The sequence below is a fragment of the Paenibacillus sp. FSL F4-0236 genome, from assembly GCF_038000135.1.
Taxonomy (GTDB): domain Bacteria; phylum Bacillota; class Bacilli; order Paenibacillales; family Paenibacillaceae; genus Paenibacillus_AQ.
Genome location: NZ_JBBOBK010000001.1, coordinates 6,631,436 through 6,689,106, shown reverse-complemented (window position 1 = coordinate 6,689,106; position 57,671 = coordinate 6,631,436). Strand labels below are relative to the sequence as shown.

The following is a 57,671-nucleotide window of genomic DNA, read 5'->3' as shown; positions in this document are numbered from 1 at the left end:
TATCCTCACATTCAAAGCAATAAAAAAATTGATTACCATTCTGAAAGATGGAGTAGTTAGAAATACCAGCCTTACTGTGCTCCTCCAAAACTTCTGGCCAAGGATTTAAATGCATCGCTACATACTCTTCCAGACATTCTTCCTTCACCCGCCATGTCCAAGCCAATTTATTGCTGCTCATCTGTTCATCCTCCTAGAAATGTCCTCTATTGCACATAATAAGAATCAAATACATTTGATACCTATTATTGTACCTGAAGGTAACAGCCCAAGCTATGAATATCTAGTCTTATGCTTTCTAAGCATTAATTCCCGCTTCACTTGGGCGGAGAATGGCAGAACCAATCGCCAGTAGCACAGCAGCCATAAGACCTAAGATGGCAAAGGGTAACCACAACTCATTCCAGCCCCCACCGGTTGCAGCGATGTCGACCGCTTGGATGGCCCATTTTTGCGGAACAAAGTTAGCCGCCTTCTGCATATAGTCCGGCATAATGGATAAAGGCCAAAAGCAGCCGCCAAGCATACAAGTCGGTGTGATAATAAGGGAATTCAGCATACCAGCATTATTAGGATTACGAATTAATCCTGCCACTGTACTCGCGATCCCCATAGACACCAGCATAAATGCCGCAAGAACAAGGAAATATAGATAGATTGGAACTTCATAATCATAGTGCAGCACCCAGCGACCTAAGGCGAGCACTACGACGATCTGAATCAGTCCGACCATGAAGCTACCCAGAAAATTACCAATAGCAATCTCGTAAGAACGAACCGGAGCACTGAACATTCGCATCATCGTCCGGCCTTTCCGATCATCCATAATCAGAGACACAGAGCTCGTGACCAGGCTCATGAGAAACATTAGCGTTAAGCCCGTAACGACTCCCAGTCCCTCCCGAGGATATAGATTATAATCAGTTCGAATGCTGCCAATACTGTGCTGTTCCGCTCTTTGCATAACCGTAGTAAATTGTGCGTCAACGTCCTTAGATCCGTTATTAACTGCCCCTATGATCGCGGCCGTACTCCTCATTTCATCAGCAATTGTGCTCGCTTTTAATTTAATCATAACGGAAGTTTCATTCGTCTTCAGCTCATACACACTAATTTGTGGCTCTTCTCCAGCAAGTAGTGCCGAAGTGAAGCCTGCTGGAATTAGAATCCCCGCTTCTCCATTCTGATCGACTACGCCTTCTCTTAAAGCAGTCTCGTCAGTCTTTTCTACAAATTTATATTCTCCGGAATTCTTTAGTTCAGTGAGCAAATGCTTACCTGCTGCCCCGTTATCCATATTCGAATACAGCACAACAGCTGGGTTCTCTCCCATCGTTCCAGTAACGGAAACAATACCTGCAAGTACAATACAAGGAAGCAGAATATAGATGAGCACCCCCTTCCTAGTACCAATGGTTCGTTTCACCATGTTCCAGGCAATCGTTAAGATTTTATCCATGATAACCCACCTTCCGGTACGAAATAGCCGCTGCACTGAACAACACTAGGCAGATCAGCGATAACACTCCCAAATTCGGCATAATTTGCGATACATCGGCATGTAACATCATTTTCAGAATAGCCTGCATTGCCCAATGATTAATCGTAAACGCCCCTATAGAGTTCACCCACGATTCTGGAAGTGGTGCCATTCCCCCACTAATGAAGGTCATGCTTACAGTGAGTACCGTAACCACACTTCTTGCGCTTGCTCCAGTCTTGCTGAACATAGAAATAACGATAGATAAGGTCATCGAAGCCACAATCATCAGCAAGCAAAATAGGAGTAACAAGCCCGGGCGATTTCCCCAATTCACACCGAACAGCACATTCGTCAGAATAATAATCGCTGCGCACTGTACTATACTTACAACACCCACACCAAGCATTTTGCCAATAAACAGTTCTGAGCCTTTGACTGGCATTGAATTTATCCGGAAAAGGGTATGATTTTCTTTTTCATTAAAAAGAGAAGTACATACCGTCAAGCCGCTATACAGCAAAAACATCAGCATCATGGATACCGCATAGAACTGGGAAGAAGTATATGAATATCCTCCCTCGCTCAGTTCTCCAAGCTTTACGGAAGACTCATTACTGGTGGAACTAGGTGCCATAACGTTCAAAGCTTCTGGACCCAGTGTCATCGCCACAGACTGTTTATAATTAAGATTCCTCAGAAAATTATCGAAGACCGTCCCTGCCACCCTGTTATCTGTACTTTTTTGGCCCAGTATAAATTCCAGCTGTGCGGCTTCACCGCTCTGTACCTTACTATCAAAGCTGGGAGGAACAACAACCGCATAACCATATTTTCCTGTTCGCAGACCGCTTTCTGCCGCCTCTCGACTACCCACCATAACCGGAGTAATGATATCCTTAAGCTCTGTTGACTTCAAAAAGCTATCCATCATCGCCGAGCTCTCATAGCCCTCACCAGAAAGATTAACAACAGCCACTCGCACAACATCAATAGTAGTGGAGCCTTTGTCACCAACGACACCGGAGAGCGAAGCACCTAAGAGAAAGATCAATAACAGGGGCAACAAAAACATATTTAATATCATAGAACGTGAGCTAAATAGTCTTCGCAGCTCATAGATCATAATCGTCCAAGTATTCATCAGAATAATCCCCCCTTTAATCTCTTAAGGTCCTTCCGGTCAAGCTTAGAAACAACGTCTCCAGATCAGGTTCTTCAATATTTAGCGAGCCGATAATCCCCTTATGCTTGGCAAAAATAAAAAGGATGTCCTGTAGCTCCCCTTGTGAAGAAGGCAGATACAGCTCGACTACTTCATCCTTTGCTTCTACGCGTCTAATTCTAGGGTGAAGTGTCAGCTCCTGAACAAGCTCCGGTGTGATATTAGCAGCTTTAATGACGATTTTTTCTTCCTTGGCAACGCGTTCTCGCAGTTCTTTTTCCGTGCCGCAAGCAATGATATGCCCTTTATCCATAATGGCTACCCGATCGCAAATGGCCGCAACCTCCTCCATATAGTGACTGGTATAAATAATCGTTGAACCAAGTCGATTGAGCTCCTTAACCGATTCAAGAATATGATTACGAGATTGCGGATCAATCCCCACGGTAGGTTCATCCATAATAATCAGCTTGGGACGATGCATAATAGCGCAGGCAATGTTCAGACGTCTCTTCATCCCTCCGGAGAAGGTTGAGGGTTTCTCTTTGGCACGGTCGCTAAGGCCTGTGAACGAAAGAGCCTCATCTACCCGTTCCTTCAAAAGCTTGCCACGCAAACCATACAATCTTCCGAAAAAGGTAACGTTATCCGCCGCTGTCATCGTGTCGTATAAGGCTAATTCCTGTGGAACCAAACCAATTCTTTTCTTCACCTCAAGTGATTTCGAGGACACGGGCAGACCGTCGATAAGAATATCTCCCCCGTCAATCTTAAGCAAGCCGCAGATCATACTGATCGTTGTACTTTTACCCGCTCCGTTTGGGCCTAGCAAGCCAAAGATTTCTCCTTCTTCTATCGTCATGTTCACATGATCTACAGTTAATTTACCTTCATATCGTTTCACCACATCGGTCAATACGGCGATTGCCATCTTTTCATCGCTCCTGTCTTTGCGCTTCTATATTTACAATTTTAGCTTAAAGGGATTGACCACGGAGGTACGAAAGGTCATCTTTTGAAGGTGACTTAAGTCATCTCCTGAAGAAGTAGGCGAATATGCTAAGATTAGAAGAAACTCTATAAAGGATGTCTTAGGTGTGACTAGAGAACTGACCCTATTGCGATACCTACTCATCATAATTCCTGCTTGTATTAGCATTTACATCTACCCATATGCCGACTATGGAATCTTCACGTTGCATATTCTGATGCTTCTATTCCTTGTGGTCATGGTGCCAAAGCTCCCCCGTTCCTTTCATGCCTTAATAAGCATTGTAGAAATACTGTTCACTGCCTGGTTATGTTACCAGTACGGCAGCATAATGATTTTCCCGGCCATTTCAGCATTACTTTATTATTCTAGACTTCAGCCCCAAGCAGTACCTCTCGTGTTTACGGTTGTGCATCTGATTACCTTGAACATAGCGCTCTGGGATTCTCCAAAGCTTATAATCACATTCATCAATATTACTTTTCTGCTCATCGCCTATCTCAACGAATTGTTACAGAGGGCGGGTCGGGGCCGTGAGAACACCCTCAATCTTTACGATGAGCTGCGAAAAAAGCATTTCGAGCTGGATGAAGCCCGCAACCGACTGCTGGAGTTTAACGCCCAAATAGAAGATGCAGCCCAGTCCAAAGAACGGGTTCGTATCTCCCGCCAGCTCCATGATGATATCGGCCACCGCCTCATCCGCATTAAAATGATGATGGAAGCCGCGCTACTCACCTTACCCACCTCCCCTGAAAGCGGAATGCAGATGATGGAGCTCATTCGTGATCAATTGTCAGCCAGCATGGACGATATGCGCTCTGCAGTGAAGCGTATCAACTATACGCCACAATTAGAGGGAGCTTATGCGTTAGACCGGCTGCTAGAAGAGATCGGCCGCGATACGGGAATCGAGACCTCATACCAAGTGCATGGGATACCTTACCCGCTATATCCTAGTATTCAGGTGATCTTGTATAAGAACGCCCGAGAAGCCATAACCAATGCCCTACGTCACGGAAATGCAACTGCGATTTCGATTAAAGTCGACTTTAGTGATACTGGAGTTACGATGGAGGTCAGCAACAACGGGACGCTTCCCGAAGGCAATAAACTAACCAAACTGCCGGAAAGTGGAGGGGTCGGGATGAAAGGAATGTTCGAACGAACACATCTGATCGGCGGAACCTTGGAATGGCGGCAGGAGCCTCAATTCACCATTGTTACGCGGTTGCCCATTTATAAGCAGGGAGAGATTGTATAGGCAACGTAGGACTTGAAGCAAAAAAGAAATCTATATTATGAAGAAGGAGCCGCGCTAATGATTAAGGTGATGATTGTAGATGACGATCCTTTTATTCGTCAAAGTCTGCAAGTACTGATAGGGATGGACCCCGATATTGAAGTGATCGGAGCTGCAAGTGACGGAAACGAGGCCTTGAATTTGCTCCAAGCGGGAGATATGGCGGATGTGATTTTGATGGATATTCGGATGCCAGGCTGCGGTGGTGTTGAAGGGACAGAGAAAATTAAGCAGGCTTTTCCTCAGGTTTCGATACTGATGCTAACTACCTTCGATGACGATGAGTATATCATTGAGGCGCTGCGGAACGGTGCCAGTGGATATTTGCTCAAAAACATACCGCCTGACCGTATCATACAAGGTGTCAAAACAGTTAATGAAGGCAACATGCTAATCCACCCTGATATCGCGCGCAAACTAACCACCTTTCTACAGCCCGCGGCCCGTCCTGAATCTCCACAGGTACAGCCACTGGAATCTTTCGGACTGACCAAAATGGAATTGGCCGTTGTCGCCTCTATCGCTGAGGGGCATACCAACAAAGAAATCGCCGGACAGCTGTTTCTTAGCGAGGGTACGGTCAAAAATTACATAACGGATATTCTAAGTAAATTAGAGCTGCGAGATCGTACGCAAATCGCTATTTTCTATTTGAAGGGTGGGCGTGGATAGAAGTTCTACAAAAAAGCCCGGACTCTATTTCCAGAGTCCGGGCTTGACTTTAGTTATCCTTCCGCTGATTCCTTCTTGGCTTCAGCGGTTTTGTTCCGTTTGAGTCGGCTGTTCGGAAGATGCCGGCTGCGAGTACCTGTCTTCATTGCGATGATGCTGAAGATGCTGGATGGCTTCGCCTCCGCAGTAACCGCTCCATCTGTCTCCGGTACCAGAATAATGCCGAGCTGATGATGGTCCCCGTCGTAAATCGGGCTCTGAAGGTATTTGCTCTCCCCTTCACGGTTCTGCACCTCCAGCTTGCAGAACGCTGGATTCATGCGCAGCGCCTCATGTAGCTGCGCGGCATCGGTCAACAGGACCCCGTTGACCTTCAGTAAAATCTCGCCGGGCAGAATGCCCAGCTCCTGTCCGGGACTGCCCGGCAGCACGGCCAGCACCTTGCGGCCGCGCGGTGGATGCACGAAGATGGGGCTGATGCTGCGCTCTTCCAGAGCGCTGTACCAGCTTAACCCTTCGTGCAGCACCATCGCTGCGAGCGCCGCGAGCAGGGTCAGCGGGCTCCACCAAGCGGCAAGCAGGCTTAAGCCGAGCAGGACGATGCTGTACATCAGCAGCCGTCCTGAAGTGCGGGCGGCCTTGCGCCCGGGCAGCATGCCCTGCGTCATCTCGCTGAAGCCGATGATGACGGGCAAAGAGACAATGCCAAGCCCACCGCCCAGCAGCGGCTGCCATGGCAGATCCGTTCCTGCCCCCGCAGGGATCAGCAGGAACAGCGGCAGCGGCCAGAAAGCCTGCAGCTGATAGCCGCCGACAACCATGCCGCGCTTGCCCTTCAAGAAAAGGGGCGTCGCAAGCTTCGCCCCTTGCCAGCGGGCCAGCAGCGCCTCTGCCATGTGCAATAGCGCAGCTAGAACTAGCAAAGCGGGAATATCCATCTCCCGTATGGCTGTTGTAATATTCCCGACCGTTCCGCCATGTAAGGCATCCGGAAAGAAAGACAGTATAAATTGAATCACACCTAGCAGACCTATAGAATAAGCGAAGCACAAATACCGCACTCGCAATAGCGACAACAGAATACTAACTACCCAAATGCAGGCCACAGCTGTACCTGATAAGGATACCCCTAACAATATGGCTGCAATAGAAACTACTAGTCCCATCACCAGCCCGCTCCACACCGTTCGCCACGTTTCTTGACCCCAGCTATGTAACTTCACATGAATTAGCTTACGTTCTAATGCCACCTGCCGACGGTAATACAACGCAATAAATATAATAGCAATATAGTAATATGGCTGGATCAATAAGTGTAAGAACGCAGTGCCCAAGCTTCCTAACCATTCCTGAATCACATTCAAACTGTTCGTCACACTCCTTCCTACTCTACAAAAAAACTTTCATGAACCCCTGTTCACATACCAGAGTGAAATTGTTCATCCCTCTTATTCATTCATACCTTTCACTTTGGCTAGATCAGAGAAAGCCTGTAAAAGTGCAGCATTTTGTACAGATATCCTCTTCATTAGGAGCGAATACTGCAAATGTACAGGAATAACCTCACTTATAGCTCGAAAGCTCCCCATGGAGCAAGTATTACTGCAGATTCGCAGGAATTATCGCTTCGGCCATCTTCGTACCATAAAAAAATGTATTATTGCAGGTTTATTCGACGGTTATCCTTACTAAGTAGTCAACCATCAGCAGCTTTAAGCTACACCATGCGTGTGCTATACCCTTGATCGATTCTTATATTTAGAAAAAAAGAAGGCTGAATTCAGCCTTCTTACTTTTTCGACGCTGCCGCCTTAATTTCCTTCTGAATCTCAGCAATCCCTCTATTCCGTTGGTTGTCGTTGGCAGGGTCCTGGATCACTTTGATCAGTGCCACCTCCAGCGCCTCCGCAGTCTTGGCATCAATCATGCCTGTGACTTGAAGTTTCGCTTCACTCTGGAATTTCTTCACTGCATTCTTAGTGCCAGTATCGAAATAGCCATCTTTGCGACCAGGCTTGTAGCCTAAGCCATCCAGCATCGTCTGTGCACTCTTCACATCACCGTTGTTCATGTTATATTGCAGCGTCACGCTCTTGTTAATCGGAGCCACTGAGAAGTAATCCGGCTGTGCTACCGCGATATCCGGTTTAATTCCCTTGCCGTGGATCCATGTGCCGTCCGGTGTAAGCCATTTAGCAATGGTAACCTTCAGTAAGCTGCCATCTCCAAGCTGTTTGTCAAAGCTTGTCTGCACCGTGCCTTTACCAAATGAATTATCACCTATTAACTTGGCTCCCGCTGACTGCTGCAAGGCACCCGCCAATATTTCCGAGGCGCTCGCGCTACCTTTATTCATTAGCACTACCACTGGATAAGCCTTGCTAGATCCCTTGGAGGTGCTAACTTCGCGTTTTTTATCTTTGTATTCTATTTGAACTATGTTTTTACCAGCTGGAATGAACTCTTCAGCCATCTCAATAACAATCGGGAGGACACCGCCTGGATCATTACGGACATCAATGACCAATCCCTTCATGCCTTGCTTCTCTAGCTTTCCAAGCTCTTCCTTGAATCGTTCTGCAGTATTTAGGGAGAACTGAGTGACCTCGATTACCCCTACACCGTCTTTTTCCATAGTTGAGTATACCGTCTCAAGCTTCACATCATCCCGAGTAAGAGCGAACTCTAGAGGCTCTACAGAGCCGGAACGTTGTATTTTCAAAGTAGCCTTACTGCCTTTAGGTCCGCGGATCTTCGCAACAGCAGCATTTAGATCCATGCCTTCTAGCGATTCTCCGTTAACGGACAAAATGACATCCTTAGCCTGAATTCCTGCTTTTTCAGCAGGTGAACCCTTGATTGGGGAGACCACGACTACCTTACCGTTATCCGAAGAGACTTCTGCACCGATACCTGAAAAGGAACCCTCAATGCTCTCTTCAAATTTCTCAGCAGTTTCTTTACCCATATAGTTGGAATAGGGATCGCCTAGCGCTTCCATCATACCGTTGACAGCACCATCTATCAGCTTCTCCCGATCTACCGTCTCGTAGTAATTGCTCTCAATCAAACTGAGCGCAGTCCCAAGCTTCTGGGATTCCTTCTGCTGTAGACCTGCAACCTGCAACGCAGAGGCTAATCCTTGTCCTGCAGCTTGTCCAAAGACATGAGTATAACCCGTCACGCCCAAGGTTACTAAACTACCGCATAGCAGGGCGGCGATAATCATAAACGCCGCGGTGCTTTTTTTTAACATGATGTTCCCACCGTCCCTTCTTGTCCATCTTGTAAACAACATCCTAAGTCCGTCCTGAAAGGTACGGTATCTCTTCCAGTATATGCCGTACAATCAAATAATATGAGTTATAAGTTCGTTAAAAATTAGAGATAAGGCATAGGATTTACAATCTTACCGTCAATCCGTACTTCGAAGTGAAGGTGGGGACCCGTTGAATTACCTGTGGAACCTGATTCAGCAACCACATCTCCGCGATTGACTTTATCCCCGGCACTAACTCTAAGACCGCCTTTACGTATATGTCCGTAGAGCGTCCAAACTCCGCCTCCATGATCAATAATTACACAATATCCATAACCGCTCCACCATTCAGCCAAGATAACCGTTCCGGAATCCGCCGCATGAATATTGGTTCCTTGTGGAACCGCAAAATCGACGCCGGTGTGTACTTTCCCCTTCTCACCCGTGATTGGATGTGTCCGTGGTCCATAAGGGGATGAGATTCTTGCGGATCCTACAGGAAGTAGAAACGGCCCATCTCCACCTGAATATCCCGTATCACTAGAGCTGGAGCTAGAACTACTGCTTCCCTTACTAGCTGCAGCTGCAGCTGCAGCCTTCTTGGCAGCCGCCGCAGCTCTACGAGCCGCTTCCGCCTTAGCCGCTGCTGCTCTGCGAGCGGCTTCCTCCGCCTTAATCTTATCCTTTTGCGTTTCCAGCGCAGAGCGTTCGCTTGCCAGTTTGACTAGCTTTTCATTCTGCTCTTCACTTAAATCATCACTTTCTTGAATTTGCTTATCATAGAATGCGATAAGCTCCTGTTTCTCAGCTTCTTTCTCCTTCAGCAAACTTCTCTGTTGTTCCAAAGAAGTATACAGCTGCTTGGCTTGGGCATATTGCCCTTCAAGCTCTTGTTTCTTCTCTATCACCGTCTGCTTGTCCAGCTTATGTTGAACTAACAGCTCCTGATCCTGATCCACAATCATCTTAAGTGAATCCGCGCGATCCAGAAAATCAGCGAAGCTTGTCGATGAGAGCAAAACATCCAAGTAAGAAACCGCTCCATCGGTATACATTAACCGAACACGGGATCCTAAAACTTCCTCTCTAGAGGCGACTCGTGCTTCTGCTTTATCCAATTCCGTTGCCGTAACATTCAGAGATTGTTCTGTATCGGAAATTTGGGTAGAGATTTCGGTCATTTTGCCCTTAACTTGATCCACTTGCTGTAAGACATACTGCAGATTGAGATTCGTCTTATTCTTATAATGCTGTGCTTCCTGCGTTTGGGACGCCGCTTTCTCCTGCTGCGCCTTAGCTTCCTGCACCTCTTTTTGCAGCTGCTTTAGCTGCTTATCAATTTCGGCAACACTTGTTTTTTTGGCATATCCATCAGAGGGCTGGAATATAGTGACAGCTAGTAACATTACGGCTAGTCCGGCAGCAATCTTCTTCAACTTGCACTCCCCATCCTTCACTTTTTAATATTAAACTTTCAAGAACCTACGAATAGAAACCGTACTTCCCCAGACGCCGATCAGCACGCCTAGTCCAACTAGTACACCGACGACCAGCATCCAAATATTATCGAACGGAATTAGCTGCAATTGGAGCATAGGATCTCCCTGTACGGTCGATTCCAAAGTGCTGTAACCCAAATACAAGACAACGGAGGTAATGAGCGATCCGATCAGACCGATCAATGCCCCTTCTATAAAGAAAGGCCAGCGAATAAAATAATTTGTCGCGCCTACGAGCTTCATAATGCCAATCTCCTTACGACGAGCAAGTATCGTAACCCGAATCGTATTAGAGATGAGGAACATAGACATGAGCCCCAGACCTGCTACAAAAATAAAACCAATGTTTCGTACAGCGCGTGTTATTTTGAACAAGGTTTCTATCGAGCCCTTGCCATATTTCACTTTGTAAATGGGCTGATTAGCATGTGTCTTGTTGAGTGCTTCAATCTTCTCAGCCACAAATGATACCGTAGTAGGTTCGACAACTTCTACCTTAAGCGTATCTGGGAGAGGGTTATTGTCTTCATCGAACCCTTCCAGAAGCTCAGCCGCGTCCTCACCCATATCTGCACGGAGATCTATAAGTCCTTGATCCTTGGAGATGAACGTAATCTTGCTGACCTCCGGCATATTGCCAATTTCAGTCTGCAAAGTCTCACGCAACTTCTGATCTACATTTAGTGCCAAATGCACATTAATCTGTACCTGGCTGTCTGCCTCATCCGCTACAGCATTCACATTAAGAACAAGAAGAATAAATACACCTAGGACAAAAAGAGAGACGACGATGGAAGTGATCGAAGCAATCGACATCCAGCCATTACGGAATACGCTTTTGAAGCCTTCCCGCAAGTGTCGCAAGAAGGTCTTAAAACTCATAGCCATATTCCCCTCTCGCCTGGTCTCTCACAATGTTTCCGTTCTCAATCGCAAGCACCCGCTTGCGCATTTTATTCACGATATCTCTATTATGGGTAGCCATTACAATTGTTGTTCCACGAAAATTAATTTCGTCCAGCAGCTGCATAATGCCCCATGAAGTCTCAGGATCCAAGTTACCTGTAGGCTCGTCCGCAATAATAACAGATGGGTTATTAACAATAGCACGAGCAATTGCAATACGCTGCTGTTCTCCACCTGAGAGCTGTGAGGGCTCACGATTTGCTTTATTTTTGAGTCCAACCAGATCGAGAACTTCATTCACACGTTTCTTGATGACCTTCTTCGGGGCTTCAATAACTTCCATGGCAAAAGCAATATTCTCATACGCTGTCATCCTTGGTAATAACCGAAAGTCTTGAAACACAACGCCGATATTACGGCGCACATATGGGATTTTACGTTGTTTAAGCTTCCCTATGTTAAAGCCTCCCACAGAAATTTGACCTTTAGTTGGCACTTCTTCTCTATAAATCAATTTCATAAAAGTAGATTTACCCGCGCCGGATGGACCGACAACATACACAAACTCATTGCGGTCAATTTTTACTGAAACTCCTTGCAGTGCGTGAGTTCCGTTAGGGTACGTCTTCCATACATCTTGCATTTCAATCATTTTCTCACTTCCCAATTATGACATTTTCCACTTGTGTAAATCGACAGGGTACAGCTTAAGTTTCCATAAACTTCAATATTTCCGCAATGTATCTATTGTAACAAATCTGTAACCGATTGAGTACCCCGTAACTGCCCCACTATTCGAAAGTTTTGTAATGTCTGTACATATACATATAAAAAGCACCTACTGTGCCGCTCGCAGAAGCCATCCAGGAAGGAGATTATTCATGAAAAAAATCCATCTTACCCTCATAATAGTCATTGCACTCATTCTTATCGGTTCATTAATCTATGGGGGACTTCAACTATATGGCCATAAAAACACGCTTCCAAAAGGTACAACCCTTGCCGGATGGGAGGTGGGCGGGCTGAATATCTCAGAGGTACGTTCCGAACTGGAGAAAAAGCTACAGGCCCTTGAATCTATCCCCCTTGTGTTGCAGGTCGAAGGGAATTCTGAGCTTACCCTCAAGCTTAAACAAGCTGGAATGGCCTATGAAGCCGCTGCTTTTAAGCAAGGTCTACAAGATCTTACGGAAGGGCGGCTATGGGATCGTGTAAAAGCCCGCTACAGCTTCCCCCAGAATTGGAGTCTTGAAGCCCATCTGGATATTGCTCAATTACAGACCATCCTAAGTCCCGCTTGGGAGAGAGAATCCTTCGGAGATCCAGTAGATGCTACGCGGCGAATTACCGGGGATGATCGTGTAGTGTATACGCCTGAGAAGACTTCCCTTGAGGTGGACTGGACAGGAATGGTGACCTCACTATGGGCCGCTGCCCCCACTCGTTTTAGTCGTCTACTCTCGCTGCAAGAGAAGGGGATTACTTTGGAAGTTCCATTAACCATATTACAACCGGACATCACTCTAACCGCTCTAAAGGAGCAAGGCATTGAGCGAAAAATCATGCAATTCAGCACCTCTCTCGGAGCAAGTGGACCTGGACGAATCTACAACGTCGAATCAGCAGCCAAAGCTGTGAACGGAACCGTGCTCCCACCTGGAGCCGTTTTTGACTATGGCAAAGCTATTGAAAAAGCAAAAATAGAATACGGCTTCCGCGAAGCACCAGTCATTGTGAACGGTAAGCTACAAGCCGGCGTCGGCGGCGGAATCTGCCAAGTTTCCAGTACGCTGTACAATGCCGCTTTGCGCACCGGACTGGAGATTGTGGAGCGCCGCAATCACTCCTTGCCGGTCAACTATCTACCCAAAGGCCAGGATGCCACCTTTGCTGAAGGCTATATCAACTTCCGTTTTCGCAATACGACTGGCAAATATCTAGTCATTAAAGCGGCTGTGCAAGGTCGATCACTATCGATCAAGCTCTTCGGTACTTTTCCGAAAAATGTTACATATAAGGTCCACTCACAAATCGTAGAGGTGCTGCCTCCAATCGACAAGTACGTAAACGACCCTTCCCTCCCCCGTGGAGGCTCACGCGTTATACAAAATGGGAAGACCGGATATGTTGTTGAGACTTACAGCACCCGGATTGTTGACGGTAAATCCACTGAGGTAAAGAAATTATCCCGTGACGTGTATTACGCACAAAAACGGTTAATCGCCATCAATCGTGGAGGCGTAAGTAAATCTGTTATTCCAGAAGCACCTAGAAAGCAGTTGGTAGAGGATGGCGTTCGAAGTGAATAGATTACCTACAAAAAAAACGGTCAGACCTTGTGAGGTTCTGACCATTTTAGCTTGTGAATCTATTTTACCTGTAGATGACCTTTCTCGCCTTTAAAATTTACGATTCGGGGGTACATTAGAAATAGATCTATAATCAGAAAGGATGAACACCATGTCAACAGCTCTTGTAAATGATCTCTCTAATATTGTCCGCAGTGCACCTGCTATTTTTGCCTCACGTACTTGCAGAGAAGCCCTTCGCGTAATGTTCCAGCACCCAGAATCCAAATGCATCGTCGTCTGTAACGCCACGAATGAACCGCTTGGATTGTTAATGTGCGACCGTTTCTTTTTAAAAGCCACAGGAAGATCAGGAGTAGATCTGTTCTACAAAGAACCTGCCATGAAGCTCATGAACAAAACGCCACTCATTTTTGATATCTCCACACCACTTGAATCCGTATTAGCTACTGCTATGAGCCGCCCAGATCCTATGAAGAATGACTGTGTCATCATTACTCGTAAAGGCAAATTCACAGGTGTTATTTATATCTCTGACTTGAAGCGCAGTTAGTTCATAGCCCCTGCCATCAACTTTCCTCTAATACCTTCCCCTTTCCTCAGAAAAGAATATCCGGTGACGTGTCAATTCTCCAATATCCCTCCACTTTCTTCAGCTTCACATACACCGACTCACTGCTTTCCTGCGCACCTGGATAAGGAACAGTCAGTTCAAATTCAGCGGTTGTCGCAGTTTTAGAGAGCATGCGGGCGGTGGCTTTTTCATACATTAATAAATTGCCCACATCTGCATTAACCTGCGACATTCTTCCGTTATACTCCAAAAATTGAGTCTGCACATAATATGCCGCTGCATTGTGAGTGTAGGCTTTTTTTATGTAATTCATCAGCTTCGTCTTTGTGCCAATGTCACTGGAAAGATAACGGTATTCCTGCGCTTTATACGTGAAGGTTTCTATCGGGAAGATGTTTCCGCCTCGATTACTATAGAAATAAAGAGCTCTTGCATGGACTACCAGCGGTATGATACTTTTCACCGTCAAATTATTGATGGTAGCAGGGCCCTCTTTCCCAGGCGCAGACACAGCCACCTTCTTGATTGCCGTACTTCCTGCTGACGGTGAAGCTGCCATAGCTCCTCCACTTGCTGAGATCAGGCCTATGGAAAGGGCCAACGAACCAATCATCCACTTTTTGTTCATTCGGAATTCCTCCTTTTTGATCTGAAAAATACAGGCGATAGCCACTGTTCCAGCTTATGCACCCCGCAAGCTAAAATACCCAATAAACAGAGGAATGAATACGCATTTATATTTTATAGTAAAGAAAAAAATCCACCCTCCTGATTTACAGGAAAAGTGGAGTCGTGAAATAGTGTTATTACAACGGTTAGAGATCTAATTCGAAGATGGAGTAACAACCTCATAATAAGCTGTGAAAGCTACGTTAGCAGTCAAGATACTTTCAGGACTATCCTTTGATCGCTCTTCATAGGATTGCTGGAAATTAAACGAGTCTACATTCACGATACGCGCCAGCATTTGTAGCTCATCCATCCACTGCCGTATGCTTGTGTAGGTGCCCTCTACTACAGCAGTCATTTTAACTTGTTTGACCGTCGGGAACAGCACTTCAGCCGAACCAGTCATTTGCTGAATCGGATTAGCCTCATCCAAAATAAAGCTGACATCCTTTAAGCGTGCCTGTGAGGACATCCCAACCGCTCGTAGATCATCAATCAAGCCTTCGCTGTCATCGCCTTTCGGGAGCGCTGCCAGAAGTTCCTGTTGTTCGGAATCTAAAGAAGTAGCGCTGCTTTTTAGTTCATTAATTTTAGTTTGAAGAATCTCTGCTTCTTTTTCCAGCTGTCTGATCTCGGCGTTCTGTGCAGATATTTCTTTATTTGTCGGTTGAACACCCAGCATATAAAAGGCAAACAGCATCAAGAACAAAATCAATACACCCAGTACGATTGGAGAGCGATACTTATTGAACTGTTCCATCGCTGTTCACCTCCTCTTGGCTTGCATCCGTTCCATTTGTCTGTTGATTATTTGATAATAAGTTTACTTTATAAATGGCTGTATACATATTTAAGGAAGTGGCTGCATTCGTTGGCCCCGCACTCTGATCCACAGTTCCTTCGTTCAGCTTCGAAATAGAAGCATCCACTGTAAAGGACATCTGACGCAGTTGTCTTAAATAATTAGAGGCATCTACCATAGTAGGTACATTTACAGTCAGGTCAATCGATGTCAGGTAGGTGTAGTTAATGTCACGGAGCAGAGAACCCGGTGGCAACCCTTCGACTAATTCATCTAGTATGGGAACAGCAATCACCTTATTGTTCTGAATCTCTGCGATTGCCGTCTTCCGATCTAACTGCCCAGGTCCACTGTTTTTAAGCTTCCCAAGCTCTACCTGCAGCATTAAACTGCGATCCTGCAAGCCTTGCAGCTCCTCTTTACCATTAGAGATTTGACCCTTATTAGCCGAAAAATAAATCCCCGTCCCAATCGTTCCCACCAGCCAGATCGCCACAAGACCCATGGTCACATAGGGGAATAATAACGTCTCCCGATCTTCTCTTGGCAGTAGGTCAATCGTGTCTACGCTGATCGTGCTTTTTAGAGCTGTCCCGGCCGCTACTCGGTAATCATTTAACTCAAGATCAGATACAGCATCTTTACCCATCTGGTCTAGGCTTATCGGTGTAATGTCGAGTTCTGCCAGCGACTGCTGAAGCTCTAGATCTAGCTGTTTACGAATGGAAGGGACACCTGTTATAACTAAGTTTTTGATACGAGTCGAGCCATCGTGCAAGCTATATTGGTAGAAGCTGAGCATCCGCGAGATTTCCGCAGTAATCTCCACCATTTGCTCCGGTGATAATTGCTCTTCCACAGCAACTGCTGTTTCTGCCAAAACTTCACTGTCTGCCATAAACTCCAATGCCGTAACATTTCTACCCTTGTGCAAATCAAGCAAGTTAATCGTACGAATGAACACCGGATTACCATTTCTAAACATATAAACGTCCATGACGGATGGCTCTAGATTAATCAGCATCGTTTCCGCAAAGCTTTCCCCATGTCCAGTTGCTATACTTCGCGCCAAGGCGGTAGCCGAAATTTCAACACTGCTTATTCGAAGACCCGCACGCTCCAAAATCTCTACATAATCCTGTATCGATTTCCGCGGAGCGGCAAATACAAGCAAATGGCTATGTTCCTCATCCACTTCGAGCGTCACATAGTCGTAAACAGGATTTTCAAATGGCAAATGCAGCCCCGTCTCCACTTCGAGCTTTACGAGCTGTTCAACCTGCTTATCGTTGGTACTTGGGATACTCATTTTGCGAATAATGATCTGCGAAGGTGGAATCGACAAGGAAACCTTGCTGCCCCTTAACCCTTCCTTCCTCACCCACTGCCTTACACGATCATAAAGCGCCTCGCTATCCGCCACCTGATTCTCTATGATCATGCCTGGAAGGAGCGGGAGATACCGTTTTTTGCGAACTTCCCATGACTGTTTATTCTTAAAACTAATATAACGAATTCCGGTAGCTTCAATTGAAAGTCCGGCCACTTTAGGGCCTAATCCAAGCATATGTCGATGTCCTCCTATCCGATGAGCGAGAGATACGCGCCAATGATGTCTGAACCATATCCGTAACTAATTAAAGCCCCTATTGCTAACCATGGTCCAAAAGGAACCGGTTGTTTGCGTTTGATGATTCCGAGCAGCATCAGCAGTCCTCCGACCACACTTCCAAGCAGACAAGCCATTAGAAAAGCCAAAATCACATTCGGAAATCCAATCACCAAGCCCAGCAGCGCAAATAGCTTCACATCCCCGGCACCCATCCCTCCTAATAGAACAAAGGGGATAAGAGCCCCTCCCCCAAGCACAGCTCCCAGCAAGTGATGCCATAACGGCCCCTCTGGATAGAGCAATACAAGAATGAGCAGTATCGGCAAAAAGAATAGCAATACCTTGTTCGGAATCAGCATGTACTTCAAATCCGCAACCGTCACAATAATCGCCAGACTCACCAGAATGAATCCAAGAATCCCCTTCGCCGTCAGCCCAAACTGCAAATACACCCATAGAAAAAGCAAACCCGTTGCCGCTTCTCCTAGTGGATATAAAGGCGACACCTTTGTGCCGCAGTAACGACACTTGCCTCCTGACAGCAGGTAGCTTATCACCGGAAACAAATCCCGCGCCTTTATCCGCGTATTGCAGTTCGGGCAATGTGACGGTGGATTAAGCAAGGATTCCTTAGCTGGCACCCGTAGTGCCACTACGTTATAGAAGGAGCCTAGAATCAGGCCCAGTAAGGTGATGTAACTTGCGATGAATATCGTCATTGATTTCCTCTGTTGGCTTTCTGGATTTTAAAAAAGGAATCGGGAAGTCCGATTCCTTAGGAGTCTAAGTATAATTTCTGTAGTACTATTACTTTGTCTTTGATTTCAATACCTGTTCCGCTGTAAAACTGCCTCCAGTTGTAGTACCACCAGAAGTAATTGGTGTCGATCCTTCCGGTTGTGGTGATATCGTTACAGAAGCTAATTGACCCTTTGCTGTATATGTTACAGTTCCTTCAGTGATTACCTTTTTCGAACTTGGGAGACTTAAAGGTTTATCTAAATAACCTTTTTCTTGCATTTGCTCGATAGTTACCGTTACTGCATTTGTTGAATCATTAAACTTCCCATTACTTTCACCAACAATATATAATCTCGAAGCATCATAAATTTGACGAGCAGTAGCAACATCAGAATCTTCTTTAGCATTGGATATTACATTCCCAATCAAAGGTATCGCAATAACCGCAATAATCCCCAAAATAACGATAACCGCCAATAACTCGATCAGCGTAAACCCCTTTTGATTTTCCTCTTTGCTCAATCTTCTCTTAATGGCTTGTGCTAACATTTTATTTCCCCCTCTAAGTGGTGTGTGATGGTACAGCCTATATCTTTTATTTCCATGAATCCCGCTACAATGCTCGTCCTTCCTTGTCTAGCGCTAGCAAAGGATCTGCAACCCTGCCCCGCCTCCCCGGCGTCACCCCTCTCAATATTTACAAGGAACCACAAGGTTCACATATTGCCATACAGACTGAACATCGGCAGCATAATAGCGGCCACAATCACACCTACAACACCTGCTAGAAAAGCAATCAGCAATGGTTCAAGCAGTGACTTCAGACGATCAACGGTATTTTCTACGTCCATCTCATAGAAATCAGCTACCTTAGACAACATTGTGTCGAGTGCCCCTGTCTCTTCACCAATCGCAATCATCTGTGTAACTAGCGGCGGGAAAACCCATGCTTTTTTCAGAGGTTCAGACAGTGGGTTTCCTTGTCTCAGCGAATCTCCTGCACTACGGATAAATCCCCCAATAACCTTATTTCCTGCTACCTCTTCTACAATCACCAAGGATTGCAGGATCGGAACTGAGCTGGCATAAAGAGATGAAAAAGTTCGCGTAAACTGAGCAATCGAGCCTTTTTGATTCAATTTACCGAACACCGGAATCTTCAGCTTGGCATAATCGAGTGCGTAGGCACCCTTTTCTGTGCGTTTTGTAATCTGAAAAGCTATCACTAGGAGAAGAACGCCGAGTATCCAGAAATACCATTGACCTTGAATGCTTTTGCTAAGCGCCAATACCATCTTCGTAATCGCCGGAAGCTCTGCATTCATCGATTCGAACATCGTTACAAACTGCGGAACTATCGCCCATAGGAGGTATATAACCGCTCCAATCGCCATAACCCCGACGGTAATCGGGTAAGTGAGCGCAGATTTGATTTTCTCCGTCGTGGAATGCTGCTTCTCAAAAAACATGGCCAGTCTGTCGAGCGTCCCCTCAATATCACCGGATTCCTCACCGGCACGGATCATACTGACGAATAGCTGCGGGAAGATTTTTTTATGATCCTGAACAGCTTGTGAGAACGAGATTCCGCGCATCAGGCTTGAATTCACTTCCACAAGTGCTTTACGGAGCGGTTTGCTCTCAGTCTGCTCTGCCAAAATACGCGTTGCATCTACAATCGACACTCCAGCACGCATAAGCGTGGCAAACTGTCTACAATAAATGATGAAATGAAGTGGCTTAACCGGATTACCGATATAAATATCCATTGAGAGAATCGTTGTTTTGCGTTCGATCAGCGAGAATACCGTAAGGCCCCGCTTGCGTAACTCCTCCATTGCCGTAGGCTTATCTGTTGCGGTTAGCTTTCCTTTAATGGACTTGCCTGCGGTTGTCTTTACTTGATATTCAAAAAGAGGCATCAGCTACTCACCTCCGCCATAAACGACTTAGCTGCTGCTGGTTCAATGAACCCCTGTGATAAATAGTCACGGATACTCATGTCCAACGTATGCATGCCTTGCGAGCGTCCGGTTTGCATCACATTTTTAATCTGATGTGTCTTTTCGGTACGAATGAGATTGGCTACGGCAGGTGTATTCACTAAGATCTCTGTTGCACATATCCGCCCCCGTCCTCCAGCTCTTGGAAACAAGCGCTGACTGACAACTGCCAGTAATACTGAGGCTAGCTGTGAACGGATCTGCCCCTGCTGATGACCCGGAAAAGCGTCAATAATTCGATCAATTGTCTGTGGTGCGTCTGTTGTATGTAAGGTTGCCATCACAAGATGACCTGTCTCCGCGGCAGTAACTGCTGCTGTAATGGTCTCCAGATCCCGCATCTCTCCAACGAGAATAACGTCCGGATCCTGACGTAACGCGGCACGTAGTCCGCTCGCAAAGCTAGCTGTGTCGCTGCCCACTTCACGTTGATCCACTAAACAGGTTCCATGACTATGCAGAAATTCTATAGGATCTTCAAGTGTCACAATATGCTTGCTTTCGGTCTTGTTAATGTAATTCAGCATAGCTGCTAACGTAGAGGATTTACCGCTGCCCGTAGGCCCTGTAACTAATATCAAACCTTGTGGTTTAAGTGACAAAGTGGACAAAATCGGAGGCATCGACAGTTGTTCTAGACTCGGAATCTCTGCAGGAATGGATCGGGCAGCAATACTAATCTCACCCCGCTGACGATAGACATTCAACCGAAATCTTACGCCGCCATCCAGCGGATAAGAGAAATCCACCTCACCTGCATTCCGAAACACTTCGTTTCGTTCACTGCCAAGCAGCGCTTCTGCCATTTCTGCCGCTTCATGACCTGTTACTGGTGCACCCTCAAGTGGGTGAAGCATTCCATCCATACGTATCACCGGAGGCGAGCCTACAGAGATATGTAAGTCGGAAGCTTTGGAGGAGTAAGCCGTCTGCAAAAGCTGTCTAATATCCCGCGTATACGTTGGCATCGGCTGCTCCCCCTATTTTTAAAATGAAAAGAACCTAATAGACCCTAATGTGAGACCGTCTCGCGCATTACTTCTTGAAGCGTTGTAATCCCTTGACTAACTTTGAGTAAGCCATCATCCATCAGTTGAACAAGTCCACGCGCCTTACCTGCGACACGCATTTCCTCTACAGAAGCAGTGTTTGTAATAAGCTGCCGCAAATGATCGTCAATACTGAGTACCTCATGAATCGCTATTCGACCACGATAACCAGAACTGCTACAGCTACCGCAACCTCGACCACGATGTAGTTCATCCGCTGGCAACCCTAAGCTACGTAGCATAATCGCTTCCTGCTCAGACGGTTTGTAGGTTTCTTTGCAGTCGGTGCAGATTTTGCGAACGAGCCGCTGCGCTACCACACCAATTAATGAAGAGGCAATTAAATAAGGCTCTACTCCCATATCTCGCAATCGAGAGACGGAGCTAATCGCATCGTTTGTATGTAAAGTAGACAACACTAGATGACCCGTTAATGAGGCGCGAACCGCAATTTCAGCAGTTTCTGCATCGCGTATCTCACCGACCATTACAATATTCGGATCTTGTCGGAGAATCGAACGTAATCCCGCCGCAAAGGTTAACCCAATAGCCGAGTTTACGTGTACCTGGTTTACACCCTCAAGCTGGTATTCCACTGGATCTTCAACCGTGATAATATTTGCACTTTCTACATTGAGTTGATTCAGCGCTGAATATAAAGTCGTTGTTTTCCCACTACCTGTAGGTCCAGTGATTAGTAGAATTCCATAAGGACGAGCGATCATTTCCTTAAAAGCTTCCGCATTCCCCTCACTGAATCCCAGAGCATCTACAGATTTGACACCTGTGCTTAAGTCTAGCAACCGCAGTACAATTTTCTCTCCGTGCATCGTCGGCAATGAGGACACACGAATATCTACCATTTTGTAATCAAACTGCATTTTGATTCGGCCGTCTTGTGGCAAACGCCGTTCAGCGATATTCAGTCGGGCCATTATTTTCAGACGAGCGGTGATAAAGCCCTGCATCTGCTTAGGAATAATCCGCTCTGTTCGTAAGGTTCCGTCAATACGGTAGCGGATCGTTAGATTATTCTCACCTGGATCCATATGTATATCAGATGCCCGCAGAGCAACAGCCTGCTGAATCATCTGATTGACCAAACGTACGATAGGAGAATCCTCATCTGTAATCTCTGTCTCTTCTATTTCTTCTTGTGTAGGGAGCTCTACTAGCATCTGATTCATAGAATCACGCATCCCATAATGACGCGCAATCGCTCGCTGTAGCTCATCCCTAGTAGAAATAGCAGGTTCGATCCGGAAGCCAGTACTCATTCGCAAATCTTCTATCGCAAAATAATCCAGTGGATCGGCCATCGCAACCATCAGCTTACCTCCTTCTTTCAAGAAGGGAAGCACCTGATAACGCTTAGCCATACTTTCAGGAATAATCTGCGTAATCGCAGGATCAATCTGGTATTTAAATAAACTGACATGCGGAATGCCGAGCTGGAATTCAAGCACTTCAATCAACTGCTGCTCCGTGATATAGCCTTGAGAGATTAGCAGATCGCCAAGCTTACGCTTGCTTTTACGCTGTTCCGCAAGTGCTTCAAGCAGCTGTTCCTGCGAAATAATATTATTTTCTACCAGCAAATCCCCAAGTCTCTTTTTTGCGATGGCCATGTCCGTTCAGCTCCATATGCCGTTATTGGTTATACCTTTATGCCTACTAGATAATGGATAATACTTGGAATAAACGGAGGATAAATTACCAGTTCCATTTCTGCAAAATAAGAAGATTATTTTTTCCATAATTAAGGATCTTATAAATTTGTCAAACTAGCGTATTTTTCAATACACTTGGGACTTTAGTAATAAATTTATAGGTATATTTCAATAGATTTATGTTGTCTGTCAATGCTGAATGTCCTAGAATGTATATAACATAGATTGGATAATTTTACAACGAATTCAGCTGAAAAAGCTGTCGGAAACTAGCATATACAACATACAATTCGACCATATCTACCAATAGTTAACAATCAGGGAGAGATGAACATGAAATTTGCCAGTAACAAAAGGATCTATCTTTTTACAGTAACGATCTTGCTTCTCCTTCTGCTTGTTCTGCCACTCAAAAATCACTTCACGAATGTCGAAGCCAGTTCAAATGATTATCAGATTCGTATGCTTGAGGTTACGGAGAATGGAGTTAGTGAGCTTGCGTCTCTAAAAACGGGAATATCTGGCCTTACCATTGATACAATGAGTATGAAGCGCTTTGTGGCGCTGCGGGATGATCTGGATGGAAGATATGATGCGATTTATATCGGGAAGGGGACTTACAATCCTGCACAAGTGAGTAATCAGCAACCAGCCTCGGAGGAAAATAGAGCTAAGGCACTGGACACCAAAAATATGAAAAACGATATCACTCATCTGAAGGCAGATCAAATTACGAAGGAATTTATTAATAAAGGATTATATGTTTTCTTTCATAGCCAACCCTTTAATGACAAAGATAAAAAACCACAAGCAGAACAAGGTATACTGTACAGCTCTTTTAACAGTTACCGTCTTTCCTCATCCAACCCAAAAGTTAAATTTGTGGATGATGCTGGACTCGCAAATATCTTTACCGATTTAAAAAGACAAAACTCTACGTACATAAATGATCTAAAGCAACGTCCCCGCCTTCAAATTACGAACAGAATTCCCAACTATGACCCTAATGCAACTAACAGCAAAATCCATGTTCCTGGGGAGAAGCTTTCTTTTAATTTCAATATCACTAACGCACCTAATTTACAAAGCTCTCCGCTCTCAGTCAAACTATATATCGGTCTTGATAAGTCCATCAAAATGGGAGAAAAGCAGGTCGTTGCTGAAACAGAGCTTAATACATCCAGCGGAACTATCGAATACACTTTGCCAAAAACATACTCCGGCTTACTCTATTGGAAGCTAGAAATCAATGATTATCATAAATCGCAATTAAAGGATTTTGACAGCGGGGTAATTCGTTATCGCGGAGAGAAGACCATCGTAAATATTCTTCAGGTTATGCCTGACACTCTAACGGAAAGCAGCCTCCTGAACACTAGTAATATGGATCCTCTGTTTCTGAATACAACCGATTATCAACTTAATATAGCGGTCAAAACTATGACCCAATTTAACACATATGTGAATGAAAAATATGCTGCAACACAAAGCTACGGATTAAACGGCACCTATGACATGCTCATCTTTGGTTTTGTCGACGAATACTATAAGAAATCCAACTTAAACACTAATGCAACCAACGCGATTACACAATTCACTGGTACCTTCAAGCAAAGCGCCTTGTTCACTCACGATACCATCATTAATTTAGATGCAAATAAAAAGAACTGGATCAATAATTTCATGGGGATTACCGGTCAGATGAATCCGGAGACCAACTTAGGCCATAATGCCATCAATCTTTCCACCAAGGTTAAGCCGGTGAATGACGGGCTTTTGATGCAATATCCTTTTTATCTAAGCAAGCGGGACGACAGCAACCAGCAAATCGATATCTCCACACCACAAATTGCACCAACACATAACCAGTACTTCACGCTTAATCTGGAAGATCCCGAAGTAGTATCATGGTATAACATTCAAAGCGAAGCTTCAGGTACGAAGATAAAACCAAATGGTGAATATAATCAATACCAACGTGATACCGAGGATAGTTGGAATCAATATTATACATATTCCAAAGGCAATATTACCTACTCAGGTACAGGTCATTTTTTTGGAGTAAGTGATATTCCCGCCAATCTAAGAAATTTCCCAGTTTGGGAACAAAAATTGTTCGTTAATACTATGTATCGCGCTTTTATTGGTGCGAATCATGCTCCTGAGATTACGGTGCATACACCGACTAATGGCTCATCGATTCCTTCTTATCAAAACACAATACTTGTCGACTATACAGTCACTGATCTGGACTTTAACGATCGTGATCTGACAACTGAAATTCGCTTTAAAAATGGGAGCACGTATTTTACCGACATTGAAATGAGTAAAACGAGCATTAAATCAGGGCAAAGTATATATAGAACGGTTAAAAATCCGCTTCCAAATGGGGGCGCACTCGATATCGAAATTAACGCATGGGACCAAAATGGAGCTCTCTCAAGTAAAACTATCAGAGTAAATGTCCTGCCGTCGAACACCAATTTGAGTGTAACACGCTCTCTCTCTCAGAATGTTGTGAATGGTAAAGTAGAAAAGGGAGAACCGGTCACTCTTAGTTATTCCATCACCCCAAAATCTGTACCTTTTGATAAAGTAGGCACGGTCAACCAGACCTCTAACACACAATTAATATCGGATATTGTATTCAACGAGAATCTTCCACCTAACCTGGAGATTTCAGGAGAACTACCAGCCGGTACGATCGTCACTGGAAATGCAACCAGTGGGTTTAGATTGACACGCAATCTAAATAACATAACCTATTCATTAAAAACGGTGAACGGCGCCCAAATCTATAAACCAGACTCTGAGCAACCTATAACGTTCCAAATCACAGTTAAACCGACTCAGACCCAAACCTATACTTTAAATGACTCCAAGCTTAGTTATGTCGATATCCATGCCACATTACCACCTCTGGGAATCACAGGTGAATACAACGCATTTATCCTTCAGACAACCTCACTTCGTGGAGGAACTATTAAGGGACCATTAGCTTCCGGGGGCACAGTCAACTTCAACAACGCTGGTATTACAGTAAATGAACAATTCAAAGACAAAGTTCCATACGGTATTGTCACGGGCGGAGATGTTTCTCTTCCTGAAGGTACGGTTTACGGAAACATATTGGTTAAGGGCACCGTTAAAGACCAACGACCTGGTTCTATTCAAAATGGTACTATCACATACGGTGAACTTCTCAATTTCAACAAGCATGAGAGTTATCTCCTTGGACTCTCTGATGCTATTGCTAAGCTGCCTTCCAATACTTCAACGACTCATGAATATGGAAAACTTACGGTAACAGGTAGCTCATCTATCAATATTGTTAATATTTCCACTTCAGTATTAAATACGCTTAACAGCTCCGAGCTTAAAGTTCCGCAAGGATCAACGATAATTGTCAACGTAAAAGAAGATGGTACAGACCAACCATTCCTTCATTTCCCTCTCGGAAATAACGGTAGTCGTGTGCTATTCAATTTCTCAGGCACCAAGCCTTTGCGGATTTCCCAAGCCGACGTATACGGAACCATTCTGGCACCACGATCTAACATTAACTTTGATGGAGGTCAGGTGTATGGAACAATCATTGGAGCTTCAATGAATATGAGTAGTGCCACTTTATACCATTTCCCTTTTACCGGTAACCTACCAGCGGAGATCTATCCGCTACCTGTCCCAACACCAACAGATCCTTCATCAGCTAATTTATCGCGTACTACGATTTCGTTTGAGACCTTAACCTTTACAGCCGAATATAAAATTAAGGCTCTACAATTAGAAAGCAGGACCATCTATGTCGGAGAAGGAATGCGTTTAATTCCGACAGTCATTCCTTCAGATATCCCTGATCTGGCGTTTCTGTGGACAACTACCGATACTAATTATGTACAGTTGGATTCAAGCAGTGGTTACATCACAGGCCTCGCCAAAGGCACAGCAACTGTTCATGTGGCTGCACTAGATGGTAGCGGCAAACAGGCTACAGCAACCATAACGGTAGCTGAGCGAACTCCACGATCCTTAACGATTGATGGAGATGGGACTGGTGAAATTAACGATTCTATTCCTTTAAGTGCTATCTATGTGCAAGGCAACCTAAATAATCAAGGACCAGAGGCCAATATTACCTATACCTGGTCGGTCACCAATGTCACCTCTGGAGCAAGCAATGCTGTCATTAATACCAATCCAGACTACCCAAGTGATGATACCAAAAAGGTATTCAGTGCTACACAGTCAGGAACTTACTTGGTGAAACTCACTGTAAATTCTAGTAATCGTAATCCAATCACTGCAGATAAGACAATTGTAATCACTAACCCGCTAAAGTCACTGTCGATTGAAGGTCCAATAACGGTAATGGTAGGGGGGCAAATTGATCTACAAGCAATTAGGAATCCTGCTGATTCCGATCCATCAACGCTAATCTGGGATTTCGTGCAATCAACGGATAACAAGATGGCTACACTTACGCCTTCTAGTGACGGGTCAACCGCTAAATTGACGGCTGGTAATACCGCTAAAGAAGGACTGCTGATTAAGGTTTCATTCCAAAAAATCACTTCAACACACATGGTTAATATCGTTGATTTAACTGGATTAAGATTCCGGGATCAGTCCATTACTTTAGAGGTAGGCCATACTTTCCAGTTAACCGATATTTTATGGGCATTCCCAACCTCCATCTCAATAGATCAAATCAAAGATAACTTGAGTTGGGTAAGCGACAATTCTGCAATTGCCAGCGTCAATAATGGAACCAATATTAATACCAGGGGAACTGTTACAGGCGTTAAAAAGGGATCCACACTCATCACAGTGACTTATACCGGAAGCACAGGTACAACAGTAAAAGCAGATATTACGGTTAAGGTTGTGGCACCTCAGAATGACGATCGTTACTAAACTTTACATTTAAACAACAAGAAACATCCAACAAAAAAAGGGTATCCCTAAGCAATCGCTTAAGGATACCCTTTTTTCAACTAGTCTTAATGACTTACAAGTTCCAGAGGCCCCACGGTTACATTCACCTGCTGTACACGCGGGAGGCTAGACTGCTGATGAGTAAAAACATCCTGATTATATTGGATCTTAAAACGGTGACCCGAATTATATCGATCCGTATCCTGATTTTCGAAAGTAAAGCCGAGTGCCGGATCTAAGGGCTCAGTCACGCCTCCTAGTACTGCGTTTACTGTAAGATCCCCTTTAGCGAAAAAACCTCCGTTTAACCAAAAGATTGACCCCACTCCGTACAAGTTAGCATCACTATCCGTGTAAAAAAAAGCTTTCATATAAAATGAATCCTGCTCATCCTTTTTCTTAGGTGGATTCGTAAAAGTGTCAATTCGATTAATGAGCACATCTCCTTGAGATATAAGGACTAACTCCTTACTACTTAAGCCTTGGATCACGGCGTCCTCGACTTTCGTTTCCCCTAAAACAAACATAGTAGAGTTGAATTTCACCTGACCTTTAATAGTAACATTACCTGTAACTAGAATATTAGCTTGAATCTCCAAAAATTTAGTTATATCTGGGCTATAGTTATTTACCTCCAGATCACCATTAACAATAAGCCATTTGGGCTTGTTGGAAGGATTACCTGTTTTAGCTTCATCACTAAACTTCAACTGTTTGTAATCAATTCCATCGATAAGCAGATTACCGTTATAAATCGTAGAATTATTCAAATCCTTATCCAACAAGGAGTTCTGATACATTCTCAATTGTTCTAAGTATTCGCTGTACTCTAGTTTGTAATTATCCTTTTCTTCTTCTGTTGGATTATCTTTAAGTACTGGCTCAGTGTAGGGTGGATTCTCATCGGGTAGTCTATCTAATGTTGTTGTGCTTAAATAATTCCCCAGTTGATTATCCTTAATAGCTTGCTCAAGTTCAGACTTTTTCCCAGTCAACCCTGTCGCTTCCTCCACTTTATCAAGAAAGGATCCCAACACATTGATCTGAATGAACTTTTTCTGCGGTTTGATAAACACCTGTTCTTCATGAATACCCAAAATAGTAGGAAGAATGCTTGAGGCAATATTCTTATTCACAGCTGCATCAATAACTCCATTTCCAGAATATTTGATACTTTCAAGGGATTGCACATGCACTTCAGGTTGAGGCTCGGTAGAAGTGGCTATAGTTTGGTCTTTCAATAATTCCACTCTAGGATATTGAGTCCTTTCTTTTAGATCTTTCACTCCCATGTATGTATATACGGCCGTATCACTGATGTGTAACTCTTTACCCGCATATATATTGCCATGGAGACCAGGCGCTCCGTTTAATGTTAATACTTTTTCCGATCCAAAAGCATATTTAAGAAAATCAGGATAGGTATCTATGACAATCTTTTGTCTCAGCTGTCTGATGACGCCATTAACTGTGGCTTGTGCTTCAATATTGACATAGTATTTTTGCTTATCCTGCTTCTCATAGGTGATGCTTTTGATCGTACCGCCAGCTCCAGATAACTCTGTACTTACGTCATTGCTGACGCCAACAATTTTGGTGCTCACCTCATTAACAATATCTTTAATCTCATCTTCCATATGATCAGGATCAATATCCTTCCGACCATCCAGCTTCGTCTGTATATACGCAGCCGTTTCATCCAAGCCTTTCTGCGCTAAGTGTAAGCTTTGTACATCATTCTCTCTTGTCTCCGTTCGCTGTGCACCACCCACCGTTGCCCCAAGTACAGCTAGTCCAAGTATGGTAAGTAGAAGAGCAACAAACATAACCAGTACCAGAGCCGACCCTCTTTCATTAGGGTTTCTCATCTCTTCTACTCCTCCTAGAATCCGAATGTACTTTTTAATTCTAATGGGTAATCTTTTCCCGCATAGCTCTGTACCAGAGATAAATCTATCGAAATCAGACCACTTTTACACGGAACGGTATTCTGACACTCTAAAATAATTTTGGATTCTTCTGCTAACTTGGAATGAATTGTAGTTCTTGCGTCCTCTGGAGGATTAATTACATCGGGGTTAGCTATCGTAAGAACTCCATTGGCAATCTGAATTCGCGACTTCATACCGTCTTGCCGTTCTAATGTAATGTAGCTATCCGTCTCTTCGCCATTTTGGGTGATCGCCGAGGTAACTTTCTCGGGTGCAAATGTATATAACTCCGTAATAATGGATGACATCAACAAATCACCTTCATCCCGTAGAGAGTTTTCAATTGATATTTTATGATAGCTGCGTAAGCCTAACATCGTGATCCCCGAAATAATTCCAGCAGCCACCGTAAATAATGATAACGCTACAATCAACTCTACTAATGAAAAGCCACCTTCTCTGTGGAGAAGCTTAACGAATTTTCTCATCGGTAATATATCCCTCCACAACAGATTGGGTCTGAGGTCCATTAGAAGAATCCACTCTGCTGACTTTTACCAATACCGGCAATAGATATGCTGCCATATCCTTTTTATCCAAATCACTTAAACTTTCTTTATGTAACTTACGCTGGTACTCAATATCGATTCGATAGTTTACCCCATTGATTGAAGGGTTTAAAACCTGATTTAAGATGGTAGTATCTTCAACGAGTTGTCTATAGTCTTCACATTTCACAGAATCGTCTGCATCGATAACCTTTTGACATTTGGATGCTTCCAGCGAATTGTTCTCTTCTGATTTAAAGTATTCCTTCATCTTCTCAAAATCCTGCTTCTCCACATAAAACAGCGCGTTCCGCGCCAGATTGACCATAATCGTCTTGTTCTGGTTCGATTTAGAGTAACTCATGGCGTTTGTAAAGTAAGACGTAAGTACCAGTGAAACTATCGATAAGATCACAATAGCGGCCAGCACTTCGATCAATGTAAATCCTTTTTCCTGCTTTAGGCCTGATTTCATCCTACTTTCTTCCTCCCGCCTACGAGAATGCTTTCATATTTGCACGTTTTTCCTTATTTTTCTACTTCCATTATATTCTCTCATATCTAGGTACAGCAATCCTCAAAATCCTTATAATTCAGATATTTCTACAATATCTCTCACTTTTTCTGTGTGCTATCATTTGGAGAGAGAGGGGATGGATGAAATGGCTTTAATAGAGTGTAAATTTTATTCGGAAGTACTAGGATTGAATACCTCAATGACTGTAATTTTGCCGCAAAAAACAACCACACAAATCGGGATGAGCAACGTAACTAGAGGCGAACTTCACCCTACGCTGTATTTGCTGCACGGTTTGTCAGACGATGATTCGATCTGGCTTCGCCGGACTTCTATAGAACGATATGTAGCAGAGATGGGAATAGCTGTAGTTATGCCGAATGTACATCGCAGTTTCTACACGGATATGGCGGTTGGAGGCCGTTATTGGACCTTTATTAGTGAAGAGTTGCCAATGCTTGCGCGCTCGTTTTTCCCATTGTCAGATAAACGTGAGGAGAACTTTGTAGCTGGACTATCGATGGGTGGTTACGGGGCGATCAAGCTGGGACTGCGTAAACCGGAGTCTTTTGCAGCGGCAGCGAGTCTGTCAGGAGCACTCGATATGGCGCATAATTTTATGAACGCGGAAGATCCTACCGTCAAAAGCAAAGAATACGAGATGATCTTCGGAACAGAAGATATCGCCGGAACGCCCGAAGACCTTCTATGGCTGCTTGAGGAAGTGAACCGCTCCACGGAACCGAAACCAGCGCTGTATCAATGCTGTGGCACAGAAGATTTCCTGTACACAGATAACTTAAAATTCCGCGATGCATGCCGAGCAACCTCCCTTGATTTCACCTACGATGAAGGTCCTGGCAACCATGAATGGGGCTACTGGGATGCCAAAATCCGCGATATATTGGCTTGGCTACCGTTGAGTAATAACTAGCTTCTTCTAATAGACAACAAAAAGGTGCAGCCATAAGCTACACCTTTAATATCTGTTCTACTCAGATTACCCTCTTAGGAGGGTTCTTTTAAAATATAAGGATAAAGTATACGTTTCACACTACTGTATCCTTATATTTCTCGCTTAATTGCTTACCGTCCTTATAAGGACGCCGAAGGCATTTATGCTTGTTTGGTGATTTTTTTAAATAATCCAGTCTGTTCTGTGATCCCTTTTTCAGCAGCAAATCTCTCAATACTGGATGCACCGAAGAATCCGTCTATACCTTCTGTCCGTTCAATTACATACGCCGCATCCTCTGGCTCAGCAATCGGTCCACCATGACAAATAACCATAATATCTGGATTTACAGCTTTCCCTGCTTTAATAATCGCTTCAATTCTTTCTACACAATCATCTAAAGTAAGAGCGGTCTTAGCTCCAATTGTACCTTTGGTAGTCAAGCCCATATGCGCCACCAGAATATCTGCACCTGCTTCTGCCATAGCTTTAGCTTGTTCAGGATCAAACACATAAGGCGTTGTGAGCATATCCAATTCATGTGCTGCTCTAATCATATCTACTTCTAAACCATATCCCATTCCTGTCTCTTCCAGGTTCTGTCTGAATACGCCATCGATCAAACCAACGGTTGGGAAGTTTTGCACGCCACTGAAACCTTGTTCCTTAAGTTGTTTTAAATAAACCTCCATCACTCTAAAAGGATCCGTTCCACATACGCCTGCTAATACGGGAGTATTTTTCACAACAGGTAATACCTCCGAGCCCATTTCGACTACGATTTGGTTGGCATCTCCATAAGATAATAACCCCGCGAGTGATCCACGACCTGCCATTCTGTATCTTCCTGAATTATAAACAATCAGCATATCCGCTCCGCCAGCTTCACTGCTTTTTGCAGTAATCCCTGTGCCAGCCCCAACACCTAAAAGAATTTTTCCATTTGCTACTTCTTCTTTAAACTTCGCCATGATTTCAGTTCTTGTATTTTTGTTCATGTGTAACGCCTCCATCATTATTAAAATGTCGTGATAGTCTTATTTTCTCATGAGATCTATCAGCTTCTGCGCTGCTGCTTCTGCAAACTCCACATCATTAATGGCACAATCCATTTCGATAACCTCGACAACATTTCTGTTCACACCATTTCTCAAGGTATCAAATAACATCTGATCTTCTTCTACGCCATAAAAAGCTTCCCCTGCAACATCAATGCCGGATATCCCTTTAAGCGGCAACATTAATACCGTTTTTTCTTTGGCCATATTTAATTTCTCGACAAGCTTCTTGCCGATAGCTGCATTCTCTTCTACTGTTGTTCTCATCAAAGTAACTGTAGGGTTGTGTTTATAGAACTTATGTCCAGCAAACTTCTCGGGTACCGTATCATAAGGGCCAAAGTTACACATATCAAGCGCGCCTACCGATACTACCTGTGGAATATGATGTTTACCAGCAGCCTCTAACCGATGAGGTCCAGCATTTAGCACACCACCAATAATTTCGTCCGCCCATTCTGTTGTGGTTAGATCCAATACACCTTCTATAAAACCAGCCTCGATTAGTGCTTCCATGGACTGGCCACCTACACCTGTTGCATGGAATACAAGCACTTCATATCCTCTAGCCTCAAGATAGTTACGGGCTGCCGTCACACAGGGGGTTGTTACCCCAAACATTGTTGTAGCTACTAATGGTTTTTTCTCTATTACTTGTTTATTCTCAAATTTAAGCATACCGGCGATGGCGAAGGCCGCATTGGTAAAAATCTTTGTTGAAATGGAGTTCAGTCCAGCAACATCCACTACGGATGGCATCATGACAATATCACTAGTGCCTACATATGGAGCAGTATTCCCTGAAGCTACGGTCGAAACCATCACTTTTGGTACACCAATAGGCAATGCCCGCATACCAGGGGTTACAAGTGAAGTCCCTCCAGTGCCTCCAAAGGAGATAATTCCATCAAATTTGCCTTGCTTATATAATTCAGGTACTAATTTTTCCATACCTTTGGCTAATAATTCTGTTGCTAAAGCTCTATCTTTCTTGGCAACAAGCTCATCAATACTTACACCCGCGGCTGCTGCTACTTCTCTGTTAGAGATATCAGGTATAAAAGTGGGCTCAAACACACCCGTATGAATCGTAAACGTACCTAGCTCCAAGCTTTCCAGCAAATTTTTAATGTAGAGATATTCTTCACCCTTGGTGTCAAAAGTTCCGGCAATGGCAATCGTCTTCATTTCTTCAACCTCCTCTTCAAATATCTACAACAAAAAAGCATGATCAACTTATGAGTTAATCATACTTCTTTGGTTTATCAATGAAAACGCTTTTATGTCTTATGTTTTTGTGTTTATGTTAGATTTATATTGTTTTGGAGAGTACCCTTTGTACTTCTTAAACATTTTGCTAAACTGCGCATAGTCTTGGTACCCAACTAATGGTGCTAGCTCAGATAACTGGATAGGGTCTCTATGTAATATTTCCGCTGCCTTATCCATCCGAAATTGTACGAGATACGTTTGAAAGCTGCAGCCTACTTTTTTGGTAAACAAGCTACTTAAGTAACTTCGGGATACATGGGCCACCTTAGCTAAATCTGCAAACAAGATCTCATTCATATAATTTTGAGCTACGTATTCTTTTACAAATTCAACATAATCATAGTGCTTTGTGATGCCGTCTAACATTTTGACCATAAAATCATCTTCATCCAGCGTCCCCGACACTTTAAAAGCTTTGGTTATATTCGTAATGGACTTCTCCGATGGAATTCTTTCAAAAGCAGAGCCCCCGATATACCCCATCAAATTTTGATTATTACTGTACATATACTGCACATCAATTGGCGTTTTCACCGGACCACCATACACCAATTTAATTAAATCTGGCTTTAGCTCATTGCATGTATTAAAAATTTTGTCCGCCTTAGCCTTGGCAGCTTCCAGAGAGAATACTTTTTTGGCTCCTAATAATCCCCCTTCGGTTAAGCCTAAATGTGCACAAATAATATCCGCTCCAGCCTCGATCATCTGAGCAGCTTGAATTTCGTCAAATACAAAGGCTATGGTAAACAAATCTTTTTCGTGAGCTATTCTTATAGCTTCTACTTCGAGTAGATAACCATTCCCTTCTTCTGCGAGCGCTTCTCCAAATTGACCATCTATTAATCCAACCGTGGGGTAGTTATTAATTCCGGAAAATCCCTTATTCTTTATTTCACTGATATAGGTCTCCATATCTTTTGTCGGATCGGTTGCATTGAGGCCAAAAATAATAGGAATATCTCTTACCAAAGGGATGATCTCTCTAGATGCAAAGTCCATCACCATATCATTGCTATTACAAAAAGGCAAAATCCCAGCGAGAGAGCTCCTCCCCATCTGGCGGAATTTACCCGAGTTTAACATCAGAAGGAAGTCAGCTCCACCCTGCTTCGCATACTTTGCCGTTATTCCCGCACCTGTGGCTACTCCAATAATATGATTCCCCAGTTCTAATTGTGATCTAAGCTCGTCTAGGATTTGCTCTCTACTCATACTTACGCACCCTCCTATCCCTAATCTAAGGATAACCGTAAAGAACACTGTGAATCCAGTTATGTTATAAGTAGAGCCCATTTAGATAAAAAAATCCCGCCTGCGACCTATAAAAGTCTGAGGCGAGATTTGGTATTGATACGGTTTACAATATAGCGTCACCGTGTTTTACAACCCATTCATTAGCTTCGTGCAGTGCCTGCTCCGCGCGTTCGATTGCAGCCTTCACCTGAATCGTGGCTGTGCCGCCATAAACGTTACGAGCGTTAACTACAGCTTCCGGTTGAAGAACAGCATAGATATTCTCGTCGAAGAGCGGTGAGAATTGCTTGAACTCTTCCAGCGTCAAATCCAGCAGGAACTTGCCTTCGTTGATGCAGTAGAGCACTGTTTTTCCGATTACTTCATGCGCTTGGCGGAAAGGAAGACCTTTGCCTACCAAGAAGTCGGCGATATCCGTTGCATTCGAGAAGTCCGTGTTCACGGCTTCACGCATACGTCCCTTGTTCACCTTCATGGTGGAGATCATCGGCGCGAACAATTGCAGTGCACCAGTCAGTGTAGTAACAGTATCGAACATGCCTTCTTTGTCTTCCTGCATATCCTTGTTGTACGCGAGTGGCAGAGATTTCAGTACGGTCAGCAAGCCAATCAGATTGCCGTAAACGCGGCCTGTTTTGCCCCGTACCAGTTCTGGTACGTCAGGGTTCTTCTTCTGCGGCATAATGCTGCTGCCTGTGCAGAAAGCATCATCCAGTTCTACAAAGCTGAACTCTGTGCTGCTCCACAGCACCAGTTCCTCACTGAGTCTGGATAGATGTGTCATGATAAGGGAGGCATTCGCCAAAAACTCCACGATGAAATCGCGGTCGCTGACAGCATCCAGACTGTTCTCATACACACTGTCAAAACCCAGTTGTTCCGCTACAAAATGACGGTCAATCGGGAAGGTCGTTCCCGCAAGCGCTCCTGCTCCGAGTGGCAGCACGTTGATCCGTTTGTAGCTGTCCGTCAGACGTTCTGCATCGCGGCGGAACATCGATACGTAAGCCAGCAAGTGATGAGCAAACAGGATCGGCTGTGCCCGTTGCAAATGCGTATAACCAGGGATAATGGTCTCCACATTGTCTTTTGCTTGCTCGATCAAAGCTTCCTGCAGCTCATGCAGCAAACTAACTAGCTCAACTACACGGCCACGTAAGTAAAGGTGCATGTCCGTCGCCACTTGATCGTTACGGCTACGTCCTGTGTGCAGCTTACCACCAACTGGACCGATTTCCTCGATCAGATGTTTTTCAATATTCATATGGATGTCTTCATCCGCTACGGAGAAAACAACCTCTCCAGCATTAACCTTGTCCAGCACTTTGTTCAGACCTTGTTTGATTGTTTCCACGTCTTCTTGTGGAAGGATTCCGCATTTGCCCAGCATCGTGACATGTGCCAGACTGCCTTGCACATCCTCTTTGGCCAAAGCCTTATCAAATCCAATGGAAGCCGTATATTCCTCCACCAGCTTGTTTGTTCCTTTAGTAAACCGTCCGCCCCAAAGCTTGCTCACCTGTAGTTTCCTCCTCTTGGACGCCAGAGGGCCGCTCCTATCCTGACGGGAGGAACGGCCTTCGGAATGCCCGTTTAAGTTTATGTTATCCTTCTATTTCGAAGCTCCATTTACACCTGTAGAAACTTTAAGGCGCAATGCGTTCAAGTGGATAAAACCAGTTGCATCCCCTTGATCATAAGCTTGTGTAGGATCAGCTTCCATCGTTGCAATTTCAGGGTTGTACAGGCTGACTGGGCTCTTCACTCCAGCGCCGATGATGTTGCCTTTGTACAGTTTAAGACGAACAGTACCTGTTACATTTTGCTGGCTCTGTGTTACAAGAGCTTGCAGTGCAATACGCTCTGGTGCGAACCAGAAACCGTTATACACCAAAGTGCTGTAACGAGTGATCAGGCTGTCACGCAGGTTCATCACTTCACGGTCCATCGTGATGGACTCCATTTTGCGATGAGCGACGAACAGGATTGTTCCACCCGGAGTCTCATACACACCACGGCTCTTCATGCCGACAAAACGGTTCTCAACCATATCCACACGTCCGATACCGTGTTTACCGCCTAGCTCGTTCAATTTCTCCATCACTTGAAGTGGGTTTAAGGACTCACCATTCAGGGCTACGCAGTCTCCCTTAACAAAATCGAGTTCCAAATATTCCGCTTCATCCGGAGCATCCTCTGGAGCGTTGCTCAGTAGGAACATTCCTTTGTTCTCAGATGCGCTTGGATCGAACCAAGGATCTTCCAATACGCCGCTCTCATAGCTGATGTGCAGCAGGTTACGGTCCATCGAATACGGCTTCGCCGCAGATGCTTGTACCGGAATATCATTAGCTTCCGCATAAGCGATCATTTCCGCACGGCCTGGAAATTGATTGCGGAACTCTTCCAGACGCCAAGGTGCAATCACCTTGATGTTCGGAGCTAATGCAGCTACACCAAGCTCGAAACGCACTTGGTCATTCCCTTTACCTGTCGCACCGTGTGCGATAGCCGTTGCGCCTTCAGCGATGGCGATGTCCACCATGCGCTTAGCGATCAGTGGACGAGCAATACTAGTTCCGAGCAAGTACTGGCCTTCATAAAGTGCGCCAGATTGGAACATAGGGTAGATGAAATCGCTAGCGAATTCATCGCGCAGGTCGTCGATGTATACTTTCGAAGCGCCGGTTGCTAGTGCTTTTTCCTCCAAACCGTCGAGCTCTTCTTTTTGGCCGATATCGGCTGTGAAGGCGATGATCTCAGCATCATAAGTTTCTTTAAGCCATTTCAAAATAACGGATGTATCTAGTCCGCCGGAATAGGCGAGTACAATTTTTTCTTTAGCCATGGTGTGGCAACTTCCTTTCGTGTGGGCTACATAAATTAAAATAACCGTGCTCTCGCTAGCACTTTAACGATTAATCATAATTACGCGGAATGTTTGGACTTCCGGTCGCTGTTATCATCAGATTTCTTTTATTTCAAACCGCATTATGCGGATGAAATCTGATGATAAAGGCGAACGCTACGCTCCTACAGTTCCAAAAATTCCGCTCCATTACTCCATCGTCCAAAACCTAACTTCGCTCAACATTAATTCAATTTATATAGTGATTTATATTTTATATTATTTAAATTCCTTAACTCATCAGGGCAGCCATTAAAGCCTTTTGCGCATGCAGACGGTTCTCAGCCTGATCAAAGATGACCGAGTTAGGGCCGTCAATCACGCCTGTGCTGACCTCTTCCTCACGGTGGGCTGGCAGGCAGTGCAGGAAGAGATAATCGCTCTTCGCGCCTTTTACAAGCTCCTCATTGACCTGATAGTCCTTGAATGCCGCTTCACGCGCCTTTTGCTCCTCTTCGAAGCCCATGCTCGCCCACACATCGGTATAGATGACGTCAGCGTCTTGCACAGCTTCTTGTGGGCTGTGAGTAACAACAATCTTCGCTCCGGTTTCTTTAGCGATCTCACGAGCTTCTGCGACAACTGCTGCATCCGGCTCATAACCTTCCGGTCCGGCAATAGATACGTCCACACCCAGCTTGGCTCCACCAATCATCAGGGAATGTGCCATATTGTTTCCATCGCCGATATAAGCCAGCTTCAGGCCTTTAAGCTTTCCTTTGTGCTCATAAATGGTTTGATAATCCGCCAGCACTTGGCAAGGATGTGCCAGGTCGCTCAGACCGTTGATTACTGGAATAGAAGCATAATGAGCCAGATCCTCTACTTTGTCATGGCCGAAGGTACGGATCATAATTCCGTCGAGGTAACGTGACATTACTTGTGCTGTATCGCCAACCGTTTCACCGCGTCCAAGCTGAATGTCATTTTTGCTCAAGAAAAGGGCATGCCCTCCCAGCTGATACATTCCAACTTCAAACGACACGCGTGTACGAGTAGAGGATTTTTCAAAAATAAGACCAATCGTTTTCCCCTTCAGCGGCTGAAATTCTTCGCCATTTTTCTGCTTCTTCTTCAGCTCAATCGCCGAATCAATCAGATACGTAATTTCCTCCGGGCTGTAATCGTTCAGCTCCAGTAAATCACGGCCTTTCAGTTGCTGCGCAATGGTGTGCTTGTTACTCTGTACGCCCTGACTCATGAGCTTACCTCCCCGTTTGCTTGTATAGCATAAGTATGAATGAGTTCGGAGACGATGTCTACCGCTTGGTCGATCTCCTCTTTACTTACATATAGATTAGGCAGCAAGCGAAGGACATTAGGACCCGCTGTCACGAACAACAGGCCTTTCTTTTGTCCAGCCAAAACAATATCGCCCACTGGTGATTGACATTCAATCCCGATCAACAGTCCTTTGCCACGGATATCCTTCACAAAAGAACTATCCGCCAGCTTCTCTTTCAAAAGACCTGTCAGGTACTTACCCATTTCTTCAGCGCGTTGTGGAAGCTCATCCTCCAGCATCGTTTCAATTGTCGCTGCCATAACCGCTGTTGCGAGTGGTGTTCCCCCGAAGGTGGACGCATGGCTGCCAGGTGAGAATGCTTCACGCAAATACCCTTTGCCAAGCATTAAGCCCGCTGGGAACCCACTAGCAATCCCTTTAGCCAAAGTGAAAATATCTGGTTCAATTCCATAATGCTGATGAGCGAACAGCTTGCCTGTACGTCCCATACCTGTCTGTACCTCATCTACAATCAGAAGCAATCCGTGTTTCTTGCACAAGGCTACTACAGCGTTCAAGAACTCTGGTTCTACCTCTAGCACGCCACCCTCTGCAAGCACCATCTCCAGCATGATAGCAGCGGTATGATCACCAATAGCAGCTTCCAACGCCGGGAGATCATGCAAGGGCACAGTCTTGAAGCCTGCTGGAAGCGGCAGGAAGCCTTCTTTTACCTTTTGCTGACCTGTAGCTGTCAGTGTGGCTAATGTACGTCCATGGAAGGATTGTTCAAATGTGATAACCTCATAACGATCCTCACCTTTAATCTTCTGGTGGTAACGACGAGCCAGCTTAATAGCAGCCTCATTCGCTTCTGCCCCACTATTGCAGAAAAACACTTGATCAGCGCAGCTATTCTCTGTCAAAAGGTTTGCAACTTTGTCCTGTCCAGGAATATGGAACAGGTTCGAGACATGCCAGAGGGTATCGATCTGTTCCTTCAGCTTAGCACCGACTTTTTCAGGAGCATGACCTAGACTGGTCACAGCCAATCCACTTGTGAAATCAAGATACTTATTGCCCTTATCATCCCATACCCAGGTGCCCTTGCCTTTAACTAAGCTAAGATCATATCTGGCGTAAGAAGGGAATACCGCGCTCAGCTTGCCTGCTGCAACATCCGGTGTACCTGATCCTACTGTATCGGTCTGCTGTGCCCCTGCTTGCGAATCCAATTCCGCTTGTGTAAGCTTGCTCATTCTAAGTCACTCTCCCACCTTGTGCTCCTGTGTACCAGGCTGCACCTCTAATTGATATTCATCTATGATTCTACGAACGAATAATACGTGTGCCTATCGCTTCACCTTGTAGTACTCGGCTAAGCACCCGCGGTTCTTTTCCATCCACAATAATAACCTCTGAAACGCTGCCTTGAATGCAATCGATAGCTGCCCGTACTTTTGGGATCATGCCGCCGTAGATTTCTCCACTTTCAATTAAAGCTTCGATTTCCTGTACGGTAACGGATGGAAGCACAACCTTTCGACCCTCCACCGTACTCATAATGCCAGGCACATCTGTAACTACGATCATTTGGGGAGACTCTACATAAGAAGCGACTGCCCCTGCTGCTGTATCTGCGTTAATATTGTAGCGCTGACCTGCAGCATCTACACCGATAGGTGCAATGACAGGAATATATCCCATACCAACAATACCAGTTACAATCTCAGCTTTCACTTCCGTTACCTCTCCTACCAAACCTACTTCAGCGCTATTAGCTACGGGTCTAGCAGTAATCATATTTCCATCGATGCCGGATAGCCCTAGAGCTAGGCCGCCACTTCCTTGAATTCGCCTTACAATCGCCTTGTTGATACTCCCTGCCAGCGTCATCTCTACGACATCTAGTACTGCCTCGGTGGTTACTCGCAGACCGTTCACGAAGCTGCTTTCAATGCCCAGCTTTGCTAGATTCTCTGAAATGGCTGGCCCTCCGCCATGAACAATTACAGGCTGAATGCCTTCCTGCTGCAAATCTCGTAAATCTTCGAAAAAAGAATCAGGAAGAGCAGCCAGCGTACTACCTCCGCATTTCATCACAAACAATCCACTACCATCTAATGCATCTATAAGTTCAAGCTCGCTATTTAGCGTCATAAGTTCGGTATCCTTCCCTTGTGGGCTTAAGCCGCCACAAATTAGGTACGGTATGCAGCGTTAATACGCACATAATCGTAAGTTAGGTCACAGCCCCAAGCTGTAGCCTTTCCGGTTCCATCATGCAAATCTACAGTGATCAGCACAGTTTCACTTTTTTGCAAATAGGCCAAAGCCTTCTCCTCATCAAAAGCAACCGGCTTCGAATGCAGTAGCACCTCGATATCACCTAACGAAATGTTCACACGCTCCGGCGATACTGGTACACCCGCGCGTCCAACCGCAGCAATGATCCTTCCCCAGTTCGCATCCGCTCCAAAAATAGCAGATTTCACTAGACTAGAACCCACAACTGTCTTGGCAATCGCTGCAGCAGCTTCGTCATGAACAGCACCATTCACTTGAACCTCAATCAGGTGGGTCGCACCTTCGCCATCTCGAGCAATCGCTTTGGCAAGCGTCTGGCACACATAAGTGAATCCAGCAGCAAAAGCGTCCCAATCCGGATGCAGTCGAGTCAGCTTCTCATTACCTGCAAGCCCACTAGCCATCGAGACTAGCATATCATTCGTGCTTGTATCTCCATCAACTGTAATCATATTAAAAGTAACGTTCGTAGCAGAACGAAGTAGACTGTGTAAATCTTCCGCTGAAATATCAGCATCTGTAGTCATAAAACCGAGCATCGTAGCCATGTTAGGATGAATCATCCCGGAGCCCTTCGCAGCTCCAGCAATAATAACTTCTACACCGCCAACAAGCACCTTCACGGCAACCTCTTTTTTAACTAAATCAGTTGTAAGTATGGCCTGACAGAATTCCTCCGCTCCAGCAGCCCCACCGTCCAGCTTTTCTGGTATTGCAGCAATACCGCTACGTACGCAATCCATCTTCAGCAGCTCACCGATCACACCAGTCGAGGCGACAGCAACATCATTAACCTCTACACCCAAATGTTGAGCAGCCGCAGCGCGCATCTCATAAGCATCGGCCTCGCCTTGTTCGCCTGTGCAGGCATTAGCATTTCCGCTGTTCACGACTACCGCCTGCAACGTTCCGTTCACAAGACTTTCACGCGTCACCTTCAGAGGAGCCGCCTGAAAAACATTTGTCGTATACACGGCAGCAGCCGTAGCTGGAACCTCACAAAGAATCACTCCGAGATCGTTGCGGTCTGTTTTTTTCAATCCACAGTGCAGTCCTCCGGACTTAAATCCTTTAGGTGAAGTAATGCTTCCACCTTCCAAGGTAGTAAATAATTCAATCTCGCTCATGTTATTTGTACCGCTGATCCTTATGGATACACAGGTGTGTAGCCGAGGCCAAGGGTTTCCTCCCATCCCATCATCAAATTAAGGTTCTGTATTGCCTGACCTGCCGCACCTTTTACAACGTTATCAATGACGGAGACTATGGTCACCCGCCCTGTACGAGCATCTGTCGCAAATCCGATATCACAATAATTAGAGCCACTAACTTCTTTTGTCGCTGGAATCACACCTACATCGCGCACCCGCACATAGGGTCTGCCCGCATAATATTCACGATATAAATTCACAAAATCCTGCTCCGTATAATTGCCCGTCATTCCTGCATACATCGTACTCATAATTCCTCTGCTCATAGGCACGAGATGTGTGGTGAACGTTACGGTTACCTTTTCTCCAGCAATCTCCGTGAGTGTCTGCTCGATTTCTGGTATATGTTGATGTTTATTTATTTTATAAGTTTTTAAGTTCTCGTTTATCTCTGCATAATGCACCATCAGGCTCGTTCCGCGTCCTGCTCCGGTAACCCCGGATTTGGCATCAATAATAATACTGTCATGCTTAATCCAGCCTGCCTGAATCGCAGGAATTAGTCCAAGAAGTGTAGCCGTAGGATAACAGCCAGGATTAGATATAAAATCAACCCCGGCCACACGCTCTCCGAACACCTCGCAAAGTCCGTACACAGCTTGTTCTAGGTACTCATCAGCAGGAGCTGTATGTTTGTACCAGTGCTCATACTCTGCGCCATCCTTCAATCGGAAATCACCGGATAGATCTACGACCTTAAGTCCAACTTCCAGCAGCTGCGGCACCAGCTTTGCACTTACACCAGACGGCGTAGCCGTAAAAACCACATCCGCCCGCTCAGCCATCTGCGCCGGATCAACGCCATCCAACCTTCGGTCAATAATGCCCGTCAAATGAGGAAACCCTTCCTCTATCGCATCCCCTGCACTAGATGAGGAAATTACCGAAGTAATCTCTACTTTAGGATGACTTTGTAGTAGCCGAATCAGCTCTACGCCTCCATAACCCGTTGATCCAACAATCGCCGCCCTCAGCTTGCCTTCCACTGTCATCCCCACTTCCTGCTTATCCTGAATATATTATTTAATATAATGCATACCGTCTTAGAAATATGTATTATTATACATCCCTATTAATATAAATACAACACAATATGTGAACTTTATTCATCCTAAATATAACCTCATTTAGAAAAAAAGAGAAGCATCACCTCCCCCGTAGGAGAGATTACGCTTCTCTTTTAAATCCTTCGCCTAACACTTCATGTGCTTCGGTAATAATAACAAATGCACTTGTATCTACGGATTGGACAATCGCCTTTAGCCTTGATACTTCATTCTGACCTACCACTACCATCAGAACGGTACGTGCATCGCCAGTGTACCCGCCATGTGCGTCCAGCTTTGTCAGACCACGATCCAGATCATTTAATATCGCCGCAGATATTTCATCTGTCTTGTCCGAGATAATATAAGCAACCTTCGTATAACGGAAGCCAACCTCTATTGCATTAATGGCCTTACCTGTAACAAACAATCCGATCAGCGCATACAGCGCCTGCTCCATGCCGAGTATAAATGCAGCCAGCACAATAACCGTCCCGTCCAGCAACACAACGGAAACCGAGAAGCTGAGACCAGATATCTTTTGAATGATTTGCGCCAAAATTGTAAGTCCACCTGTCGAGCCCCGACCGCGGAACACAACGCCAAGTCCCACCCCCACACAGATACCGCCATAAATGGAGGCTAAAAGTGGATTGGTTGTAGGTGTAGGTAAATCTTTTGTCAACAAGATAAATAGCGGCAACACAAAGCTCCCGAGCAACGAGCGAACGCCGTATTGTTTACCCAGGAAGATTACTCCGAGCACAAACAGCGGGATATTAAGTGCCCATTGCGTAAATGCCGGTTCAGCCCCAAACCAAGCTTCAGCCAATACAGAAAGACCCGATACACCACCAGAAGCTATATGATTAGGCAGAAAAAAAAGATTAAAACCCAGTGCCGTGATTAGCGAACCGATCAGAATAAGCGTTGTATCCACCACATGACGGACGGGTCCATTCAGCGGAATCAGCGGGGGTTTATTACGAGAATTGATTTTTTGCATTTCATGGCGCTCCTTAAAGTGTCATCTTGCTCTACGTAAGAAGAAACGGCTATTCCATCCATATCAAAGAATGGTATCCGTTTCCCCTAAAAAAATATAAAGATAAAGTATGGAGTAACCTTATACTTTCCTATATTCCCGAAAAAATCCCTTAATCCGCCTCAACCTTGATCTGGCTACGCAAGTACCCATCAATGAATGCGTCCAGGTCTCCGTCCATTACTGCACCCACATTACCCGTTTCCACGGAAGTACGATGATCCTTGACCATGTTATACGGATGGAATACATAGGAACGAATCTGACTGCCCCAAGCGATTTCGGATTGCTCGCCGCGAATCTCATCCAATTGCTGCTGCTGCTCTTGCAGCTTGCGTTCATAGAGCTTGGAACGCAGCATTTTCATGGCTTGTTCCCGGTTCTTGATCTGTGAACGTTCGTTCTGGCAGGTTACCACTACGCCCGACGGCAAGTGAGTAATCCGTACAGCAGAGTCCGTGGTATTGATATGCTGTCCACCGGCACCACTCGCGCGATACGTATCGATCTTAAGATCCTCGGTGCGGATCTCAACTTCAACATCATCCGTAATTTCCGGAACGACATCACAGGACACAAAAGAGGTGTGCCGTCTGCCAGAAGAGTCAAACGGGGATATCCGCACCAGTCGGTGTACACCCTTTTCGGCTTTCAAATATCCGTAGACGTTGAAACCCTTGATGAGCAGTGTGACACTCTTAATCCCTGCTTCATCACCCGGTAAATAATCAAGCACTTCAACCTTAAATCCACGTTTCTCAGCCCAACGTGTGTACATACGCAGCAACATCTGTCCCCAGTCTTGGGATTCTGTTCCGCCTGCACCCGGATGAAGCTCAAGAATAGCATTTAACTTGTCGTATGGTTGGTTAAGCAGCAATTGCAGCTCGAATTCATCAACTTTGCTCCCTAAACTGCTGATTGTATCCCCGATCTCTGCCGCCAGATCTGCATCGCCTTCTTCATCCGCAAGCTCTGCCATCATCGCAGCATCATCGTATTCCTGTTGAAGCTTCTCGTATTGATCTACGGAAGATTTCACAGCGTTCATCTCAGCGATTACACTCTGCGCTTGCTCACTATTATCCCAGAATCCTGGAGCCGCCATTTTCTCTTCAAAGTTAGAAATCATCTCTTGCTTAAGATCTAAGTCAAAGAGACCCCCTAAGGTCAGTTAGTTTCTTGCCTATTTCACGCAGATCCTGCTTTACATTTGGTTCTATCATAGGTCACTTCACCTTTCAAAATGGGTTGTTACGGTCTTCGCTCTATTGGATAGTTAGTGAATGAGTGAATGTTCAGCCATTCCGAGAAGGATTAGACTTCCGATCGCTGTTGTTTCCAGATTCCTTGAATAGATAACCGCATCGCGGTTGGAATCTCGAAACAAAGGCGAACACTCCGTTTCTACAGTTCCAAACCTTCTCTCCATTCCAAATTCACTCAAGTGCTAAAGATCCAAAAAAGCGACTGGGCCGTAAACGGGGGATACCCCCGGGCCCAGCCGCTCTTTATGGTTAGTATACCCATAGAGATCAGGGTTAAAGACTTACATCTTCAACACCTGAATATGAGCGATACTAAACGTTTGTCTTATGCGTTTTGACCGTGGCAATTCTTGTACTTCTTGCCGCTTCCGCAAGGGCAAAGATCATTACGGCCAGTCACAGCCTCAACATGAACCGGACGTTTCTCAACAGGTTCGCTGTTTGTAGAGATCTTGTCTTCATCAATAACGGATTGACGTTCCTGATTCGCCTCGATGTGAGCCTTCATAATATAAGTAGCTACTTCTTCTTGAATCGTAGCAGTCATAGTATTAAACATCTCAAAGCCTTCGAATTGATATTCGCGAAGTGGATCCGTACCACCGTAAGCACGCAAGTGAATCCCTTGACGCAATTGATCCATTGCATCAATATGATCCATCCATTTGCTATCTACGGAACGAAGCACGATTACCTTCTCGAATTCACGTACGAGTTCTGAACCCAGACGTTCTTCACGTGCAGCATATTTCTCAAGCACACGTTCGAAAATAAACTCGATGATCTCCTCAGCTTCCTTACCCCATAGAATATCACGGGTCAAAGCACCTTCTTCAAGCAGCTTGCTGTTTACGTAATCAGCAACTTCTTGCAGTTCCCAGTTCTCAGGAATATCATCGCTACAGTGTGCTAGAACGATACGCTCAATTACAGGCTTGATCATTTCAAGCACGATATCTTTAATATTATCGGACTCCAGAATCTCACGGCGTTGTTTATAAATAATTTCACGCTGTTGATTCATCACGTCATCATATTGCAATACGACTTTACGGATATCAAAGTTATTGCCTTCAACACGTTTCTGAGCAGATTCTACAGCACGCGTGATCATACGGCTCTCAATCGGCTGATCTTCCTCGAATCCGAGACGATCCATCATAGTCAGAACGTTGTCAGCACCAAAACGCTTCATGAGCTCATCGCCAAGCGACAAGTAGAATTGTGTAGAACCAGGGTCACCTTGACGACCCGCACGACCGCGCAGCTGGTTATCAATCCGGCGCGATTCATGACGCTCTGTACCAATGATATGCAGACCTCCAAGATCTGTCACACCTTCACCAAGAACGATGTCCGTACCACGTCCAGCCATGTTGGTAGCAATCGTAACTGTACCTGGCTGACCTGCATGGGTAATGATTTCTGCTTCCGCAGCGTGATGCTTCGCGTTAAGCACTTGGTGTCTAACACCTTTACGCTTCAGCATTTCAGAAACGAGCTCTGAATTCTCGATCGACACTGTACCAACCAGTACAGGCTGGTTCTTTTTGTGACGTTCTACGATTTCTTCCACGACAGCCTTGAACTTACCATTCTCGCTCTTGTAGACCACATCTGGCATATCTACACGTTGATTTGGTTTGTTCGTAGGAACTTGAAGAACTTCAAGACCATAAATCTTCTTGAACTCCTCTTCCTCAGTCTTCGCTGTACCTGTCATACCACCGAGTTTACGATACATACGGAAGTAGTTCTGGAATGTGATTGTTGCAAGAGTCATACTCTCATTTTGTACTTCGATTTCTTCCTTCGCTTCAATCGCTTGGTGCAGCCCATCGCTATAGCGACGTCCTGACATTAGACGTCCTGTAAATTCATCAACAATAACGACCTCACCCTCGTTTACAACGTAATCTACGTCACGACGCATAATTACATTTGCTTTTAGGGCTTGGACGATATGGTGATTCAAAGTTACATGACTGTGATCATACAAGTTCTCAATACCAAAAGCGCGCTCAGCAGTAGCCACACCTTTTTCAGTCAAGGCTACAGACTTCACCTTAATATCAACTGTGTAGTCTTCTTCAGCCTTAAGCTTTTTCACGAAACGGTCTGCTGAAAAATACAATTCTGTAGACTTCTCAGCTTGTCCGGAAATAATAAGAGGTGTACGTGCTTCATCAATAAGAATAGAGTCCACTTCATCAATAATACAGAAATACAGAGGGCGCTGAACCATTTGCTCTTTATAAAGCACCATGTTGTCACGCAAATAATCAAAACCAAATTCGTTGTTTGTGCCATACGTAATATCGCAGGCATAAGCAGCTTGTTTATCAGCATGGTCCATACCGCTCAGGTTAACCCCAACCGTCATGCCCAGGAAGTTATAGATTTGTGCCATTTGTGCGCTGTCGCGCTGAGCCAAATAGTCATTGACCGTTACTACGTGTACGCCTTTACCTAGCAAAGCATTCAAATACACTGGCAATGTACCTACTAGTGTCTTACCTTCACCAGTCTTCATCTCGGAGATTCGGCCTTCATGCAGAGCCATACCACCAATTAACTGCACATCAAAATGCCGCATACCAAGTGTCCGCTTGGAAGCTTCACGTACGGTTGCAAATGCCTCAGGAAGAATTTCTTCCAAAGTTTCGCCTTTCTCAATACGGGCACGGAATTCTGCTGTCTTAGCTTGTAACTGTTCATCAGATAGCTTTACAAATTCCGGTTCCAATCCATTAATTACATCGACTGTCTTCATGAGACGTTTAACGTCACGATCGTTGGTGTCTCCGAATATTTTCTTTACAAGTCCTAGCATGGTTAACCCCTTTCATGCAACACAGATGGTGGAACCGAGCCCATCCTCACAAAATTGAAAGGGCCATTTATAAATTCGATTCCGCTGCTTCATAAATTGTAACAGTTTGTAAGAGATGCCGCAATACAAGGTGTATCAGCCACATTTTTCAAATATAGTCGCTTATACGCACAAGAGCCCTATTCGCTGCAAGCGAATAGGGGCTCGGTTTAAATTTCTTAGGTTCTGACTAACTCTCGAGGCCCTTTATACTTAGAGCATAACTGGCATCATTGTATCTTAGCCCTGTTCAATCAGTCCATATTTACCATCATCACGTTTGTAAACTACGCTTACTTCCGAGGTGTCGATATTGGAAAACACAAAGAAATTATGTCCTACCATGTTCATTTGAAGAATTGCTTCTTCCACATCCATCGGCTTCATTGTAAAGCGTTTGTTCCGCACAACTTCTAAATCATCATAATCTTGTTCTTCTACAGCAACAGCGGTACTAGCTCCATCCACAAACAGCGTCTTCAGTCCCTCTTGACGGAACTTACGATTGATCTTCGTTTTGTGTTTGCGAATTTGACGTTCCAGCTTGTCCACAACGGCATCTATGGAAGCATACATGTCATCGCTGCGATCTTCCGCACGAAGCGTCACGCCAGCAAGCGGAATGGTTACTTCCACCGTATGAAGGCCGCGAACTACGCCAAGCGTCACAGACCCTTCAGAGGTAGGGGGTGCTTCGAAATACTTCTCAAGTTTGCTGAGCTTCTTATCAACATACTCTCTCAAAGCGTCGGTCACGTCAATTTGTTGACCTCGAATGGTGAATTGCATGGCCACTCCTCCTTTAGTTACTCCTTCATTATACCAAATTGTTAAGGCTAAGTAAAAAGTAATTCCTTACAGCCCTTACAATTAGATAACAAATATTGTCCTTGTGTTCACAAATAAAACAAGTCCGGTAAGAGCAACTATTCGCCTCACCGGACCAATTGTAAACCTGTCGTTATTATAGTACGAATTCCATTCTTATATTCCCAAACTGAGACAGTATAAGATTAAGTTACTTGGTATGAATTTGAATGATTTCTACAGGTGACAATTGTGTACCTGTTCCTTTAATAACGTATACCTTATAGGCAGTATTGGCTGTCAATCCAGTCAATGTATGCGTATATTTTACACCAGGAGCGAACGTAAGTGTGTTCGTCCATGGAGCAGTCAATGCTGTACCCGCACTATTCTGCCCTAAAGAAATTTGTGTTGCGCTAGGTGCTTTTTCATTTGCCGGCAATACTACATATCTTACCGGTGTTGGAGTGCCACCAGTCACGCCATATTTAACATACACATCTGCTGTAACTGTACCTACTTGTCCTGGTTCAAAAAGCGTAATCGAGTTTGCTGTTGCCTGAGCAGTAGTTAATCGAACTGTTGTTACAGTAGACAGATTGCCAGATGCATCCGCTGCTACGATATATGTTGCATATTCCGTCCCAGGATTCAATCCGTAAACCGAGAATGTAACCGTTGTGTTGGCTACAGTTGCAACACTACCATGTTGTTCGCTTGCAGTTCCATTGCTGATCTGTCCTTTTTCTACCTGCAATGCACTCGGTGCACTTACGTTAGCAGTATAAGGAGCTACAACATAGTACACTGAGCCAGTTACGGAAGATGTCAGGTATACATCGGCTGTTACCGAACCAACGTTACCATAGGTTGCCCCACTTACGGTTGGTGTTGTGACATTTCCGTCACCACCGTTACCGCCGCCAGATCCACCACCTGTACTACCACCTGGTGTAGCTGTTGGCGTTGGCGTAGCGGTTGGTGTCGGAGTAGCCGTTGGCGTTGGGGTAGGAACTACTCCACCACCTGTACCACTACCTGGGTAATAGATGACTGAGGTGTTGATGATACCTACAGCCTCTGCACGTGTTAACGATCTCTTAGGACCGAAGGTTCCGTCCGGATAACCGTTAATAATCTTCTTTTCCGCTGCAGCGGCTACTGCACCTTTTGCCCATGCTGCAATTTGTGCGTTGTCTTTAAATTTGCTAGTAGTGCTATTGGTGCTCAATTTAAGTAATTTCGCAGCCATTACCGCTGCCTCTTGTCTTGTGAGCGGACTATTAGGACGGAACGTATTGTCCTCGTATCCTCCGATATAGCCAGCTTCCACGGCTTTAGCCACTTCACTGTAGTTCCAGTTTGTGCTTTTCATATCTTTAAAGCTTACAGTGGCTTTTTCTTTAAAACCGAACAGGCGATTTACCAGAGTCACATACTCTCCACGTGTAATTGCCTTGTTTGGTTTAACTGTACCATCTGGGTATCCTCCAAGGTATCCACTATCTAACCATTCCTGTAGCTGAGCTTGGGCCCAGTGACCTTGAATATCCTTAGGTACGGAGGCGGCAGATACGCTGCCAAGAGATCCTAATAACATACTAACTCCTAAAACTCCGGTCATAAGACCGCGCAACTTCTTTTTCATCCTGCTAATCATCCTCCTAAAAGTTTTGATAGCGTAGGCTATATGAATCTCTTCTCGGAAGTATTGGCCTAGGCTAACATAGTGTGCGTCGAGGTAAGATAAACAGCTCAACGTATACCTATTACCCACATTTCGAAGAGTTCTAACATTTTCCATATTATAAATTTACAAAGTACGCTATTTTCTTTCTATTAACAGCATTGATAGAGGCTTATGAGAGCACAAATTATCCCCACAAAGTGGAGCTTTACTTCGATGTATACTCAGGTACTTTACCGGGGCCCCAAGCACACAAAAAAAGGATCTTGGGAGAATTCCCAAGATCCTTGCTAGCGCTGTCTAAATTGCTAACCATCTACTTATATGTAGGTCGGCTTAGCCGTATGATTATAATTTGATTACGTTAGCTGCTTGTGGTCCGCGTGCGCCTTCAACGATATCGAACTCTACGGATTGGCCTTCATCCAAAGTCTTGAAACCATCTGTTTGAATCGCGGAAAAGTGTACGAATACGTCGCCACCGTCTGCAGTCTCGATAAAACCATAACCTTTTTCTGCGTTAAACCATTTTACTTTACCTTCCATTGATTAAACATTCCCTTCGTCATCAGATGAACGTGAGTCTTGCTCACAAATCGACTATACCACCGTAACTTCTTCATTGTCAATTGGAAAAGTAAATGTTTACATGCAATAATTTACCACGTAAAATAGGACGTTTAATTTACCATAATCAAGAAATAGTTGCAGCGTAAGGATCAAAAAAAGAGCAGACGGTATTTAATACCCGTCTACTCCTATAGTTAAACACCGAAATAAATTATTTTCTGCGATCCATTAGAAAACTATCTGGGGTGTAGGCGGCCTCGTAGGCGCTACGCTGTACTTTAGCCTGATTGCGCTTCTGCAACCAGTCTTGGGCTTCCAAACGAAGAGCGTTCATTCTATCTAAAATCACATTATCGTATTCCAAAATTCGATTAATTTCTTGTTTTTGTGCGGACGTCGACTTACAAATTCCGGCTTGTTCTGCAATAGAGTCGACAAGCTCCTGACGATCCTCGACAAAAAGCTCTAACTCCTCATAGGTAGTCTCATCGAGTCTGTCCGTAATGTCCAAGGTTAGTTCCTTCAGGCTCTGAATTAACTCATCCATGAGCACTTTCAGCCTGTCCCTGGCCTGCAGCGATTTTGGATGCCTGTAGCCAAGTTTCCCGAAGTTCTGTAAGATAGCCGATAGCCTCTTCCGCTTTTTCTGGGCTTTTGCGGATGTTAGCTTCCACTAACAAGAAATTTGTATATTCATAAAGTGAATAAAGATTATTAGAGACCTCATAAGAGTAGTCCAATGTACTCATTAATTCACTTATAATCGTTTGGGCTTTGCCAAAATTAAGACTGGTCTTCTCATAGTCCTGTTTGCTAAGACCATCCATCGCTGTTCTAACGAAACGAATGGCTCCATCGTAAAGCATGACTACCAACTGTGCAGGCGTTGAGGTTTTGACAGAAGATTGGCGATACTTGTCATAAGGAGATGTTATCAATAATGTCACCCTCTATTTTATAATTATCTTAGCTGGATGTGGAGAAAAGACTGTTAGACTGTGACTGCAACTTGTTCATTGCCGTTTCCATGGCAGAGAACTGCTTGTAGTAGCGATTTTCAGCATTATTAAGGTTCTTCTGCATTACTTCAAGTCGACTATTGTAGCCCTTCAGTGTCCTGCCTATAGAACTCTCTGCTTTGTAGGTACCTGTAAGAGACGCTGAGAATCTATCTGTCCCTGCCTTCTCTGAAATCATTTCTAATGCTTTGTTTGCTCTTTCAGCAATTTTATCAAACAGTCCACTAGATGGATCGCTTGCAGGCCCCTGTAGCACATCGAGTATCCTTTGTGGGTTATCATCAATTGCCTTTTTTAGTTTAGATTCGTTAAGATAAAGCTTTCCACCTTCAAAGTACTTACCTGTGGTAATACCCATTGAGTCCAAATCACCTAAGCTTCCAGTGATGATCATTCGCATTGACGATGCCATTGACTTTAGAATATCATCATTCTTTAAAAGTCCGCTCTGTGCCTTTTCCGTCCAAGCTTTAATATCAGCCTCCTTCATATCCTTTTTCTGTTCATCTGTTAGAGGGGCGAAAGTACGATATTTAACTTCGCTTGTTTTTTTATTCATTAATTCCAATATACTGTTATAATCTTCAATAAACCCTTTGATTGTATCTATTGCCTTAGCTGAATCAGTCTGAGTAGTAATAGTAGTTGACTCACCTGCCGGAGTAGTAGTCAGCAGTGTGAGTGCAACGCCGTTTACTGTGAAGTTATTAGAGTCTTTATCAAATTTAGTTCCATTTATAGTAACCTGTGCATTTACACCAAGAGTTTGGTTAAAAAGATCAAGAAGGGTATTTTGTCCTGACTCATTTCCGAATTTAACCGTACCCCCAGTATCTTTTGTTTTAGAAGTAAATATCAACTTACCTGTAGAACTGTCGAAGCTGGCTTTCGCCTCGGAATCTGACTCTATTTTTGTAAGGATACTATCAATCGAAGCAGAACCCAAAAATTTAAAATCAACATTATTAATTTTTAATGTATATTCTTTTAATGGATCGGCACCGAGAATTTGAGACAATGTATCGGTTGTTTGATAACCACCACCAATCCCCCTTGTTTCAATAGAGGATTTAGGAAAACCATTAAACAAACCTATGACTCCATCATCCCCTGATGCCCCTATCTCAACTTTACCAGTTGCTCCACTTGTTTTAGAACGAATGATTAATTTCCCTGAAATCTCGTCATAACTTGCGATAGCATTTGCTTTAGAATTAGCATTGATTGTAGAAACCATAGTGGCAATAGTAGTCCTACCATTAAAGAGTGACTTACCACTGGTGTCCTTAAATGTTTCACCATTAATAGTTAGAACAAATTCTTTATTAAGTAACGCTTCCTGTTCATTTGGAAGGAGTGTACCTAATTTTTCATTTGCAATTTGTGCGAGCATTGTGGAACTTGTTTTACCAGAGCCAATCCCACTTGTTTCAATAGTTGCTCTTGTTGCAAGTCTCTCAATACTAAGTTTCATCTCAGTACCATTCGCTTCGGCAGTAGCTTCAGCCTTAATGGCATTTGTATTACCTGTAACAATAGCTTTATTTGCATTTAGAGCACTATTAACTCCATATTTATCAGTAAGTTTATTAGTTTTAAACTCATATAGCTTACTGTTAATTTCCCGGTAACTATCTCTCTTCCATTCCAAAAGCTGCTTATCTGCTTGTAATTTATCAAGCGGGACTCGCTTTGCCGCCATCATACTCTTAACCATTGCGTCAATATCCATTCCTGAGAATCCATTTATACGTGTAACCAAAATAACACCTCCATTAACTAGATTTTTTCATCTACTAATATACCTGCAATTTCCATCATTTTAGCTACAAGATCTAAAGTTTTCTCCGGAGGAACTTCGCGAATAAGCTCACCTGTATCTTTATTTAACACTTTAACCATAATATCATGTGTTTTCTCATGGATGCTTATCTCAAGCGTAGTCTGGGGTCCCTGTAAAGATTTCACTGCACGTTCGATCGCTCTAATGAGCTGTTCCTCGGCAATACTTACGTTTATCCCCTGTTTTTCTTTTGTACTCATTTCTTTTGTATCTCTTATGGGGGTTGCCTCACTTACCTGTGACACCGATTTAGCACTAGTATTCTTAACTTCAGGTCTGTTTGGTCCGCTTATTGTAGAGCTAGCAGTAAGTGAAAACTGTACGTTCATTAACTCGACCTCCAACAACGCTCATTTTATAATGTATATATCGGTTTATATTAGGAATAATTTAGGGTTTTCTCTTCCTGTCAAGCAAAACAAATATAAAAAAAGCTCCAGGGAAAACCCCTGGAGCTTCGAGAAAGCGAATAAATTAACGAAGCAATTGCAGAACACCTTGTGGTTGTTGGTTTGCTTGAGCCAACATTGCTTGAGCTGCTTGAGCTAGAATATTATTCTTAGTTTGGTTCATCATTTCTTTAGCCATGTCAACATCTCGAATACGGGATTCAGCAGCAGACAGGTTTTCAGAGGATGCTCCTAAGTTATTGATGGTGTGTTCCAAACGGTTTTGGTACGCGCCCAGTTTTGAGCGTTCGCCAGATACTTTGCTCAATGCTGCATCAATTGTAGTTATTGAATCACTAGCTGTTGTAGCGTTACTTACATCGATGTTGTTTACTCCTAGTGCGCCCGAACGCATATCTTGAACGGAGATATTGATTTTTTGACCTGCATTAGCGCCAATTTGAAAATCAAGACTATTATCAGCTACAGTCAGCTCAAAAGTATCACCATCAGCATTGGCTGCAGAATCTACAACAGTACCATCAAGTGAGCCACCTTTAAATGTTACTGTAGCGCCATGCTTGGAGTCCGCTATTGTAGCTGTAACACCAGCTGGAAGAGTAGTTGCATCAATAGCTACATTCTTACCAGCTGTTGGAGCACCTACCACGGCTTTTGCTGTACCAGTTGCTGTCAACGTGTAACCTGTACCAAAGTCATTGGCCGAGAAAGTCAGCTTACCCGTACCATCATCAGCAGCTGTAAAACCAATTTCTCTAGATTTAGCATTAATTGCTGAAATCATATCAGAAGCTGATACGTCTTTAGCGAATTTAAAATCAACGCCGTTTAGAACCAAAGTTGTATCTCCTGCAGCTGTTGTTGCTGCAACATCGGCCCCTACAGCATTTGTTGCTTTAGTAGCTGCTGTCGTAATTTTAATACCAGCATAAGTACCGCCAATAGCATTTTCACCTGTTGAGATAACATTAACCTTACTACCAGTTGCAGTCCCTCCGGTTACTAATGCATTTTTACCAGAGCGTCCATCCAATAGTTTCTTTGTATTAAACTCAGTGGTGTCACCAATTCTATCAATTTCTTGTTTGAGTTGAGTGATTTCCTTCTGCAATTCAACACGGTCAGAGTCAGTGTTAGTATCATTCGCAGATTGGACTGATAATTCACGCATACGTTGCAGGATACTGTGAGTTTCGTTCAAAGCACCTTCAGCAGTTTGGATTAAGGAAATACCATCTTGAGCATTGCGGTTAGCTTGATCCAAACCGCGGATTTGACCGCGCATTTTTTCGGAGATTGCCAGGCCGGCAGCATCGTCACCGGCACGGTTGATACGAAGACCGGAAGACAATTTCTCGATATTTTTGTTAGTGTTGGCTGTGTTAGCAGACAGTTGGCGATGAGTATTCAAAGCCGCGATATTGTGGTTGATAATCATTTGATATTTCCTCCCTGAAATTAAGTTAGTTCCACATCCATGTGGTAAACGCCGAACCATTAAGGTCGGCCGCCCTGCCGGATCAGCGTCTACTACATATATCGACGGCATGCACCCAACTGTTTAGAGCATTTCGAAGTTTTTTAAAAATTTCTTGGAAAATCTGCCTATATCACAAAAAAACCTGAGGCTGCAGCCCCAGGAATGAGTTTTCTAGACTCTTATTCGTTATTGCCGTTATATCCGCGAAGCCGATGAATCAGCGCATTAAGATCCGATTGCAATGGAGCAGCCGATTCACGGTTTGCTTCCTGTATAGACAGATATACTTCTTTACGGAAAATATCGACATGCTTGGGAGCGGCAATACCTATTTTAACCGTATCTCCCTCTACACTTAAGACCGTTAGTTCAATCTGATCTTGAATGACAATGGACTCACCTTTTTTGCGGGAAAGCACGAGCATATTATCCACCATCCTTTCCGTCTATTGCTGGCTGCTCTTGCAGCAGGCAATGCTTCGTGTGATAAGGTGATCTGTGGAGAACGATTTGTTTCCCCACATTTCCATCTGGATTTAAGACAATGGGAGCCAACAGATTAATTGTGGATTGTTCAACCTGTTCTTTCAGAGTAATGATGCAACGGACAACCACATTCGAACCAATCTGGAGCTCTTCCGCTTCATTATCCGGCAATTCAAATTCATAGGAGGGGTAAAATATAAACGGATCACCAAGCAGAAAGGATAATCCTTCGTTCTTTATTGACTGCAAATACCAAAAGGGTGACTCTGCCATTTCTATCAATGCGAGTTCTGTTTCTTCGTCGAATCCG

The 57,671-nt window shown here is 44.4% G+C and carries 49 protein-coding genes (2 of these 49 running past the window's edge); 6 read left to right on the top strand and 43 right to left on the bottom strand.

Annotated features, from left to right (window positions below):
* From NSQ29_RS29775 to NSQ29_RS29760, 4 genes are all read right to left on the bottom strand, one after another.
* Positions 1 to 181, bottom strand: the 5' portion of a protein-coding gene (locus tag NSQ29_RS29775; RefSeq protein ID WP_042192298.1) for an L-rhamnose mutarotase. It extends 143 nt beyond the left edge of the window; only the first 181 of its 324 coding nucleotides appear in the window; its start codon is at positions 179 to 181; the stop codon falls past the left edge of the window.
* A gap of 117 nt (positions 182 to 298) precedes the next feature.
* Entirely contained in the window at positions 299 to 1,459 is a 1,161-nt protein-coding gene (locus NSQ29_RS29770; protein WP_076285708.1) for an ABC transporter permease, read from the bottom strand.
* Positions 1,452 to 2,624 carry an ABC transporter permease gene (locus NSQ29_RS29765; protein ID WP_341126693.1) on the bottom strand — a complete coding sequence of 391 codons (1,173 nt, stop codon included), beginning with the start codon at positions 2,622 to 2,624 and terminating at the stop codon, positions 1,452 to 1,454. The genes NSQ29_RS29770 and NSQ29_RS29765 overlap by 8 nt, the downstream gene beginning before the upstream one ends.
* A 16-nt stretch (positions 2,625 to 2,640) precedes the next feature.
* Positions 2,641 to 3,576 carry an ABC transporter ATP-binding protein gene (locus tag NSQ29_RS29760; protein ID WP_341126692.1) on the bottom strand — a complete coding sequence of 312 codons (936 nt, stop codon included), beginning with the start codon at positions 3,574 to 3,576 and terminating at the stop codon, positions 2,641 to 2,643.
* A gap of 166 nt (positions 3,577 to 3,742) precedes the next feature.
* Between NSQ29_RS29760 and NSQ29_RS29755 the strand changes: the two genes are divergently transcribed.
* Both NSQ29_RS29755 and NSQ29_RS29750 read left to right on the top strand, forming a co-directional pair.
* Entirely contained in the window at positions 3,743 to 4,900 is a 1,158-nt protein-coding gene (locus tag NSQ29_RS29755) for a sensor histidine kinase (protein WP_042192307.1), read from the top strand.
* Positions 4,901 to 4,957: 57 nt separating this feature from the next.
* Positions 4,958 to 5,611, top strand: a complete 654-nt coding sequence (locus NSQ29_RS29750; protein WP_149645289.1) for a response regulator transcription factor — start codon at positions 4,958 to 4,960, stop codon at positions 5,609 to 5,611.
* 53 nt (positions 5,612 to 5,664) lie between these two features.
* On the opposite strand, the gene NSQ29_RS31655 is transcribed toward NSQ29_RS29750, so the two are convergent.
* The 5 genes from NSQ29_RS31655 to ftsE all read right to left on the bottom strand — a co-directional run bounded on the left by NSQ29_RS31655 (position 5,665) and on the right by ftsE (position 11,927).
* Complete coding sequence (locus tag NSQ29_RS31655) at positions 5,665 to 6,975, bottom strand: PDZ domain-containing protein (RefSeq protein WP_445739180.1); 1,311 nt, start codon at positions 6,973 to 6,975, stop codon at positions 5,665 to 5,667.
* Between the two features lie 425 nt (positions 6,976 to 7,400).
* Positions 7,401 to 8,867: a S41 family peptidase gene (locus NSQ29_RS29740; protein WP_042192313.1), complete on the bottom strand. Its 1,467-nt coding sequence runs from the start codon at positions 8,865 to 8,867 to the stop codon at positions 7,401 to 7,403.
* A 125-nt stretch (positions 8,868 to 8,992) separates the two neighbouring features.
* Positions 8,993 to 10,306 (bottom strand): murein hydrolase activator EnvC family protein, encoded by a 1,314-nt coding sequence (locus tag NSQ29_RS29735; protein ID WP_339243708.1) that lies wholly within the window; start codon positions 10,304 to 10,306, stop codon positions 8,993 to 8,995.
* 30 nt (positions 10,307 to 10,336) lie between these two features.
* Positions 10,337 to 11,251: a permease-like cell division protein FtsX gene (gene ftsX, locus NSQ29_RS29730; RefSeq protein ID WP_341126690.1), complete on the bottom strand. Its 915-nt coding sequence runs from the start codon at positions 11,249 to 11,251 to the stop codon at positions 10,337 to 10,339.
* A complete protein-coding gene (ftsE, locus tag NSQ29_RS29725) occupies positions 11,241 to 11,927 on the bottom strand; it encodes a cell division ATP-binding protein FtsE (protein WP_042192319.1) in 687 nt (228 codons plus the stop codon). The genes ftsX and ftsE overlap by 11 nt, the downstream gene beginning before the upstream one ends.
* A gap of 229 nt (positions 11,928 to 12,156) precedes the next feature.
* Here ftsE and NSQ29_RS29720 point away from each other — a divergent pair, with 229 nt between their 5' ends.
* Together NSQ29_RS29720 and NSQ29_RS29715 are read left to right on the top strand one after the other, a co-directional pair.
* A complete protein-coding gene (locus tag NSQ29_RS29720; protein ID WP_341126689.1) occupies positions 12,157 to 13,584 on the top strand; it encodes a VanW family protein in 1,428 nt (475 codons plus the stop codon).
* 151 nt (positions 13,585 to 13,735) lie between these two features.
* Entirely contained in the window at positions 13,736 to 14,137 is a 402-nt protein-coding gene (locus NSQ29_RS29715) for a CBS domain-containing protein (RefSeq protein ID WP_341126688.1), read from the top strand.
* Positions 14,138 to 14,183: 46 nt separating this feature from the next.
* On the opposite strand, the gene NSQ29_RS29710 is transcribed toward NSQ29_RS29715, so the two are convergent.
* From NSQ29_RS29710 to NSQ29_RS29675, 8 genes are all read right to left on the bottom strand, one after another.
* Entirely contained in the window at positions 14,184 to 14,786 is a 603-nt protein-coding gene (locus NSQ29_RS29710) for a DL-endopeptidase inhibitor IseA family protein (RefSeq protein WP_076297876.1), read from the bottom strand.
* A gap of 195 nt (positions 14,787 to 14,981) precedes the next feature.
* Positions 14,982 to 15,587 (bottom strand): type 4a pilus biogenesis protein PilO, encoded by a 606-nt coding sequence (gene pilO / locus NSQ29_RS29705; protein ID WP_339799024.1) that lies wholly within the window; start codon positions 15,585 to 15,587, stop codon positions 14,982 to 14,984.
* Positions 15,571 to 17,196 carry a pilus assembly protein PilM gene (gene pilM / locus NSQ29_RS29700; RefSeq protein WP_341126687.1) on the bottom strand — a complete coding sequence of 542 codons (1,626 nt, stop codon included), beginning with the start codon at positions 17,194 to 17,196 and terminating at the stop codon, positions 15,571 to 15,573. The genes pilO and pilM overlap by 17 nt, the downstream gene beginning before the upstream one ends.
* 14 nt (positions 17,197 to 17,210) lie before the next feature.
* Positions 17,211 to 17,960, bottom strand: coding sequence for a prepilin peptidase (locus NSQ29_RS29695; protein WP_341126686.1), 750 nt, complete (start codon positions 17,958 to 17,960; stop codon positions 17,211 to 17,213).
* An 88-nt stretch (positions 17,961 to 18,048) separates the two neighbouring features.
* Positions 18,049 to 18,531, bottom strand: coding sequence for a type II secretion system protein (locus tag NSQ29_RS29690; RefSeq protein ID WP_341126685.1), 483 nt, complete (start codon positions 18,529 to 18,531; stop codon positions 18,049 to 18,051).
* A gap of 167 nt (positions 18,532 to 18,698) precedes the next feature.
* Positions 18,699 to 19,904 (bottom strand): type II secretion system F family protein, encoded by a 1,206-nt coding sequence (locus NSQ29_RS29685; RefSeq protein WP_340973157.1) that lies wholly within the window; start codon positions 19,902 to 19,904, stop codon positions 18,699 to 18,701.
* On the bottom strand, positions 19,904 to 20,953 hold the full coding sequence (locus NSQ29_RS29680; RefSeq protein WP_341126684.1) for a type IV pilus twitching motility protein PilT: 1,050 nt from the start codon (positions 20,951 to 20,953) through the stop codon (positions 19,904 to 19,906). The genes NSQ29_RS29685 and NSQ29_RS29680 overlap by 1 nt, the downstream gene beginning before the upstream one ends.
* Before the next feature lie 44 nt (positions 20,954 to 20,997).
* Entirely contained in the window at positions 20,998 to 22,662 is a 1,665-nt protein-coding gene (locus tag NSQ29_RS29675; protein WP_149645302.1) for a GspE/PulE family protein, read from the bottom strand.
* Positions 22,663 to 23,037: 375 nt separating this feature from the next.
* On the opposite strand from NSQ29_RS29675, the gene NSQ29_RS29670 reads away from it, so the two are divergent.
* On the top strand, positions 23,038 to 27,618 hold the full coding sequence (locus tag NSQ29_RS29670) for a DUF5057 domain-containing protein (RefSeq protein WP_341126683.1): 4,581 nt from the start codon (positions 23,038 to 23,040) through the stop codon (positions 27,616 to 27,618).
* A gap of 86 nt (positions 27,619 to 27,704) precedes the next feature.
* On the opposite strand, the gene NSQ29_RS29665 is transcribed toward NSQ29_RS29670, so the two are convergent.
* From NSQ29_RS29665 to NSQ29_RS29655, 3 genes are read right to left on the bottom strand one after another with little or no spacing between them, the layout of a single operon-like run.
* Positions 27,705 to 29,507, bottom strand: coding sequence for a hypothetical protein (locus NSQ29_RS29665; protein WP_341126682.1), 1,803 nt, complete (start codon positions 29,505 to 29,507; stop codon positions 27,705 to 27,707).
* Positions 29,508 to 29,521: 14 nt separating this feature from the next.
* Complete coding sequence (locus NSQ29_RS29660) at positions 29,522 to 30,058, bottom strand: PilW family protein (protein WP_341126681.1); 537 nt, start codon at positions 30,056 to 30,058, stop codon at positions 29,522 to 29,524.
* Positions 30,042 to 30,593 carry a type IV pilus modification PilV family protein gene (locus NSQ29_RS29655; RefSeq protein WP_341126680.1) on the bottom strand — a complete coding sequence of 184 codons (552 nt, stop codon included), beginning with the start codon at positions 30,591 to 30,593 and terminating at the stop codon, positions 30,042 to 30,044. Before NSQ29_RS29655 ends, NSQ29_RS29660 begins: the two co-directional genes overlap by 17 nt.
* A gap of 187 nt (positions 30,594 to 30,780) precedes the next feature.
* Here NSQ29_RS29655 and NSQ29_RS29650 point away from each other — a divergent pair, with 187 nt between their 5' ends.
* Positions 30,781 to 31,569: an alpha/beta hydrolase gene (locus NSQ29_RS29650; protein ID WP_341126836.1), complete on the top strand. Its 789-nt coding sequence runs from the start codon at positions 30,781 to 30,783 to the stop codon at positions 31,567 to 31,569.
* A 182-nt stretch (positions 31,570 to 31,751) separates the two neighbouring features.
* On the opposite strand, the gene NSQ29_RS29645 is transcribed toward NSQ29_RS29650, so the two are convergent.
* From NSQ29_RS29645 to fliW, 23 genes are all read right to left on the bottom strand, one after another.
* A complete protein-coding gene (locus NSQ29_RS29645) occupies positions 31,752 to 32,588 on the bottom strand; it encodes a phosphoenolpyruvate hydrolase family protein (protein WP_341126679.1) in 837 nt (278 codons plus the stop codon).
* 39 nt (positions 32,589 to 32,627) lie between these two features.
* Entirely contained in the window at positions 32,628 to 33,836 is a 1,209-nt protein-coding gene (locus NSQ29_RS29640; protein ID WP_341126678.1) for a Tm-1-like ATP-binding domain-containing protein, read from the bottom strand.
* Between the two features lie 99 nt (positions 33,837 to 33,935).
* On the bottom strand, positions 33,936 to 35,135 hold the full coding sequence (locus NSQ29_RS29635) for a phosphoenolpyruvate hydrolase family protein (RefSeq protein ID WP_341126677.1): 1,200 nt from the start codon (positions 35,133 to 35,135) through the stop codon (positions 33,936 to 33,938).
* Between the two features lie 145 nt (positions 35,136 to 35,280).
* Entirely contained in the window at positions 35,281 to 36,696 is a 1,416-nt protein-coding gene (argH, locus tag NSQ29_RS29630; protein WP_341126676.1) for an argininosuccinate lyase, read from the bottom strand.
* A 93-nt stretch (positions 36,697 to 36,789) separates the two neighbouring features.
* Positions 36,790 to 38,025, bottom strand: a complete 1,236-nt coding sequence (locus tag NSQ29_RS29625) for an argininosuccinate synthase (RefSeq protein WP_341126675.1) — start codon at positions 38,023 to 38,025, stop codon at positions 36,790 to 36,792.
* Positions 38,026 to 38,317: 292 nt separating this feature from the next.
* Positions 38,318 to 39,286: an ornithine carbamoyltransferase gene (argF, locus tag NSQ29_RS29620; RefSeq protein ID WP_341126674.1), complete on the bottom strand. Its 969-nt coding sequence runs from the start codon at positions 39,284 to 39,286 to the stop codon at positions 38,318 to 38,320.
* A complete protein-coding gene (locus NSQ29_RS29615; protein WP_341126673.1) occupies positions 39,283 to 40,569 on the bottom strand; it encodes an acetylornithine transaminase in 1,287 nt (428 codons plus the stop codon). The genes argF and NSQ29_RS29615 overlap by 4 nt, the downstream gene beginning before the upstream one ends.
* Before the next feature lie 70 nt (positions 40,570 to 40,639).
* On the bottom strand, positions 40,640 to 41,470 hold the full coding sequence (argB, locus tag NSQ29_RS29610) for an acetylglutamate kinase (protein WP_076297893.1): 831 nt from the start codon (positions 41,468 to 41,470) through the stop codon (positions 40,640 to 40,642).
* Between the two features lie 41 nt (positions 41,471 to 41,511).
* The gene (argJ, locus tag NSQ29_RS29605; protein WP_341126672.1) at positions 41,512 to 42,744 is read right to left on the bottom strand and encodes a bifunctional ornithine acetyltransferase/N-acetylglutamate synthase; all 1,233 of its coding nucleotides are present in this window, start codon (positions 42,742 to 42,744) and stop codon (positions 41,512 to 41,514) included.
* 20 nt (positions 42,745 to 42,764) lie between these two features.
* Positions 42,765 to 43,820 (bottom strand): N-acetyl-gamma-glutamyl-phosphate reductase, encoded by a 1,056-nt coding sequence (gene argC / locus NSQ29_RS29600; protein WP_076285680.1) that lies wholly within the window; start codon positions 43,818 to 43,820, stop codon positions 42,765 to 42,767.
* Between the two features lie 175 nt (positions 43,821 to 43,995).
* Complete coding sequence (locus NSQ29_RS29595) at positions 43,996 to 44,880, bottom strand: YitT family protein (RefSeq protein WP_042131326.1); 885 nt, start codon at positions 44,878 to 44,880, stop codon at positions 43,996 to 43,998.
* Between the two features lie 151 nt (positions 44,881 to 45,031).
* A protein-coding gene (prfB, locus tag NSQ29_RS29590) for a peptide chain release factor 2 (protein WP_341126671.1) occupies positions 45,032 to 46,145 on the bottom strand; the annotation gives its coding sequence in 2 pieces (ribosomal slippage) (positions 45,032 to 46,072 and positions 46,074 to 46,145; 1,113 coding nt in all).
* Positions 46,146 to 46,512: 367 nt separating this feature from the next.
* Positions 46,513 to 49,020: a preprotein translocase subunit SecA gene (secA, locus tag NSQ29_RS29585; RefSeq protein WP_076297896.1), complete on the bottom strand. Its 2,508-nt coding sequence runs from the start codon at positions 49,018 to 49,020 to the stop codon at positions 46,513 to 46,515.
* A 279-nt stretch (positions 49,021 to 49,299) separates the two neighbouring features.
* The gene (gene hpf / locus NSQ29_RS29580) at positions 49,300 to 49,848 is read right to left on the bottom strand and encodes a ribosome hibernation-promoting factor, HPF/YfiA family (RefSeq protein ID WP_042131328.1); all 549 of its coding nucleotides are present in this window, start codon (positions 49,846 to 49,848) and stop codon (positions 49,300 to 49,302) included.
* A 229-nt stretch (positions 49,849 to 50,077) separates the two neighbouring features.
* Positions 50,078 to 51,514, bottom strand: a complete 1,437-nt coding sequence (locus NSQ29_RS29575; protein ID WP_341126670.1) for an S-layer homology domain-containing protein — start codon at positions 51,512 to 51,514, stop codon at positions 50,078 to 50,080.
* A gap of 387 nt (positions 51,515 to 51,901) precedes the next feature.
* Entirely contained in the window at positions 51,902 to 52,099 is a 198-nt protein-coding gene (locus tag NSQ29_RS29570) for a cold shock domain-containing protein (protein ID WP_019915069.1), read from the bottom strand.
* Positions 52,100 to 52,334: 235 nt separating this feature from the next.
* Positions 52,335 to 52,670, bottom strand: a complete 336-nt coding sequence (locus NSQ29_RS29565) for a hypothetical protein (protein WP_341126835.1) — start codon at positions 52,668 to 52,670, stop codon at positions 52,335 to 52,337.
* Complete coding sequence (gene fliS / locus NSQ29_RS29560) at positions 52,663 to 53,070, bottom strand: flagellar export chaperone FliS (RefSeq protein WP_371915740.1); 408 nt, start codon at positions 53,068 to 53,070, stop codon at positions 52,663 to 52,665. Before fliS ends, NSQ29_RS29565 begins: the two co-directional genes overlap by 8 nt.
* Before the next feature lie 19 nt (positions 53,071 to 53,089).
* On the bottom strand, positions 53,090 to 54,904 hold the full coding sequence (gene fliD / locus NSQ29_RS29555; protein ID WP_341126669.1) for a flagellar filament capping protein FliD: 1,815 nt from the start codon (positions 54,902 to 54,904) through the stop codon (positions 53,090 to 53,092).
* 17 nt (positions 54,905 to 54,921) lie between these two features.
* Positions 54,922 to 55,314 carry a flagellar protein FlaG gene (locus NSQ29_RS29550; protein ID WP_341126668.1) on the bottom strand — a complete coding sequence of 131 codons (393 nt, stop codon included), beginning with the start codon at positions 55,312 to 55,314 and terminating at the stop codon, positions 54,922 to 54,924.
* Between the two features lie 145 nt (positions 55,315 to 55,459).
* The gene (locus NSQ29_RS29545; RefSeq protein ID WP_341126667.1) at positions 55,460 to 56,833 is read right to left on the bottom strand and encodes a flagellin N-terminal helical domain-containing protein; all 1,374 of its coding nucleotides are present in this window, start codon (positions 56,831 to 56,833) and stop codon (positions 55,460 to 55,462) included.
* A gap of 221 nt (positions 56,834 to 57,054) precedes the next feature.
* Entirely contained in the window at positions 57,055 to 57,300 is a 246-nt protein-coding gene (gene csrA / locus NSQ29_RS29540; RefSeq protein WP_341126666.1) for a carbon storage regulator CsrA, read from the bottom strand.
* Between the two features lies 1 nt (position 57,301).
* Positions 57,302 to 57,671, bottom strand: partial view of a flagellar assembly protein FliW gene (gene fliW / locus NSQ29_RS29535; protein WP_341126665.1) — the 3' portion only. It continues 86 nt past the right edge of the window; 370 of the gene's 456 nt are visible here — the last part of the coding sequence; its start codon lies beyond the right edge, outside the window; it ends in the stop codon at positions 57,302 to 57,304.

Coding starts and splice junctions, on each gene's coding strand:
- NSQ29_RS29750 (WP_149645289.1), top strand. CDS start 4,958: ATGATTAAGGTGATGATTGTAGATGACGATCCTTTTATTCGTCAAAGT.
- NSQ29_RS29615 (WP_341126673.1), bottom strand. CDS start 40,569: ATGAGCAAGCTTACACAAGCGGAATTGGATTCGCAAGCAGGGGCACAG.
- NSQ29_RS29660 (WP_341126681.1), bottom strand. CDS start 30,058: ATGAGAAAATTCGTTAAGCTTCTCCACAGAGAAGGTGGCTTTTCATTA.
- hpf (WP_042131328.1), bottom strand. CDS start 49,848: ATGCAATTCACCATTCGAGGTCAACAAATTGACGTGACCGACGCTTTG.
- argB (WP_076297893.1), bottom strand. CDS start 41,470: ATGACGCTAAATAGCGAGCTTGAACTTATAGATGCATTAGATGGTAGT.
- NSQ29_RS29655 (WP_341126680.1), bottom strand. CDS start 30,593: ATGAAATCAGGCCTAAAGCAGGAAAAAGGATTTACATTGATCGAAGTG.
- NSQ29_RS29550 (WP_341126668.1), bottom strand. CDS start 55,314: ATGAACGTACAGTTTTCACTTACTGCTAGCTCTACAATAAGCGGACCA.
- NSQ29_RS29720 (WP_341126689.1), top strand. CDS start 12,157: ATGAAAAAAATCCATCTTACCCTCATAATAGTCATTGCACTCATTCTT.
- NSQ29_RS29695 (WP_341126686.1), bottom strand. CDS start 17,960: ATGACGATATTCATCGCAAGTTACATCACCTTACTGGGCCTGATTCTA.
- NSQ29_RS29770 (WP_076285708.1), bottom strand. CDS start 1,459: ATGGATAAAATCTTAACGATTGCCTGGAACATGGTGAAACGAACCATT.
- NSQ29_RS29675 (WP_149645302.1), bottom strand. CDS start 22,662: ATGGCCATCGCAAAAAAGAGACTTGGGGATTTGCTGGTAGAAAATAAT.
- NSQ29_RS29690 (WP_341126685.1), bottom strand. CDS start 18,531: ATGTTAGCACAAGCCATTAAGAGAAGATTGAGCAAAGAGGAAAATCAA.
- NSQ29_RS29670 (WP_341126683.1), top strand. CDS start 23,038: ATGAAATTTGCCAGTAACAAAAGGATCTATCTTTTTACAGTAACGATC.
- NSQ29_RS29665 (WP_341126682.1), bottom strand. CDS start 29,507: ATGAGAAACCCTAATGAAAGAGGGTCGGCTCTGGTACTGGTTATGTTT.
- NSQ29_RS29640 (WP_341126678.1), bottom strand. CDS start 33,836: ATGAAGACGATTGCCATTGCCGGAACTTTTGACACCAAGGGTGAAGAA.
- NSQ29_RS29685 (WP_340973157.1), bottom strand. CDS start 19,904: ATGCCTCTTTTTGAATATCAAGTAAAGACAACCGCAGGCAAGTCCATT.
- argJ (WP_341126672.1), bottom strand. CDS start 42,744: ATGAGCGAGATTGAATTATTTACTACCTTGGAAGGTGGAAGCATTACT.
- NSQ29_RS29740 (WP_042192313.1), bottom strand. CDS start 8,867: ATGTTAAAAAAAAGCACCGCGGCGTTTATGATTATCGCCGCCCTGCTA.
- pilM (WP_341126687.1), bottom strand. CDS start 17,196: ATGCTTGGATTAGGCCCTAAAGTGGCCGGACTTTCAATTGAAGCTACC.
- NSQ29_RS29760 (WP_341126692.1), bottom strand. CDS start 3,576: ATGGCAATCGCCGTATTGACCGATGTGGTGAAACGATATGAAGGTAAA.
- NSQ29_RS29645 (WP_341126679.1), bottom strand. CDS start 32,588: ATGAACAAAAATACAAGAACTGAAATCATGGCGAAGTTTAAAGAAGAA.
- ftsE (WP_042192319.1), bottom strand. CDS start 11,927: ATGATTGAAATGCAAGATGTATGGAAGACGTACCCTAACGGAACTCAC.
- NSQ29_RS29710 (WP_076297876.1), bottom strand. CDS start 14,786: ATGAACAAAAAGTGGATGATTGGTTCGTTGGCCCTTTCCATAGGCCTG.
- NSQ29_RS29545 (WP_341126667.1), bottom strand. CDS start 56,833: ATGATTATCAACCACAATATCGCGGCTTTGAATACTCATCGCCAACTG.
- NSQ29_RS29565 (WP_341126835.1), bottom strand. CDS start 52,670: ATGGATGAGTTAATTCAGAGCCTGAAGGAACTAACCTTGGACATTACG.
- NSQ29_RS29650 (WP_341126836.1), top strand. CDS start 30,781: ATGGCTTTAATAGAGTGTAAATTTTATTCGGAAGTACTAGGATTGAAT.
- pilO (WP_339799024.1), bottom strand. CDS start 15,587: ATGGAACAGTTCAATAAGTATCGCTCTCCAATCGTACTGGGTGTATTG.
- NSQ29_RS29680 (WP_341126684.1), bottom strand. CDS start 20,953: ATGCCAACGTATACGCGGGATATTAGACAGCTTTTGCAGACGGCTTAC.
- NSQ29_RS29570 (WP_019915069.1), bottom strand. CDS start 52,099: ATGGAAGGTAAAGTAAAATGGTTTAACGCAGAAAAAGGTTATGGTTTT.
- csrA (WP_341126666.1), bottom strand. CDS start 57,300: ATGCTCGTGCTTTCCCGCAAAAAAGGTGAGTCCATTGTCATTCAAGAT.
- NSQ29_RS29575 (WP_341126670.1), bottom strand. CDS start 51,514: ATGAAAAAGAAGTTGCGCGGTCTTATGACCGGAGTTTTAGGAGTTAGT.
- argC (WP_076285680.1), bottom strand. CDS start 43,820: ATGACAGTGGAAGGCAAGCTGAGGGCGGCGATTGTTGGATCAACGGGT.
- NSQ29_RS29715 (WP_341126688.1), top strand. CDS start 13,736: ATGTCAACAGCTCTTGTAAATGATCTCTCTAATATTGTCCGCAGTGCA.
- NSQ29_RS29765 (WP_341126693.1), bottom strand. CDS start 2,624: ATGAATACTTGGACGATTATGATCTATGAGCTGCGAAGACTATTTAGC.
- argF (WP_341126674.1), bottom strand. CDS start 39,286: ATGAGTCAGGGCGTACAGAGTAACAAGCACACCATTGCGCAGCAACTG.
- NSQ29_RS29595 (WP_042131326.1), bottom strand. CDS start 44,880: ATGCAAAAAATCAATTCTCGTAATAAACCCCCGCTGATTCCGCTGAAT.
- secA (WP_076297896.1), bottom strand. CDS start 49,020: ATGCTAGGACTTGTAAAGAAAATATTCGGAGACACCAACGATCGTGAC.
- NSQ29_RS29625 (WP_341126675.1), bottom strand. CDS start 38,025: ATGGCTAAAGAAAAAATTGTACTCGCCTATTCCGGCGGACTAGATACA.
- NSQ29_RS29635 (WP_341126677.1), bottom strand. CDS start 35,135: ATGAGTAGAGAGCAAATCCTAGACGAGCTTAGATCACAATTAGAACTG.
- ftsX (WP_341126690.1), bottom strand. CDS start 11,251: ATGAGTTTTAAGACCTTCTTGCGACACTTGCGGGAAGGCTTCAAAAGC.